At 41.9% G+C, this 57,671-nt stretch carries 45 protein-coding genes; 21 read left to right on the top strand and 24 right to left on the bottom strand.

What is annotated here, in order from left to right:
- Positions 1 to 40 precede the first annotated feature (40 nt).
- Both HMPREF9145_RS06650 and HMPREF9145_RS06645 read left to right on the top strand, forming a co-directional pair.
- Positions 41 to 1,711, top strand: a complete 1,671-nt coding sequence (locus HMPREF9145_RS06650; RefSeq protein ID WP_036906898.1) for an AMP-binding protein — start codon at positions 41 to 43, stop codon at positions 1,709 to 1,711.
- A gap of 46 nt (positions 1,712 to 1,757) precedes the next feature.
- The gene (locus tag HMPREF9145_RS06645; RefSeq protein WP_021825578.1) at positions 1,758 to 3,422 is read left to right on the top strand and encodes an AMP-binding protein; all 1,665 of its coding nucleotides are present in this window, start codon (positions 1,758 to 1,760) and stop codon (positions 3,420 to 3,422) included.
- Positions 3,423 to 4,174: 752 nt separating this feature from the next.
- On the opposite strand, the gene HMPREF9145_RS06640 is transcribed toward HMPREF9145_RS06645, so the two are convergent.
- Positions 4,175 to 4,579, bottom strand: a complete 405-nt coding sequence (locus HMPREF9145_RS06640) for a DUF3127 domain-containing protein (RefSeq protein ID WP_021825568.1) — start codon at positions 4,577 to 4,579, stop codon at positions 4,175 to 4,177.
- 199 nt (positions 4,580 to 4,778) lie between these two features.
- On the opposite strand from HMPREF9145_RS06640, the gene dnaN reads away from it, so the two are divergent.
- Genes dnaN through HMPREF9145_RS06610 form a run of 6 tightly spaced genes read left to right on the top strand, consistent with a single transcriptional unit; the run spans position 4,779 to position 12,195 of the window.
- The gene (gene dnaN, locus HMPREF9145_RS06635) at positions 4,779 to 5,900 is read left to right on the top strand and encodes a DNA polymerase III subunit beta (RefSeq protein WP_021825565.1); all 1,122 of its coding nucleotides are present in this window, start codon (positions 4,779 to 4,781) and stop codon (positions 5,898 to 5,900) included.
- Between the two features lie 24 nt (positions 5,901 to 5,924).
- A complete protein-coding gene (locus tag HMPREF9145_RS06630) occupies positions 5,925 to 6,785 on the top strand; it encodes a 3'-5' exonuclease (RefSeq protein ID WP_021825611.1) in 861 nt (286 codons plus the stop codon).
- Positions 6,779 to 7,969 (top strand): bifunctional phosphopantothenoylcysteine decarboxylase/phosphopantothenate--cysteine ligase CoaBC, encoded by a 1,191-nt coding sequence (gene coaBC, locus HMPREF9145_RS06625; RefSeq protein ID WP_021825598.1) that lies wholly within the window; start codon positions 6,779 to 6,781, stop codon positions 7,967 to 7,969. The genes HMPREF9145_RS06630 and coaBC overlap by 7 nt, the downstream gene beginning before the upstream one ends.
- Entirely contained in the window at positions 7,926 to 8,831 is a 906-nt protein-coding gene (gene porD / locus HMPREF9145_RS06620) for a type IX secretion system protein PorD (protein WP_021825569.1), read from the top strand. Before coaBC ends, porD begins: the two co-directional genes overlap by 44 nt.
- Positions 8,832 to 8,840: 9 nt before the next feature.
- Positions 8,841 to 10,502, top strand: a complete 1,662-nt coding sequence (recN, locus tag HMPREF9145_RS06615; RefSeq protein ID WP_021825584.1) for a DNA repair protein RecN — start codon at positions 8,841 to 8,843, stop codon at positions 10,500 to 10,502.
- Positions 10,503 to 10,539: 37 nt separating this feature from the next.
- The gene (locus tag HMPREF9145_RS06610) at positions 10,540 to 12,195 is read left to right on the top strand and encodes a tetratricopeptide repeat protein (protein ID WP_021825562.1); all 1,656 of its coding nucleotides are present in this window, start codon (positions 10,540 to 10,542) and stop codon (positions 12,193 to 12,195) included.
- A gap of 175 nt (positions 12,196 to 12,370) precedes the next feature.
- On the opposite strand, the gene HMPREF9145_RS06605 is transcribed toward HMPREF9145_RS06610, so the two are convergent.
- The 3 genes from HMPREF9145_RS06605 to HMPREF9145_RS06595 form a co-directional block, all read right to left on the bottom strand.
- Positions 12,371 to 13,336 (bottom strand): DUF6261 family protein, encoded by a 966-nt coding sequence (locus tag HMPREF9145_RS06605; protein ID WP_155945281.1) that lies wholly within the window; start codon positions 13,334 to 13,336, stop codon positions 12,371 to 12,373.
- A gap of 664 nt (positions 13,337 to 14,000) precedes the next feature.
- On the bottom strand, positions 14,001 to 15,599 hold the full coding sequence (locus HMPREF9145_RS06600; RefSeq protein WP_036906910.1) for a hypothetical protein: 1,599 nt from the start codon (positions 15,597 to 15,599) through the stop codon (positions 14,001 to 14,003).
- Between the two features lie 23 nt (positions 15,600 to 15,622).
- Complete coding sequence (locus HMPREF9145_RS06595; RefSeq protein WP_021825552.1) at positions 15,623 to 15,826, bottom strand: hypothetical protein; 204 nt, start codon at positions 15,824 to 15,826, stop codon at positions 15,623 to 15,625.
- Between the two features lie 650 nt (positions 15,827 to 16,476).
- Between HMPREF9145_RS06595 and HMPREF9145_RS06590 the strand changes: the two genes are divergently transcribed.
- Positions 16,477 to 16,707 (top strand): hypothetical protein, encoded by a 231-nt coding sequence (locus tag HMPREF9145_RS06590; protein ID WP_021825548.1) that lies wholly within the window; start codon positions 16,477 to 16,479, stop codon positions 16,705 to 16,707.
- A gap of 118 nt (positions 16,708 to 16,825) precedes the next feature.
- A complete protein-coding gene (locus tag HMPREF9145_RS06585) occupies positions 16,826 to 17,191 on the top strand; it encodes a DUF2335 domain-containing protein (RefSeq protein ID WP_021825574.1) in 366 nt (121 codons plus the stop codon).
- Positions 17,192 to 17,339: 148 nt separating this feature from the next.
- Here HMPREF9145_RS06585 and HMPREF9145_RS06580 read toward each other — a convergent pair whose 3' ends face one another.
- The 6 genes from HMPREF9145_RS06580 to ileS form a co-directional block, all read right to left on the bottom strand.
- The gene (locus tag HMPREF9145_RS06580) at positions 17,340 to 18,980 is read right to left on the bottom strand and encodes a dipeptidase (RefSeq protein WP_021825585.1); all 1,641 of its coding nucleotides are present in this window, start codon (positions 18,978 to 18,980) and stop codon (positions 17,340 to 17,342) included.
- Between the two features lie 193 nt (positions 18,981 to 19,173).
- The gene (locus tag HMPREF9145_RS06575) at positions 19,174 to 19,365 is read right to left on the bottom strand and encodes a hypothetical protein (protein WP_036906894.1); all 192 of its coding nucleotides are present in this window, start codon (positions 19,363 to 19,365) and stop codon (positions 19,174 to 19,176) included.
- Positions 19,366 to 19,367: 2 nt separating this feature from the next.
- Positions 19,368 to 20,270 (bottom strand): DUF4296 domain-containing protein, encoded by a 903-nt coding sequence (locus tag HMPREF9145_RS06570; RefSeq protein WP_021825580.1) that lies wholly within the window; start codon positions 20,268 to 20,270, stop codon positions 19,368 to 19,370.
- The gene (locus HMPREF9145_RS06565) at positions 20,267 to 20,914 is read right to left on the bottom strand and encodes a lipoprotein signal peptidase (RefSeq protein ID WP_021825599.1); all 648 of its coding nucleotides are present in this window, start codon (positions 20,912 to 20,914) and stop codon (positions 20,267 to 20,269) included. The genes HMPREF9145_RS06570 and HMPREF9145_RS06565 overlap by 4 nt, the downstream gene beginning before the upstream one ends.
- Positions 20,911 to 21,294 carry a TraR/DksA family transcriptional regulator gene (locus HMPREF9145_RS06560; RefSeq protein ID WP_007133958.1) on the bottom strand — a complete coding sequence of 128 codons (384 nt, stop codon included), beginning with the start codon at positions 21,292 to 21,294 and terminating at the stop codon, positions 20,911 to 20,913. Before HMPREF9145_RS06560 ends, HMPREF9145_RS06565 begins: the two co-directional genes overlap by 4 nt.
- Before the next feature lie 83 nt (positions 21,295 to 21,377).
- Positions 21,378 to 25,013, bottom strand: a complete 3,636-nt coding sequence (ileS, locus tag HMPREF9145_RS06555; RefSeq protein ID WP_021825579.1) for an isoleucine--tRNA ligase — start codon at positions 25,011 to 25,013, stop codon at positions 21,378 to 21,380.
- A gap of 187 nt (positions 25,014 to 25,200) precedes the next feature.
- On the opposite strand from ileS, the gene HMPREF9145_RS06550 reads away from it, so the two are divergent.
- Positions 25,201 to 26,895 carry a putative transporter gene (locus HMPREF9145_RS06550; protein WP_021825589.1) on the top strand — a complete coding sequence of 565 codons (1,695 nt, stop codon included), beginning with the start codon at positions 25,201 to 25,203 and terminating at the stop codon, positions 26,893 to 26,895.
- Between the two features lie 870 nt (positions 26,896 to 27,765).
- On the opposite strand, the gene HMPREF9145_RS06545 is transcribed toward HMPREF9145_RS06550, so the two are convergent.
- On the bottom strand, positions 27,766 to 29,067 hold the full coding sequence (locus tag HMPREF9145_RS06545) for an alpha-L-fucosidase (RefSeq protein ID WP_021825559.1): 1,302 nt from the start codon (positions 29,065 to 29,067) through the stop codon (positions 27,766 to 27,768).
- Positions 29,068 to 29,723: 656 nt separating this feature from the next.
- On the opposite strand from HMPREF9145_RS06545, the gene HMPREF9145_RS06540 reads away from it, so the two are divergent.
- The 5 genes from HMPREF9145_RS06540 to HMPREF9145_RS13940 all read left to right on the top strand — a co-directional run bounded on the left by HMPREF9145_RS06540 (position 29,724) and on the right by HMPREF9145_RS13940 (position 37,356).
- Complete coding sequence (locus tag HMPREF9145_RS06540; RefSeq protein WP_021825554.1) at positions 29,724 to 32,813, top strand: SusC/RagA family TonB-linked outer membrane protein; 3,090 nt, start codon at positions 29,724 to 29,726, stop codon at positions 32,811 to 32,813.
- 17 nt (positions 32,814 to 32,830) lie between these two features.
- Positions 32,831 to 34,480 carry a RagB/SusD family nutrient uptake outer membrane protein gene (locus HMPREF9145_RS06535; protein WP_036906906.1) on the top strand — a complete coding sequence of 550 codons (1,650 nt, stop codon included), beginning with the start codon at positions 32,831 to 32,833 and terminating at the stop codon, positions 34,478 to 34,480.
- A gap of 10 nt (positions 34,481 to 34,490) precedes the next feature.
- Complete coding sequence (locus tag HMPREF9145_RS06530) at positions 34,491 to 36,044, top strand: sulfatase family protein (protein ID WP_007133966.1); 1,554 nt, start codon at positions 34,491 to 34,493, stop codon at positions 36,042 to 36,044.
- Between the two features lie 153 nt (positions 36,045 to 36,197).
- A complete protein-coding gene (locus HMPREF9145_RS06525; protein WP_021825593.1) occupies positions 36,198 to 37,157 on the top strand; it encodes a purple acid phosphatase family protein in 960 nt (319 codons plus the stop codon).
- Positions 37,111 to 37,356 carry a hypothetical protein gene (locus HMPREF9145_RS13940; RefSeq protein WP_021825576.1) on the top strand — a complete coding sequence of 82 codons (246 nt, stop codon included), beginning with the start codon at positions 37,111 to 37,113 and terminating at the stop codon, positions 37,354 to 37,356. Before HMPREF9145_RS06525 ends, HMPREF9145_RS13940 begins: the two co-directional genes overlap by 47 nt.
- Before the next feature lie 188 nt (positions 37,357 to 37,544).
- Here HMPREF9145_RS13940 and rd read toward each other — a convergent pair whose 3' ends face one another.
- From rd to rbr, 13 genes are all read right to left on the bottom strand, one after another.
- Positions 37,545 to 37,709, bottom strand: a complete 165-nt coding sequence (gene rd / locus HMPREF9145_RS12810; RefSeq protein ID WP_007133969.1) for a rubredoxin — start codon at positions 37,707 to 37,709, stop codon at positions 37,545 to 37,547.
- Positions 37,710 to 37,737: 28 nt separating this feature from the next.
- Complete coding sequence (locus tag HMPREF9145_RS06520; RefSeq protein ID WP_021825594.1) at positions 37,738 to 38,928, bottom strand: anaerobic nitric oxide reductase flavorubredoxin; 1,191 nt, start codon at positions 38,926 to 38,928, stop codon at positions 37,738 to 37,740.
- Between the two features lie 882 nt (positions 38,929 to 39,810).
- Complete coding sequence (locus tag HMPREF9145_RS06515) at positions 39,811 to 41,307, bottom strand: NADH-quinone oxidoreductase subunit N (protein ID WP_036906890.1); 1,497 nt, start codon at positions 41,305 to 41,307, stop codon at positions 39,811 to 39,813.
- Between the two features lie 34 nt (positions 41,308 to 41,341).
- Complete coding sequence (locus HMPREF9145_RS06510) at positions 41,342 to 42,844, bottom strand: complex I subunit 4 family protein (RefSeq protein ID WP_021825609.1); 1,503 nt, start codon at positions 42,842 to 42,844, stop codon at positions 41,342 to 41,344.
- 33 nt (positions 42,845 to 42,877) lie between these two features.
- Positions 42,878 to 44,860: an NADH-quinone oxidoreductase subunit L gene (gene nuoL, locus HMPREF9145_RS06505; RefSeq protein ID WP_021825596.1), complete on the bottom strand. Its 1,983-nt coding sequence runs from the start codon at positions 44,858 to 44,860 to the stop codon at positions 42,878 to 42,880.
- 5 nt (positions 44,861 to 44,865) lie between these two features.
- A complete protein-coding gene (gene nuoK / locus HMPREF9145_RS06500; RefSeq protein WP_007133977.1) occupies positions 44,866 to 45,177 on the bottom strand; it encodes an NADH-quinone oxidoreductase subunit NuoK in 312 nt (103 codons plus the stop codon).
- Positions 45,174 to 45,695 (bottom strand): NADH-quinone oxidoreductase subunit J family protein, encoded by a 522-nt coding sequence (locus tag HMPREF9145_RS06495; RefSeq protein ID WP_021825612.1) that lies wholly within the window; start codon positions 45,693 to 45,695, stop codon positions 45,174 to 45,176. The genes nuoK and HMPREF9145_RS06495 overlap by 4 nt, the downstream gene beginning before the upstream one ends.
- 8 nt (positions 45,696 to 45,703) lie before the next feature.
- The gene (locus HMPREF9145_RS06490) at positions 45,704 to 46,237 is read right to left on the bottom strand and encodes a 4Fe-4S dicluster domain-containing protein (protein ID WP_007133979.1); all 534 of its coding nucleotides are present in this window, start codon (positions 46,235 to 46,237) and stop codon (positions 45,704 to 45,706) included.
- Between the two features lie 34 nt (positions 46,238 to 46,271).
- On the bottom strand, positions 46,272 to 47,342 hold the full coding sequence (gene nuoH / locus HMPREF9145_RS06485; RefSeq protein WP_007133980.1) for an NADH-quinone oxidoreductase subunit NuoH: 1,071 nt from the start codon (positions 47,340 to 47,342) through the stop codon (positions 46,272 to 46,274).
- Positions 47,343 to 47,344: 2 nt separating this feature from the next.
- Positions 47,345 to 48,916 (bottom strand): NADH-quinone oxidoreductase subunit D-related protein, encoded by a 1,572-nt coding sequence (locus HMPREF9145_RS06480; RefSeq protein ID WP_021825588.1) that lies wholly within the window; start codon positions 48,914 to 48,916, stop codon positions 47,345 to 47,347.
- Positions 48,917 to 48,930: 14 nt separating this feature from the next.
- Complete coding sequence (locus HMPREF9145_RS06475) at positions 48,931 to 49,653, bottom strand: NADH-quinone oxidoreductase subunit B (RefSeq protein ID WP_021825546.1); 723 nt, start codon at positions 49,651 to 49,653, stop codon at positions 48,931 to 48,933.
- Positions 49,644 to 49,994: an NADH-quinone oxidoreductase subunit A gene (locus HMPREF9145_RS06470; RefSeq protein WP_021825606.1), complete on the bottom strand. Its 351-nt coding sequence runs from the start codon at positions 49,992 to 49,994 to the stop codon at positions 49,644 to 49,646. Before HMPREF9145_RS06470 ends, HMPREF9145_RS06475 begins: the two co-directional genes overlap by 10 nt.
- A 677-nt stretch (positions 49,995 to 50,671) precedes the next feature.
- Positions 50,672 to 51,322: a rubrerythrin gene (gene rbr / locus HMPREF9145_RS06465; protein ID WP_021825613.1), complete on the bottom strand. Its 651-nt coding sequence runs from the start codon at positions 51,320 to 51,322 to the stop codon at positions 50,672 to 50,674.
- A 257-nt stretch (positions 51,323 to 51,579) separates the two neighbouring features.
- Here rbr and HMPREF9145_RS06460 point away from each other — a divergent pair, with 257 nt between their 5' ends.
- The 5 genes from HMPREF9145_RS06460 to ccsA all read left to right on the top strand — a co-directional run bounded on the left by HMPREF9145_RS06460 (position 51,580) and on the right by ccsA (position 57,024).
- Positions 51,580 to 52,506, top strand: a complete 927-nt coding sequence (locus HMPREF9145_RS06460) for a hydrogen peroxide-inducible genes activator (RefSeq protein ID WP_021825617.1) — start codon at positions 51,580 to 51,582, stop codon at positions 52,504 to 52,506.
- 157 nt (positions 52,507 to 52,663) lie between these two features.
- Positions 52,664 to 53,317, top strand: coding sequence for a cytochrome c nitrite reductase small subunit (gene nrfH / locus HMPREF9145_RS06455; protein WP_021825610.1), 654 nt, complete (start codon positions 52,664 to 52,666; stop codon positions 53,315 to 53,317).
- 58 nt (positions 53,318 to 53,375) lie between these two features.
- Entirely contained in the window at positions 53,376 to 54,872 is a 1,497-nt protein-coding gene (gene nrfA, locus HMPREF9145_RS06450; RefSeq protein ID WP_021825605.1) for an ammonia-forming cytochrome c nitrite reductase, read from the top strand.
- A gap of 73 nt (positions 54,873 to 54,945) precedes the next feature.
- Positions 54,946 to 56,232, top strand: coding sequence for a cytochrome c biogenesis protein ResB (locus HMPREF9145_RS06445; RefSeq protein WP_021825549.1), 1,287 nt, complete (start codon positions 54,946 to 54,948; stop codon positions 56,230 to 56,232).
- Positions 56,233 to 56,235: 3 nt separating this feature from the next.
- A complete protein-coding gene (gene ccsA, locus HMPREF9145_RS06440) occupies positions 56,236 to 57,024 on the top strand; it encodes a cytochrome c biogenesis protein CcsA (protein WP_021825558.1) in 789 nt (262 codons plus the stop codon).
- Positions 57,025 to 57,671: the final 647 nt, after the last annotated feature.

Genomic DNA, 57,671 nt, shown 5'->3' with positions numbered 1-57,671 from the left:
AGAAAGAACTATCTTTGCACAAAAATTTTGTTATTGTGCAATGGACTCACAACCAAATTTCAACCGCTTTATAGAACAAAGCATCATCAATAATTGGGATAAAGACGCCTTGACAGACTACAAAGGTGCCACGCTTCAATTTCATGATGTTGCCCGAAAGATAGAAAAACTGCACATTTTATTTGAGAACAGTGGGCTACATAAAGGCGATAAGATTGCTATTTGCGGTCGAAATAGTTCTCATTGGGCTGTTGCATTCTTAGCCACTTTGACCTATGGGGCTGTTGCTGTACCTATTCAAAATGAATTCAAACCCAAACAAATTCATAATATTGTCAATCATAGCGAGTCTCGATTTCTATTTGTAGGAGATGTTGTTGCAAAGGAAATTGATGCTGAAGAGATGCCTTCACTTGAAGGAATCTTATATTTACCAGACTTTTCTATAGTGCTTTCTCGGTCTGAGAAGTTTACGTTTGCACGCGAACATCTCAATGAAATCTTCGGAAAACGATATCCAAAGTACTTTAGACAAGAACATATCCACTATCATCAAGACCAACCCGAGGAGTTGGCTTTAATCAATTATACAAGCGGAACAACAGGATTCTCGAAAGGTGTGATGCTCCCCTATCGCGCATTGACTGGCAATTATCTGTTCTTAGAAGAAGTAATTGGTTCAAAGATACCCAAGCATTGTAATGTCTTAGCCATTCTTACAATGGCACACATGTATGGTATGATGTGCGAACTCATACTCGAATTCTGCCTTGGAAACCATGCTTATTTCCTCACAAGACTACCAAGTCCAACGCTCATTCAACAGGCTTTTGCTGAAATCCACCCTGCAATGATATTCTCGGTACCCTTAGTTGTTGAGAAGATTATCCGCAAGAATGTCTTTCCAAAGATTCAAAGCAACATCTATAAGCTATTGATGACAATGCCTGTTATCAACAAAAAAATAAAGCAACGCATTCTCGATATCGTACAGGCTGAGTTTGGTGGTGCAATGTATCAGGTTGCAGTAGGAGGTGCTGGGCTAAATAAAGAGATAGAAGATTTCCTTATCAATATCGGATTCCCTATCACTATGGTCTATGGAACCACTGAAACTGCCCCACTGATTACTTATGTTGACTGGCATGATTTCATTCCAAGAAGTTGTGGAAAGCCCGTGAAATTCATGGATGTGAAGATAACCAGTAATGACCCAGAGACCATTCCTGGTGAGATTATTACACAAGGACAGAATGTCATGTTGGGATATTACAAGAACCAAGAAGCTACAGATGCCGTCATAGATAAGGACGAATGGTTTCATACAGGAGACTTAGCTACGATGTCAAAAGACGGACATATCTTCATCCGTGGACGTATTAAGAACATGCTTCTCGGTGCAAACGGGCAAAACGTTTTTCCCGAAGAAATTGAAAACAAGCTAAATTCGATGACCTTAGTCAATGAAAGTCTTGTCATACAAAAAGGTGAAAAAATCATTGCACTCGTTCATCCTGATTACGAAGAAGTTGAATCTTTGAATTTCAGTGAAGATGATTTAAAACAAGTTATGGAGCAAAATCGTAATGAACTAAATGCAATTCTGCCCAAATATGCAAGTCTTTCAGCGATTCAAATACAGAAAGAAGAGTTTGCAAAGACTCCAAAGAAGAGCATTAAACGCTATCTTTATCAAAATACCATCCAATAAAACAATTGATTACCAAACAAAAAGTAATTCAAAAAAAGACAACATTATGGAACAAATACCAAGTTTTAATAGTCTGATACAGCAGTCTATCATAGACAATTGGGATAGAGACGCACTCACAGACTTCAAAGGTGCGACCCTGCAATATCATGATGTAGCTCGTAAAATCGAGAAACTTCATATCATGTTTGAAAGCAGTGGCGTGGTCAAAGGAGACAAGATTGCTTTAGCTGGGCGTAATAGTGCAAATTGGGCCGTAGCATTTCTGGCTACACTCACCTATGGATGTGTGGCTGTTCCAATTCTCCATGAATTCACACCCGAGCAGATGCACAACATCGTTAACCACAGTGAGGCTCGTCTCCTCTTTGTAGGTGATGTAGTGGCAACACAGATTGACCCAACAAAGATGCCTACGCTCGAAGGCATTATCTATATCCCCGACTATTCGCTTGTGCTTTCCCGTACAGACAAACTCACCTATGCACGTGAGCATTTGAATGAAATGTTCGGAAAAAAGTTCCCAAAATACTATCGTAAAGAACATATAAACTATTATATTGAAAAGTCTCCCGACGAGCTGGCTCTTATCAATTATACCAGCGGAACAACAGGATTCTCAAAGGGTGTAATGATTCCTTATCGTGCATTATGGAGCAATGAATATTTCGCTGAACAAGTTTTAGGAAAGGTTGTCAAGGCTGGAGACAGCATCATTAGCATCCTTCCAATGGCTCACATGTATGGTATGGCTTTCGAGTTTATCTTCGAATTTTGTAAAGGTTGCCATGTATTCTATCTCACACGCGTACCAAGTCCTGCCATCATTGCACAGGCTTTTAGTGAGGTTAAGCCGAAGATCATCATCAGTGTACCTTTGGTTATCGAGAAGATTATACGTAAAAAGGTATTCCCAAAGATACAGAACAATCGCATGCGTATGCTTCTTCATATGCCTGTTGTGGCTAAGAAGGTGCGTGAAAAGATATGCGAACAGGTATCAAATGCATTTGGAGGAGAGTTCTATGAAGTTATCATCGGTGGTGCCGCTTTTAACCAAGAGATAGAACATTTCGTTCATCAGATAGGCTTCAAATACACAGTTGGTTATGGCGCTACAGAGTGTGCACCTATCATTTGCTATTCAGATTATAAAGACTTTGTGCCAGGAAGTTGCGGACGGGCTGTTGTAAACATGCAAGTAGAGATTGATAGTCCTGACCCAGAAAATATTCCTGGCGAGATTCTTGCAAAAGGAATGAATGTCATGTTGGGGTATTATAAGAATGAAGAGGCTACCCGACAGACCATTGATGCTAATGGGTGGTATCACACAGGAGACCTCGGTACTAAAGATGCCCATGGAAATATCTTCATTAAGGGACGTTCTAAAAACATGCTACTCGGTGCAAACGGACAAAACATCTATCCAGAAGAGATTGAAGACCGACTCAACTCAATGCCTCTTGTCAATGAAAGTGTCGTGATTCAAGATGGAGATAAGCTCGTGGGGTTAGTGCATCCTGACTATGATGAAGCCAAGAGCATGGGGTTGAGTGACAAAGATTTGGAAACAATCATGGAACAAAACCGCAATGAACTCAATCAAACTCAGCCTGCATATTGCAAACTTTGGGCCATTATCATCCACAAAGAAGAGTTTGAAAAAACACCCAAAAAGAGTATTAAGAGATATCTTTATCAGAAATAGACAAGATTTTCAATAAAAGAAATCAAAGCAAAGATAAAGCAATAAAAGATTAAATTAAAGACAGGAGAAATAAAAGTGCATGTGGCTTTGAATAAAAGCATACGCAGAGAAGACAGAAAAGCATGAACAAAATCACTTCTCTATTATGCCCACAACAAAGCAGAATCATCATTGAGCACATTTATTTTTCCTGCCTTTTTTATATTTCCATCTCCATTTTTTCTTAAGATTGATAAATAAAATACAACCATATTCTTATCGAATAATCACCTAATACCAGCCAATTCATACCACTAATACCCTCCTTAAGCACAGATTTATAACAAGCTTATAATCAGGAAACTAAATAATAAGTATTTAAGTGTTCCACAAACTCTATTTTTTTATCATTCAATAGAGATTTATCCGAAATCTTATCTGCCTGAAATGAGTAAATAATTCAAGCCATTTTAGCCCGCAATATGAGTCATATCATTGTGTGAAACCTATCAGTTTATTTTGTATAGTTAAACACTATGCACATACCTTCAAACTCAATTTGAATACAATCTTAAAAAACACACCCGTTTATCTGATATCTTTTATCAATAAAAGTAAGTGAAATTTGATGAGCAAATCTTCAGAATCCGTCATCATTATGCCATTCTAAAAACTATAAACAGACTGAAAACATGACATAAAATGAAAAAGGGGCGCATCACATATACATGACACACCCCTACATTCTGAACTAATTAAATATTTATTCTATCTTAGAAAGGCAGATCATCTGCGCTTTCTCCTTCTGCACTTTCTTGTGAAGCTACAGGTGCCGGACCACCTACTGGAACAGGACTAACAGGAGTTGGTTCGAAACCTGCAGGCGCGGCAGAAGCTCCTAACGAAGCTGGATCAATCTGACGAACATCAAACGCACGAATACTATTAAACCAACGTCCATTATATTCGTGGGCATCGATATCGAAAGAAACATTTACCTCTTGTCCAATTTGTATATTGAAACGTTGCAAGCGCTCATCACCAAACACACTGAACACCATCTTATGAGGGAAATTCTCATGCGTTTCGATAACAAAATCCTGCGCTTTCCATTCGCCACGAGCAGAAGTTCCCGAGCGAGCGGGCAATGCTGCAATAACCTTTCCTTGTAAATCCATAGTTTATTTTATATTATTTTCAATGATTCTTAAACTAAAAATCGTGTTTTTGTTTTTACACTTGATTTTGCGAAATTACTAAAATAGTTCTAATAAATGAAACATTTTATGTCTTTTTTTTGTTTTACACAAGGGTTTTTAGTATTTTTGTCTCTACAAAAAACGTAAGTGGAATAATAACTATTAAAGAAAGATACTAATGAGATTTACATTATCCAGCAGCGCTCTTAACGCTCGCCTTCAATCACTTGCCAAGGTAATCAACAGCAAAAATTCACTACCTATACTCGATAGTTTCCTCTTCGAAGTAAGCAATAGTGGATTAAAGATTACAGCATCAGACAATGAGAATGTCATGACTTCGCTTGTGCCACTCAGTGAGTGTGACGGAGAAGGAAGTTTTGCAGTGCCCAATCGTACGATTCTTGACGCCGTAAAAGAACTTCCAGAACAACCTCTTCAATTCGAAGTTGATATAGAAGCCCTCACCATCAAGATTCTTTATCAGAATGGTATGTATAACTTCACGGCACAAAATGCTGACGAATATCCTCACACACAAGCTGTTCCAGATGGTGCACACGTGATAACAATGGCTTCAAACTCATTGATTAATAACATCACACGCTCACTTTTTGCCACAGCAACAGACGAACTTCGTCCTGTGATGAATGGCATATACTTTGACCTTACAACCGACTATTTGGCCATTGTAGCCACAGATGGTCATAAGCTTGTACGCAATCAAGACTATACAGTGAAAAGTGACACCCCGGCTTCATTTATCCTTCCCAAGAAACCAGCTACACTTTTGAAAAATGTTTTAAGTAAAGACGATAGTGATGTTGTTATCAAGTTTGACGACCGCACTACTGAAATACGCTTTGCAGAAGGTCAGCTCTGTTGTCGACTCATTGAAGGCAACTATCCCAACTACAATAGTGTGATTCCAGAAAACCCACACAACATGAGCATAGACCGTAAGAGTCTTATCGGAGCTTTACGCCGTGTACTACCATTTGCAAGTGAAAGCAGTCAATTAGTTCGCTTCCGCATTGAATCAGGTAAACTCGAAGTATCTTCTGAAGACATTGATTTTGCAACCAGTGCAAAGGAACAAATCGTTTGTGACTATAATGGTCCACAAATGAGTATTGGCTTTAAGGGAAGCTCTTTACAAGAGATTCTGAACAATCTTGATTGTGATGAAGTAAACTTCCAATTGGCAGACCCAAGCCGTGCAGGTGTTATTGTGCCTACCGAACAACCTGAAAATGTTAATGTTCTGATGTTGATCATGCCTATGTTGCTCAACGATTAAGGAACGACAACACATAAATAAGAAATGAAATTAAATCTGAAAAAGTCCCTTGTAGTCTTCGACCTCGAGACTACAGGGCTTGATATCGTAAACGATCGCATCATACAGCTTTCGTTCATAAAGGTCTATCCTGACGGAAAAGAAGAGCGTGGAGACCATCTTATCAATCCGGGAAAGCACATTCCTGAGATGATTACCGAACTAACAGGCATTGATGACGAGAAAGTTAAGGATGCACCCAGCTTCAAACAGATATCAACAACATTGGCCGAAACGTTCAAAGGATGTGACTTTGCAGGCTTTAACTCCAATCGTTTTGACGTACCAATGCTCGCTGAAGAATTCTTGCGTGCAGGCATAGACTTTGACTTCTCTAAATGCCGACTCATTGATGCACAAGCCATCTTCCACAAGATGGAAAGAAGAAATCTGGCAGCTGCCTACAAGTTTTATTGTGGAAGAAAGATGGAAGAAGACTTTGAGGCTCACCGGGCAGACCAAGATACTGAAGCAACCTATCGGGTATTGATGGGTGAATTGGATATGTATTCTAAAGAACAACAGGAAGAAGACGAGCGTATTCTACCGAATGATATGGACTTCTTGGCCGAGTTTTCCAAACAAAACGACAATGTTGACTTTGCAGGACGCATGATTTGGGCACCTATTACAGACAAAGAAGGGAAACCTTTAACCGATAAAGACGGAAAGCCTCAACTGCAAGAAGTATTCAACTTTGGTAAATACAAGGACTATCCTGTGGCAGAAGTCTTGAAGAAAGACCCAGGATATTATTCTTGGATGTTGGGAGCCGACTTTCCAAACAACACAAAACAGGTGCTGACGCGCATTCGGCTTCGTGAATTTAACAAGCACTCATGCTAAAAGGAAAGAAGATAGTACTCGGCATAACAGGGTCGATAGCGGCCTATAAATCATGCCTCATCATCCGTGAACTCATCAAACATGAGGCTGAAGTACAGGTGGTCATCACCCCATCAGGCAAAGAATTTATCACCCCGATAACGCTTTCGGCATTAACGCACAAACCCGTTATCAGTGAGTTCTTTGCCCAACGTGATGGCACCTGGCACTCTCATGTAGATTTGGGATTGTGGGCAGATGCTATGCTCATAGCCCCTTGCACGGCAAGTTCACTCGGCAAGATGGCACACGGCATTGCCGACAACATGCTCATCACCACCTATCTCAGCATGAAAGCCCCCGTATTTATAGCCCCAGCAATGGACCTTGATATGTATCAACACCCTTCTACACAAGCCAACCTTAAACAACTAATATCCTATGGCAATCATATCATAGCGCCTACAAGTGGCTTTCTGGCCAGTGGACTTGAGGGAAAAGGCCGAATGGAAGAACCCAAGAAGATTGTAGAAAGCCTTGAAAGCTTCTTCAATTCAACAAACGACCTATCGGGAAAGCATATCATGATTACGGCAGGTCCCACGTATGAAAAGCTTGACCCCGTGAGATTCATTGGCAATTATTCAAGCGGAAAGATGGGGTTTGCATTGGCTGAAGAATGCTATCAACGTGGTGCGGAGGTAACATTGATTAGTGGTCCCGTGAATCTTCATTGTTCTCAAGGCATCAACAGAATAGACGTGGAGAGCTGTGAAGAGATGTATGAGCAAGCTATAAAGGCCTTTCCACATCAGAATGCGGCCATTTTGTGTGCGGCAGTAGCCGATTTCAAACCTGAAAACGTGGCAGAAACAAAGATTAAACGCGAGAAAGACGATTTGATTCTACAGCTAAAACCCACACAAGACATTGCATCTGAACTTGGGAAAATGAAGACCTCCAACCAGCATATCGTTGCTTTTGCACTCGAAACCAACAATGAAGAACAAAATGCCAAGCACAAGTTAATGAAGAAAAATGCAGATTTCATTGTGCTAAACTCTACACGCAACCCCGGAACCACATTCAAAAGTGATGAAAATCAGATTACGATTATCCATCAAAATGGGAAAAAAGAATATGCCAAGAAACCTAAAACGGATGTTGCCAAAGATATTATTAACGAGTTGGCTAATCTTTTATAGCTGGCCACTCATGGCTCAAGAGCTCCAAGCTGTCGTAAATATCAACCACACCCAAATACAAGGTACAAACAATGCGATATTCGACAACTTGCAAAACGCCCTTACCCAGTTTCTCAATGATAGAAAATGGACCGACCTCCAGTTTCAAAAAAATGAGCGGATAGCGTGCAGTTTCAATATCACGGTGAATAAATACGACCAACAGAACAACACCTTCAGTTGTAAAGCCATTATACAAGCCAACCGACCCGTATTCAATTCAACATACACCACAGTGCTTTATAGCAACACCGACAATAACTTTGACTTCGAATATGCTGAGTTTGCTCAATTAGAGTTCAACAAAGAACACATCAACAATCAGCTCACAGCCTTATGCGCCTACTATGCCTATCTCATCATTGGCATCAACTTAGACAGCTTTTCGCCTATGGGAGGGACTGATATACTCCAACAATGCCTCAACATAGCCAACAATGCACAGGGTTTAAACTTTGCTGGATGGAAGAGTTTTGATGACGACCGAAATCGGTTTGCGGTAATCAATGCCTATACGGATGAGAAATTAAGTCCTTTCCGAACACTCCAATATGACTATTATCGAAAGGGATTAGACCAGATGGCCACAAATCCAGAGAAAGCACGAGTGAATATCACCACTGCCCTCAAAGAAAACTTATGGAAGGCGCATGAAAACAGACCGCTGAGCAGACTCCCCCAACTATGGACCGACTATAAAAAAGATGAACTTGCCAACATCTATCAAGGTCATGGCACACAAAAAGAGAAACAACGAATCTATGACATACTCTTCACACTCAATGCCAGCCTAAACGAAAGCTGGGAGAGAATAAAACAATAAATCAAGAATATGCTGAAACAATTATACATCAAAAATTTCACACTAATAGACGAACTCAATATCTCATTTGATAGTGGATTCTCTGTCATTACTGGTGAAACGGGAGCCGGGAAAAGCATTATTCTCGGAGCCATCAACCTACTATTAGGACAGCGTGCAGACACAAAGGTCATCAAAGCCGAAAAAGATAAATGTATCATCGAAGCGCATTTCAACCTCAAAAACTATGACTTAGGCGCTTTCTTCCAAGAGAATGATATCGACTATGACCCTGAGGATTGCATCTTAAGGCGGGAAATCAATAAAAATGGGAAAAGCCGAGCCTTTATCAACGACATCCCCGTGCAGCTAACCCTTATAAAAACTCTGGGAGAAAGGCTTATCGACATCCATAGTCAACACCAAAATCTGCTTCTACAAAAAGAAAACTTCCAACTCAATGTGGTTGACATCATTGCTCACGACGAGAAAGAAAGAAATGAATATCAAATAAGTTTCAAAGCCTATCGGAAAGCACTCAGCGAACTCAAACTCCTTGAAGACAATCTTGCACAAAGCAAAGAAAATGAAGACTTCATGCGGTTTCAATTCAACGAGTTAGACAAAGCACAACTCAAACCCGACGAGCAAGAGAGCATTGAACAAGAAACTGAACAACTCTCACATGCCGAAGAAATCAAAACCTCATTCTATGAAGCCGACAGCCTGCTTGCCGTAGATGAGCAAGGTGCAGTTGAACAAGTCAAGCAAGCCTCAAACTTACTGCATGCCATCGGCAAATTTTCACCCGATGCACGTGAGTTAGCCCAACGACTTGACAATTGTCACATCGAACTTAAAGACATCGCACAGGAGATTAGCCGAACAACAGAACACATTGACTTTGACCCAGCTCAACTCGACAAACTCAATGCAAGGCTTGACACCATCTACATGCTACAACAAAAATTCCGCGTCTCTACCATCGACGAGCTCATTCAACTGAAAAACGAACTCGAAACCAAGCTCGCTAACATCGATAACGCCGATGACCTACTTGAAGAAACGCGAACAAAAGTCTCAAAGCTTGAAGACGAATGTCGTAAGAAAGCCCAGATGCTAACTCAGAAACGTGAGAAAGCGGCCCGACAAGCCGAAAAAGAAATGGCCAACAGACTCATCCCCTTAGGCATTCCAAATGTGAGATTCCAAATACAACTCACTGTCAAAGAACTCTCCGAAGACGGGCAGGACAAAACAGCCTTTCTCTTCAGCGCCAACAAAAGCACACCCCTACAACCCATTAGCGAGGTGGCCTCAGGAGGTGAGATTGCACGCGTCATGCTCTCTCTAAAAGCCATGATCAGTGGAGCCGTAAAACTCCCCACCATCATTTTCGATGAGATTGACACCGGAGTGAGCGGACGAGTGGCCGAGATGATGGCACAAATCATGCAAGAAATGGGACAAAACCACCGACAGGTCATCAGCATCACCCACCTGCCACAGATTGCGGCCTTAGGTTCAGCCCATTATAAAGTATCTAAAGAAGAAACCAAAGACGGAACCACGAGTCACATGCAAAGACTCACCGACAACGAGAGAATACAAGAGATTGCACAAATGCTCAGCGGAACCAAGGTTTCAGCCGAAGCCATCAGCAATGCAAAAGCACTGCTCAACAAAGCTTGACACTAACTCTCCTCTATACATCATAAAACCATTCAAAATGAAAAAGACTATCTTATCCTTCATGCTCCTCATCTTCACCATTGGAGCATTTGCACAGAACGCTTCCATGCAGAAAACTGCCAAGGCCGTGTTCACACTCACCACATTCAATAAAGACGGAAGCCTCAAAGCATCCTCACACGGCATCTTCGTGTCGGCCGACGGACAGGCCGTCAGCACATGGGCACCCTTCAGTGGAGCCGACCACGCCATTGTCATCGATGCTGAAGGCAAACAACACAAGGTCGAAACCATCATCGGCGCCAACGAACTCTATGATGTCTGCAAGTTCACCGTTAGCGGAACCACTCTACCCGCCCCCATTGCCGAAAACCAAACAACAGGAAAAGCCTTTCTCGTGGGCTATGGCAATCCTAAAGCCAGCATCAAAGCCCTCAACATCCAAAAAGTAGAGAAGTTCATGGGCCAATACAACTACTACATCTTCTCACAAGACGCACCCGAGAACATGAATGGATGCCCCTTTGTCAATGAGCGAGCACAAGTCATCGGACTCCTACAACACGGCAAACAAGGAGAGGTATATGCCACCGACGTGAGATTGGCCAACAGCCTCAAAGCAAATGCCTTCTCTATCAACGACCCCGTGTTGCGCACCTGCGCTATACGCACTGCCCTGCCCGAAAAACAGGATGAAGCCTTGCTCACCATGATGATGACTGGCGAAACCACCGACTCACTCAAGCGAGAAGCATATATCGACGACTTCATCAAACGCTTTCCCACCGCCACCGAAGGATATTCAACAAAGGCCATGAGCTATGTCAATGCAGGAAAATATGCCGAAGCCGACAAGATGATGCAGACAGCTATCGAGCGTGCCACCAAGAAAGACGAGGCCCACTCTGAATACGCCAAGGTCATTCTGCAAAAGCAAATCTATCATCCCGACAACTCCTATCCCGCATGGACACTCGACAAAGCCCTTGAAGAGGCTCAAAAAGCCGAAAACATCGACCCCTTAGACGTATATCGTCACCAACAGGCACAAATCATCTATGCACAAAAGAAATACCAACAAGCCTACGACCGCTTTATGGCACTCACCAAAAGTCCCATTCGCAATGGAGAATTCTTCTATGAAGCGGCCCAGTGCAAAACAATGCTCAAAGCACCACAAACCGAAATCATGGCCCTACTCGACAGTGCAGTAGCCGCCTGCCCCCAACCGCTCACCTCCGTAGCGGCTCCCTATGTGCTGGCACGCGGCATGGCCCTTGACAGCCAAGAACAATATCGAGCAGCACTGAAAGACTACAATCTCTACGACTCGCTCATGCAAGGACGCCCACTCACCTCCGACTTCTACTACATGCGCTATAAGTGTGAGAACAAAACACGTCAATATCTACAAGCGCTCAACGACATCGCCCGCGCCATCATCCTCACCCCCGACGAGCCCACCTACTATGCCGAAATGGCCTCGCTCAGCCTTCGCGTGAAACGTCTTGAAGATGCCGAAAAAGCCGCCCAGCGCTGCACAGAACTCGCCCCCGAATATCCCGACGGCCACCTGCTGCTTGGCATTGCCCAACTCGAACTTGGCAAGAAAGAAACAGCCCGTTTATCATTGCTAAAGGCCAAAGAATTGGGGGACAAACGAACCGATGAGTATCTTAAACGAATCAAATAAAAATGAAACTAAAAAGGGTGCAGCGCTGTTATCGCAACAGCGCTGCACCACCACTTTAGACTTAGGAGTATTTATGACGATACCTATTGTATAACAACGCCGCTGCGCAGGTTTTCGTCGCAATAAGAGTTAATTTATGAATGCGGCCTTGCGCATTTCCCTAAGCTCGACAATTTTATGGTTGGTTTTTATGTTTAATCCCAAAGTCGGGCTGTTCGGTTGTTCCGCTGCCCGTTTTCGGCTTTTCATTCGTTTTATCTACGAGAAACAGCGAGCCATCTTTGGCCATGACCACCCAAATTGTGGCAGGTTTGCCGTCAGCAGTCTTGCGGTCTTTTATGGCGAGTTCATATTGGCGTTTCATGCCTGCGCCCTTGCCTTTACCCGTGTAGGTGAGCGCGCCCTCATCATAGCCAGCCTTTTCTGCGAAGGCCGGAATGGCCGCTTTGAGCTTTGCTTCGCGTTCTTTCACTGCCGGCGACGGCTTTTTCTGCGCCGCACTCTGTTTATAGGCCGTTTTGAAGTGGTCTATCTCCTGATTGATTTGGTCCACCAAACGCTCAATCGGCGGGCGATCGTCTTCGGTCGCTGCGAGCAGATAGCTGGCCTCAATATAGTGGCACACAGCATTGAAAACGGCGTCGGTTTGAGTGCGAACCTCAACCAGAGGGGGCAATTTTGCATCAACAACCTTCACTTGGCGTTCGTTGTAGACGGTTTGAAATTTTTCGTTTATGGTTTTTAACTCTGCCGTGACAGGCGCAAGACCCAAGGCGGTCATCTCTGCTGAAAAACGCTCCAAATCTTTCAACAATCCGCGCACTTCGGCCGTTTCGGCATCAGCTGCTTTGCTTTGAATGCCTGCGTAAACTCCGAGCGCCTTGTCAAGCTTTTGGGCAGCCTCTTTAACGGCTTGCACAGGCGATTTCAGTTGCACACGCACGATGCCAAAGAGGTTGGTCAGCAGCGTGTCGCGCTGTCGGTCGAGTGCTGCCATCTGTTCGGTGTGCACCGTGGCCGTGGCCTGCTTGTTTAGCTCCGTTTCTAATTCGATACAATCGTTCCAGCTCTTGAGCAGTTCGTCGGTGAGGTGCAACTTCAGTTTGTCGCCAGCCTTTACCAATGCATAGACGTTGAACATGAATTGCAGGTGGTGAGAATTGGTGTAGCGGGAGCAGCGTGCTACATCTACCAGTTTCATTTTTGGAATTTTTACATTGAAATGTTCCATGATTTTTGATTTTAAGTTTATTAATATTCGTGGTTCTTTACCACATCTTTTAATTTCTCTTTACCATGCTTATGTCGTTGACAGAAGCGCTTATTTTCATTTTTTCGTGCTTATGTCGTTGACAGAAGCGCTTATTTTCATTTTTTTGTGCTTATGTCGTTGACAGAAGCGATTATTTTCATTTTTTCATGCTTATGTCGTTGACAGAAGCGCTTATTTTCTCTTTTTCGTGCTTATGTCGTTGACAGAAGCGCTTATTTTCTCTTTTTTGTGCTTATGTCGTTGACAGAAGCGATTATTTTCATTTTTTCATGCTTATGTCGTTGACAGAAGCGTTTATTTTCATTTTTTCGTGCTTATGTCGTTGACAGAAGTGCTTATTTTCATTTTTTCGTGCTTATGTCGTTGACAGAAGCGCTTATTTTCATTTTTTCCAAGGCTTAGATTTCCCCTTGTCTCTCACCCTCCCTTATCCATTAGGAACTCCCTCCCCTTTACTTCCCTTCGGTCAGTGGCCGTTGGTTCGGGGAGGGGTTTCTTAGAAGGCGACACCCGTAGAGGGCAATCGCAAGGGCTACTGAAGCGTTGGCTCGACCCTGTACCCGATGCGGCGGTTGGAGTCGCTCACGTAGGCGTTACCACTGCTGATGTACAGTTCGTACACGTAGTCGCTGTCCCACGAGTTAGCACTAGACGACCAATAGTGGCCGTCGTAGCCAACGTTGTACAGCCGACCAACGGAATAGCTACCTAAGGCGGGCAGGTAGAAATAGTTGCCTGCGTCAGCAGCAGATGGGAGACCGGAGTCGGTGATACTACTGCTGGTGTTGGCGTAGTGCTTGTCTGCTGTACGTAGGTCGGTTGTATTATCGGCAGATTTTTCTGTGTCGTAATGATGCTCGGCTTGGAGCACGGACTTCTTCTTAAACCACATGCCACCTTTATATAAATGACCCATAGTTGTCCATAATTCGTCATTGTCCCAACGGGGATCGCCGTACATTGCGTACCAAGACATCTCGTTAGCGTTTGGAAGGTCTTTGCATGAAGTGTGAGTAGCAGGGTTGCTTATGCCGTAACCTGGGGCACTTTCGTTGTACCAACGAGAGTCAGCGTTGCTCTTGGGGTAATTTGGATTGGCTGGCTGTGACTCAAGCGTTGGCTGCCATGGAGCTGCGCTATTCCATTCGTGACCTGACCAATAATTTTGCTGCGCATCCCACATATAGTAATGGTTGCCGTCGTAATCATGCGGATCGAGATTCGCTGTTATATCATTGATTGAGCCAGCCGTACAATTAAGGGTAACTATCTTTGATACCGTTCCCTCTATCGGTCCATTAGGGTTATCTGTTGTATTGCGAAGCCAATAACGAATGCGGACTTTATGTGTACCAGGGGCAACGACTGCATAGGTTGCGTTCTTGCTCATATCATCAGCAGAATTATCGATTGCAAAGCCTGAACCTGTTGTTACAGTAATTGTCTTTGAACCGCCTGAAGCAAGGGTGAGAGCTCCATTAGCTGCTATGTCGTAAGTTCCTGCAATATCATCGTCGCTCATAATCTCAACCTTAATCAACTTGCTGCGCTTTACATATTCGTTGCTTGTGCGAGGAATGAAGCATAGATAGGAAGCCTTATGATTAAGGGTGAAGTTATAACCATTAGTTGTAGCAATTCCACAATCTCCCGATTCGCCTGCATGGTCAAAGTTGTTTGGGGCAGACTGTGTTTGTGTAGTCTTTATCTCTACTTGCGGTTGCGTTCCAACAGTCGCATTTGTATATAGAACGTCATGTGTAGTACCTGTGTAAGTACCCGAGAGGGCAAACTTAGCATATGATGGGTTTGCTGCGAAAGGAATAATTGTTGTTGTGCTCTGCTGCCACGTTCCTCCATCGTCCTTTACCCATATCTTGTCCGTACTACTCCAATTTACGGAAGCACCCGAGCCTTTTGTATGGTTAAGAATGGCTGTACGTGTTGTTGTCTCTGGCTGGGATGTGCCTGTAAATACGGTTGCACCCGCTGGGATGTTATCTTTATTCTGCTTTTCGTCCTGTGTAACGTTATCATTCGCACAGCTGGCAGTAAACAATAAAGCTACGAAGCCGTAACACAAGCCTCGCATTACGGAACCAATAGTCGTTCTCTTCATAAACTTATTCATTTTCTTTTCCATTCTGATAATTCTTAATAGTTTTCTGTACTATTCCAAGGAGTCTCTTCTTGGTCTTCCTCTTCATCGTTAAAAAAGTTACGTTTGGCATCGCCCACTGTTGTTCCAGGTTGAATTGTTCCTGCATTACCACTGCCGTTAACCAATAGCCCTTCTGTCTCTGTGCAAATGATATTGCACTGGGGCTTTTGATAAATCTTTCTTTCAATTACCTTCATTTCATTTCATTTTTAGGGGAAACGCTGTTAACGTATCCTGTTTATTGATTAAAATAATTGTTATTTCATTCTTATTTTGTTCTAAATCTAGTTTGCAAAAGGGCATAAAAAAGCGAACAAAGGAAACTCCGAGAAGTCCTTTATTTACAGGGGTTACGGCACGCTTCGCGCGCGCGTATGCGAAAAGAAAAAATATGTTATTTGACGCTAGGTGCGCTGTGTGTGTGTGTGTGTGTTAGCAAATTATTTGGATTGACCAAATAATCGGCGCAAAAAGTTGCAAAGAAATTCAAATTTCCTTGCATACTGTCATTGCCTTGATATGATATTGCTAATTGTTTCACGGCGACAAAGGTATAACAAAGTTTGGAAACAGCAAAATAATCTGAAAAGAAATATAAAAAAGCGCTATGATAAGGGAGAAAATAAAACACCTCTCCTGCTCTTACGTCACCTCTCCCATGTCCTCTTTTGAGGGGTAGGAGAGGCAAATTAAGAGAACGGTCTACCAATATTGAGCGTTGAGAATGTGTCTATTTAGACACACCCTCCCTTGCGTCACGCAAAAAATAATTGCGCTTTCACTTTTGTTTTCACAATAAAAATCTTATATTTGCAACGTATTTGTTTTATAACAAACGCGAAAGGTTATGAACATAGTTTTAGAAATCAATCACAAGCAAGTAACGACATCGGAACTCATGAAGCAAAGACCAACCTTACGAACAGGTCTTCTTTCGTCAATTGGACTGACGTCTGTAAGGCGATTCGAACGCTATTTGCAAGGTAGCGACAGAGAGGACTTTCAGCGTGATGCAAAGGTTATTGCAAGAGATATGAACATCGCTATGAAACACATCACAAATGGAAGAAAGAAGTAAAAAGGAAACTGAGCGCATGCCTCCTATGAAGGCAGACGAGGATACTCAGACCACAGATCTTAATAAGGTTCTCGACTCCCTCAATACCGAGTAACGCCATACGATTGTAAAGGCTTTTATGGCTATTGAGTCTGAACGTAGTTTTCAAGGACCACTTCCTGCGCCCGAGGATTTCAAAGCATATGGTGAGGTTATCGCTAATGCCCCCGAGCGTATTCTGGCAATGACAGAGAAACAGTTAGACCATCGTATCAAGACTGAAGGCAATATCATATCGGGTGGACTCATAGAGAGTCGCCGTGGTCAGTGGATGGGCTACTCCATTGTCATTATCCTGATTGCCATGTCTGCATTGCTTGCAATATTGGGTCACGATTGGGTGGCAGGAGGAATGATGACGGCTGCTATTGCCCTTGCCGTTGTCTTTGTCTTGCACCAAAATCCAAAATCAGAGAATGTTACAGAACAGGAAAAAAATAACTAATTTTCTCTTCGTGATAATGATATAACATTAGAGGGTGTGTCTAAATTGACACACCCTCAATGCGTAGAGTTTGGTAGAGCGTTTTCTTAATTTGCCTCTCCTACTCCTCAAAGAGAGGAACAGGAGAGGTGTTTTTGTTTGGGGTGTGTCATGGTTCAGGCGTGAGTTCTTTCACTAATTTTCGTGCAAAGGCATTGGGGAAGCCAGGGCGTGAGACGGTGGCCCCGATTCCTGTTTTTGTACGCACGAATTGTCCCTGTGCATCGGTGGGTTTTATGGCCATGTCGTTATATTTCACGATGAGATGGAAGGCGAGTTGTGTCCATCGTTTGAGCATGTGCTGTGCTTGTTGATTGCTGTAGTCATTGAGTTGTTTGAGTGCAGCTGGCTTGTCTGAAGCATAGAGGGCGCATGCCTTTTGTTCAACCTCGGCTTGTTGTTTGAAATAATTTTGTTCGAGGCTATCGCGCACCGCTTTGAGTTCGGGGAACATCATGCTATAGCGTGGGTATACCATGTTGCTGACCCAGTTGCATACCCAGAAGGCATTTTTCATTGAGAAGGTAACGGCATCAGCTCCTGGGGTGTTATAGCATTCGGGGATGAGGGTGTTGCCACAATAGATTGGGGTATAGACAATCATGTTGCTATCGTCGTTTCCAAACCACAACACGCCACCGATTTCGCGTGGAAGCCATGAGCGCATTTCGCTGACAAAGGAGAAGGCTGTTTGTTGTGTGCTCACGGGTCGTTCGCTGAAATAGGTTTTGCCATCGACCTTAAAGGTGAGTGGTGAGGGTCGATAAGGCATTTGGTAGATTCCTCCGCCAATATTGAGTGAGTCCATGGCCAATGGCGTTCCTTCATAATGGTCGCGCATGGCTGCTTGCACATCTTGCACACTGAGTTTGTGGTTGGGCACTATCCAGAGTGGCATGTCTTCGGCATTGGGATCAACGCCTTCGGCCCAGGGGAGATAGCGCGAGAAGTTGTCAGCGAAGTGGTTGAAGAAGGCCCACACGCGTGCATCACAGAAGCGTCGGCCTGAGAAGTCGGGGCGTGCATAGGTCATTTTCCAGTTAAATTCGTTGTCAGCTCCTTTGAACCATCCTTTGCTTCGTGCGAACGACACTACGTTTTTACTGTAGAGCACATTTTTTTTGTCGTTCATATTGAAGCGTCCGATACGGCTTTGGTTGGCGTGTGCGCAGATAGCATTGTCGGGGATGCGTTGTGCCACCCACACCACTTTTTTGCTTGCTGGTCCGCATCCCATCATCTCCATTATCCAGGCTTCGTTAGGGTCGCAAATGGTGAAGGTTTCGCCCTCGCTGTTATATCCATAGGTTTCCACCAGGTTGGTCATCACGCGGATAGCTTCTCGGGCTGTGCGTGAGCGTTGCAGGGCAATATAGATGAGACTGCCATAGTCGAGTATGCCTGTGGAGTCGACCATCTCTTCGCGCCCACCATATGTGGTTTCGCCGATGGTTACTTGATATTCATTAATGTTTCCGATGACATTGTAGGTTACTGGGGCTTCGGGAATTTCTCCTCGCAATTCGTGGGTTTCCCAATTATAAACGGGACGCATTTGCCCTTTTGCGTGACGGCCTGCAGGATAGTGGGCTAAGCCAAGGAACATGCCATAGCTATCGGCATTATACGTGCAGATGACGCTTCCGTTGACACTTGCCTTCTTGCCTACAATGAAGTTGGTGCAGGCGTGTGAGACTGATGCATAGAGCATGAGTGCTAAGGCCAGAAGAATGGGTTTATTGATGTTCATAGTGATATGATGTTATAATTCTTAATTCATAATGCATAATTCATAATGCATAATTGTTTGCAGAACCAAAATATTACATATTACAATATTACATGTAACGTTTATTCAATTCATAATGCATAATGCATAATTCATAATGCATAATTTTAATGCATAATGCATGATGCTTGGGGTAGGATTAGGAAAGGGAGAATTAATATTCTAATTTTCCGTTTCTTATGAAGGCTTTTCCTCCTATCCATTCGGTCATGGCGGGCTCACCAGTAAAGGTGTAGCTGGTTAAGACTTGATTGCCACAAACCTCAACAATGGCGTGGTGCAGCACTTGTGCTTCATCACAAACGACTTCATGGAAAGCCAGTCGGCGCACGTCATGGTTTGGCATAGCTATCTTGTGCTGGGCTGGCGCTCGGGTATCATGGCGTCGGCAGGGGGAGGCGGTGCCTGCCCCTGGCGGTTAGAATCACGCGCGAGGCTATCTGTTTTCATCTTCTCGGTGGGCTTCTCCTTTTTAGTGTGCATGCGGAAGAGTTTGACTGCGCTGATAATCATCAGTTTGAGTGTCGTGGTGTTTTCTCCCGGGCTTTGACTGCGGTTGAGCAAGAAGAAGCCGTTGACAGCTTTGATACCTAACCGATTGTCATCATAGATAGTGAGGGTGTTGTGCCCTGCGGATGAGATGTGAATGGTTTGTGAGGCTATGCTATCGTTGTTGAATGTGACCGAAAGCATTGCCACGCCATCACGCATGCCATCTTGATAGATGAAATCGCTGTTAAAGTCGAGCATGAGCTGGTCTCCCTTATGGAAAGACGAGTCGGTTTTGAGGCTGAAACTATAAAGGTTGAAGGGCTTTTGTGGGGCGAGCACCATTGAGGTTTGGCCGTGCCACACATTTGCCGTGTCGCCTTTGAGCCCTACATTGGCAAAAGCGTCTCCGGCGGCGCCTCCGAGTGCCGAGGCTTCGTCGTTAAAACGCTTGGCAAGGTGCTCGTAAATGGTTTTCAACCGCTCGGTGTGACGCATGTAGTAGACCAGAGACGAATCAAATTGGGCTTGGGTATAGCCATATTTCTCAAGTACGGCTGCATGATATTTGATGATGTTGAGTGAATCATTGCCCGAAGTGCCAGCCATAGCGTCGGCCAAGTGCCAATCATAGAGCATATCTTCCAGTTCAGATGGCTGTATATACTCGGAGGGAACACTGGGACGGCATCCGACAAAGAACATCATGAGGCATCCAAGCACCAAACTTGTGAACGACTTGTGTATCGTGTGCATTTTCATTTTCTCTTCAATGCTCGTTTAATGGTATCTGAGAGCTGTTCCATCTCCTGGCGATAGAACAGGAAAAACAACACTATGCCTACGGAGATGCATGCATCTGCAAAGTTGAACACGGGTGAGAAGAAGATGAATTCTTCTCCTCCCTTGAAGGGAACCCACGAAGGATAGGTGGTTACAATCATGGGAAAATAGAACATGTCGACCACCTTGCCTTGCAAGAAGGGGGCATACCCTGTTCCAAAGGGCACAAAGCCGGCCACACTGAAAGGTGTAGAGGCATTGAAGATGAGTCCATAGAACATGGAATCGAGGATGTTTCCCACTGCACCGGCAAGAATCATCGACAACACGACGATGTATCCTGTGGTGTGTTTTTGCTTGAGCACCTGCCGAATATACCATCCGATAGCGGTGATGGCTACAAGACGGAAAAGACTGAGCACCAGTTTATTGAAGAAGGTCATGCCATAGGCCATACCATTGTTTTCGACAAAGCTGATGTAGAACCAATCGGTGATGTGAACAGACTCACCAAGACTGAAATGGGTCTTGACCTCAATCTTAATAACCTGATCTATGAGAAGAATGGCAGTTATCAAGATAAAGGCCAGGACACCATCGGATAAGATTTTGTTTGTTTTCATTTCTTTCTTGCGTTCTTCGATGCCACGCTCAAGGTGGCATGAGGCACGATACGGAGGCGTTCCTTAGGAATCAATTCGCCTGTTATGCGGTCAATTCCATAGGTTTTGTTTTCGATTCTAAGCAAAGCGCCCTCTAAAGCTCTAATGAATTTTTGCTGACGTTGTGACATTTGAATCATTTCTTCTTTGCTTTGGTTGGCACTTCCCTCATCGAGCACCTTGTTATAGGTGGGTGAAGTGTCGTCAATGCCATTGCCGTCTTTGTTCATCAACTGATTCATCAGTGCTGTGTATTCCGTACGAGCAACTTTCAATTTGTCATTAATGATAGAACGGAACTCTTCCAATTCCTCATCTGAGTAACGTGCTTTCTTGTCCATTGGTTATTAAATTTTTAATTATTATAAAGGAAAGAGTTGGTGGCTATAGGAAGTTACTCCCATGGCCACCGATAAGCTCTTTATTAGTTTTTCTCTACAAGGATATTGAGTTTGAAGTCATCAAACTCAGTCTCAACACCCTGATTGTCGGCTATCTTGATGTCGTTGGCCAGCACCTGACTCTTAATCATCTCGCCAAACGACTCTATGGCAGCGTCGGTTTGCACATTCGGAGCCACGGTTACAAGGATGCGATCGGTAATCTCAAGTCCTGTTTCCTTACGCAGATTCTGAATGCGATTAATCAGTTCGCGTGCCATACCTTCGCGTTTCAACTCTTCGGTCAACTCTACCTCGAGTGCCACCGTCAGATTGCCCTCATTGCTCACCAACCAACCAGGAATATCCTCGCTGATAATGTCTACATCACATGCCTCTACGGTCACCGCCTGGCCCTCTACCTCAAAGCTGATGCTTCCCGAAGTTTCGAGTAAGGCTATCTCGTCTTGGTTGAGCGCATCCATGTGGGCAGCTACAGCCTTCATGAGTTTGCCAAACTTCTTGCCCATGACTCGGAAATTGCACTTGATTTTCTTCACGAGCATGCCCTGGCCTTCAACAAACACGAGTTCCTTCACATTAACCTCATTCTTGATGAGGTCGGCCACGGCCTCTATGTGTTGTTTCTGTTCAGCATCAATGGCAGGAATCATTATCTGAGCCAGTGGCTGACGCACCTTGATGTTTACCTTTCGGCGTAAGGCGAGCGTCATTGAGGTTATCTTCTGTGCCATACCCATTCGAATTTCGAGGTCGACATCTATTGCCTGCTCATCAGCTACAGGGAAATGGTCGAGATGCACGCTCTCTAACTTGCCTCCCAAGTCGTGATAGAGTTCGTCGGCATAGAATGGAGCAAATGGAGCCATCAATTTAGCCACAGTCATCAGGCAAGTATAAAGTGTCTGATAAGCCGAAAGCTTGTCTTGGCTCATCTCTGTGCCCCAGAAACGTTTACGGTTCAGACGCACATACCAATTACTCAAATCGTCATTGACAAAGGCATCTATCAATCGGCCGGCACGCGTGGGGTCAAAGTTTTCCAATTCGTGCTCAACACCCTTTATCAGAGAGTTGGCTTTGGAAATTATCCAACGGTCAATCTCCGGACGGTTTTCAAGTGCCACCTGCTCTGCCTCTGCATTGAAGCCGTCGACATTGGCATAGAGTGCAAAGAAACTATACGTATTATATAATGTTCCGAACAACTTACGGCGTGTCTCGTCTACTCCGTTCGGGTCGAACTTCAAGTTGTCCCAAGGCTCGGAGTTTGTCATCATATAGAAGCGTACAGGGTCGGCCCCATACTTATCAATCATTTCAAACGGATTGGTCACATTGCCCACATGCTTGCTCATCTTGTTGCCCTTGGCATCAAGCACAAGACCTGTAGAGATGACATTCTTGAAGGCCACATGATCAAACACCATTGTGGAAATGGCATGCAAGGTAAAGAACCAGCCACGCGTCTGGTCTACTCCCTCATTAATGAAGTCGGCAGGATAGTAAGCCGGAGGCACAGGGATGCCCTCATAGGTAGAAGTGACGAGCTCTCGACGATATTCTTCCTCGCTCTTGCCTGTTGCTTTCAGTCCTTCGGGTGCAATCTCACCCTCAAACGGATAGTGCTGTTGAGCATAAGGCATGGAGCCCGAGTCAAACCAAACATCAATCAAATCGCTCTCACGCTTCATGGGTTCGCCTGCCTCGTTGACCAGAACGATATCATCTACGTATGGACGGTGCAGGTCGACCTTATCATAATTTTCTTTTGAATAGTCTCCAGGAACAAAGCCTTTATCCTTCAGCGGATTGCTCTTCATGACTCCTGCGGCCACACTCTTCTCTACCTCAGCATAGAGTTCTTCCAGGCTTCCGATACACTTCTCATTGCGCTTATCGTCTCGCCAGATAGGAAGAGGAGTTCCCCAGAAACGTGAACGTGAGAGGTTCCAGTCATTCAGATTCTCCAACCAATTGCCGAAACGCCCTGTTCCTGTGCTTTCAGGTTGCCAGCGAATGGTTTTATTGAGTTCCACCATACGCTCTTTCTTTGCCGTGTCTTTGATAAACCAGCTATCGAGCGGATAATACAGAATGGGTTTGTCTGTGCGCCAGCAATGTGGATAGTTGTGCACATGCTTTTCAATCTTGAAAGCCGTGCCCTCCTGCTTCATTTCCATGCAGATGACGATATTCAAATCTTCATCTTTCTCACTGGCTTTCTTGTCCCAAACTCCATTAGGATTATATTTAGGGTCGTATGAGTTTTTCACATACTCACCCGCATGATGTCCGTAGGCCTCTTTATTTACACAAGCCTTTATAAAGTTCTTGTCAAGGTCTTCCAATGTATAATATTTACCTTGTAAATCAACCATTGGGCGTGTCTCTCCCTGCTGATTAATCAGATAAAGGGCTGGTATGTTAGCGTCTTTAGCCACTTTAGCATCGTCAGCACCAAATGTTGGAGCAATGTGAACGATACCCGTACCATCTTCGGTAGTAACATAGTCACCCAAGATAACCCGGAAAGCTTCGCTATCCATTTCAACAAACTTGTCACGCCCATCTTCGCTTGCAAACACCTTGTCGGCATGTGCCTCGGCATAGTCTTTCACAAACGCTGGTGAGAAGTCATCCACCTTCTCACAAGGCTTCACCCAAGGCATGAGCTGGCCATAATGAAGTCCTTCTAAGTCCGCACCTTTCATTCGGTCTACAATACGCCAAGGACATTGTTTCTTTTCTTTATCAAAAGCGCCAAGCTCACCCTCTTTTACTTCTTGCTCAGGATTGAGATAAGCGCTGATTCGACTCTCTGCCATGATTAAGGTAACAGGCTGACCATCGTAGAGATTATAAGTCTCCACAGCCACATAGTCAATCTTTGGACCAACACAGAGTGCCACGTTAGAAGGCAGAGTCCATGGTGTAGTGGTCCATGCAATGAAATAGGGTTTGCCATGCTTGGTCCATTCTGCCTTAGGGTCTTTAATGAGGAATTGAGCCGTAACAGTTGTATCTTTCACATCACGATAACAGCCTGGCTGGTTCAACTCATGACTTGACAAGCCAGTACCAGCCCCAGGTGAATAAGGTTGAATAGTATAACCTTTATAAAGCAAACCTTTATTATAAAGTTGCTTTAAGAGCCACCAAAGGGTTTCAATGTATTTATTGTCATACGTGATATAAGGATGATCAAGGTCTACAAAATACCCCATCTTTTCCGTAAGCTCACGCCATTCAGCCGTGAACTTCATCACATTCTCACGACATTTCTTATTATAATCTTCTGTTGAGATATATTTTTCAGAAGCTTTATTATCAATATCTTTCTTTGTGATTCCAAGTTCTTTTTCCACTCCAAGCTCAACAGGAAGTCCGTGTGTATCCCAGCCCGCCTTGCGGTGAACCTGATACCCCTTCATTGTTTTATAGCGATTGAAGGTGTCTTTGATGGCACGCGCTAAAACGTGATGAATTCCAGGATGCCCATTCGCTGAAGGAGGACCTTCAAAAAATATAAATTGTGGACAACCCTCACGCTCGTCGATTGTTTTATGGAAAATATCATTCTTCTCCCACTCAGCCAATACTTCCTGATTTGTTCTTGTCAGATGAAGACCATCATGTTCGGCAAATTTTTTAGCCATATTCTATAAAAATCTAATTATTGTTACGTAACTTTTTAATGCCCGCAAAGATAATAAAAATTATTAGCAATCCCAAAAAGCACCCATTCTTTTTAAGAATATGACAGCTGAGCCTTAAAATACATAACATATATTTTGTTAATCCCCAAAAACTCACTACTTTTGCAAAGAATTTACACTAATAATTATGAACTGGTTAATCAATCTTTTTACCACTACTGATTCTGTGGCCCACATAGCCATGCTCTATGCAATCGTGATTTCCATAGGCGTACTATTAGGCAAAGTGAAAGTAGGAGGTATTTCTCTCGGTGTGACCTTCGTGCTCTTTGCTGGTATTCTTGCTGGTCACATTGGATTCACTGCACCAACTAACATCCTGAGTTTTATTCAAGATTTTGGACTGATTTTATTTGTATTCTGCATCGGTTTGCAAGTGGGTCCGGGCTTCTTCGAAAGTTTTAAGAAAGGTGGAGTGTCACTCAATCTACTGGCCACAGTAACAATTCTGCTCAATATCGGAGTGATGTTTGCCTGTTATTGGATATTCTTTGACACCCAAAATGTCAAAAATCTCCCAATGATGGTCGGAACATTGTATGGAGCCGTAACCAATACCCCTGGACTTGGTGCCGCAAATGAGGCGCTGACAAATGTCTTTGCCCACGGAAACGTACCTGAAATTGCATCGGGATATGCTTGTGCTTACCCACTTGGTGTATTGGGAATCATCGGTGCAACCATTGCAATCCGTTATATCACACGTGTGAAACTTGAGAAGGAAGAGAAACAACTTGCCGAACAAGAAGACGAGAATCCAAAAGCTAAACCCCATCAAATGCACTTGAAAGTAAGCAATGCATACATTGCCGGACGCTCTTTGTTGGAAATCTCTCAATTCTTGAATCGAGATGTCATCTGTACACGATTACTTCATGATGGGGAGGTGATTATCCCTAACCGAAATACCATCTTCAGCCTTGGAGATGAACTTTTAATTGTATGTACAGAAGGAGATGCCGAAGCTATTAAGGCTTTTATCGGGCCAGAAATCGACACGCCATGGCACACAGAAGCAGAAGCTCAACCGCTCATCAGCCGAAGAATTGTTGTCACCAACCCTGCCATGAATGGTAAGACCTTAGGAAAAATGCACTTCTCAAGTGTCTATGGCGTAAACATCACACGTGTCACACGCCAAGGCATGGACCTCTTTGCAAGTCGTAACCACCACTTCCAGATAGGTGACCGCATCATGGTAGTAGGTCCTGAAGATAATGTTAACCGCATAGCAGAGATGATGGGCAATAGCACTAAACGTCTTGATGCACCAAACATTGGCACTATCTTTATCGGAATCATTGTGGGTATACTCTTTGGAAGTATCCCTCTTAGTATTCCAGGCATGCCAGTACCTCTCAAACTTGGTATTGCTGGTGGCCCATTGATTATTGCTATCCTCATCGGACGCTTTGGTTATCGGTTCAAACTTGTTACCTATACCACCACATCAGCCAACATGATGCTTCGTGAAATAGGTCTTGTATTGTTCTTAGCCTCCGTAGGAATCAAGGCAGGAGCAGGCTTCTGGGAGACTGTTGTTCAAGGAGATGGCTTAAAATATGTCTATACAGGCTTCCTTATTACAATCATTCCTATTCTTATTGTGGGCACAATCGCACGCTTGTACTATAAGTTCAACTACTTTACAATCATGGGAATGATTTCTGGTTCATATACAGACCCACCAGCACTTGCCTATGCAAATAGTATCTGTACAAGGGAAGCACCAGCTATCGGCTATTCAACCGTATACCCGTTGAGTATGTTCCTGCGTATCTTCACGGCTCAGCTTATTGTATTGTTCTGTTGTGGAGCATGACATATTGAATTAAAAATTAAAGAAAACAAAGCATAATAGGCCTTATGGAATAACTCCACAAGGCCTATTCTGTTTATTGTTAAACGTTCTTCTTACAGAAGAATGATTTTTCACATCAATCTATTTCGTCATGAACCAGGTTATGAAGGATTACTCGGATCATGAGTTTAACCATCTAAATCTTCTGTACCTCCATCTTCAAAGGGGACAACACTGGGGCTAACACCGGGGGTAAATCCTCCATTACCAGCTCCACCAGTTCCTGCCAATAGGCTTGAAGTTCATTCAATTGGTTGTAAAATGGACTGTGGTTCAAGATAATTCTTCTTTCTTTTCATCATCATTTTCTTAGTTGAGTATATTATACTTTACGATAAACTATTTCCCGTTAGTCGTTACAATCTTTAAGTTCATCTATAAGATGTTGGCTAAAGATAGTCCTTCTTACGCATAGAACCAAATAAAACAGAAAAACCAACGAATTAAAAGGAGAATATGAACACTATTTCTGATTATCCTCTATAAAATCAAGGCATAAAGATAATCAGCCAACAAAGAACATCTCATTCTTTCATCTCAATGTCCCTCCCCTACTTTAAGAATCTTAAAGTGCACTACCCTGCATGCTCAATCCTATCTTACTTTTGTTCCTCTACCGCCGAAGAAGATGCCCTTTATTTCCAAAACAAGGCAAATAAAACCATTATCTCAGCCACTTTACATTGAAAAATGACTGAGATAATGGTATAAAATGGGCCATTTTAGAAGATGACTCTAAACTTATTGATTCACAAGTGGTTTACACTTACAACACAAAGTCTTTATCGCTTAGAATCCATCCCAAAGCGCCCCATGTGAAACGAGAACTTATTAAAGCGTCAATTCAACAACATAATCAATATCGGTAGGTGTTGTTCCAAAATCAAGCGTAACTCCCTCACGACCTTTTATGTATTTGATTTGCTTGCCTGTTGCATATTCTTTGGCAGACTTCACTTGGTGTTTGCCAAGCGGAATAAACAGACTTGCATCTTGACAATTTAAGATATGAATATAAAGTTTATTGTCTCGTTGTGTACTTACTCCCCAATCGTGTGGTGCTACAATCCCCCCACGTGTCCCATAGATAGTATTTCCATACTTATCCAACCACTTTCCAATGGCTTTCAGACGGTCGAGTGCAAGCGAAGGAAGTGCTCCACCGGGTTCAGGACCTATATTAAGCAACAAGTTTGCATTCTTTCCAGCTGCCCTAACCAACATTTGTATTAACTCTTTCGGACTCTTATAGTTATTATCCGTTATCGAATAACCCCAATGGTCATTAATGGTTTGGCAAGATTCAAGCGGTAATCTACTTATGCTTTGCCCTGAAAGACCCGCCTTATTCTCACCAGGAAGGTCACGTTCGAATATCTGAATATCTTCCCCCGGATATGGAGTTTGATGATGATTATTGCCTATCAAACACTGAGGTTGAAGCTTATGAATCAACGCATATTGTTTAGTCAGTTCCCAATCAAAAGGCTTTGGGTCGCTGTCATGGTCCCACCAACCATCAAACCAGATTGCTCCCACCGGACCATAATGCGTGAGCAATTCGGTGAGTTGAGTGTTCATAAAGTTATAATAACTTGCCCAGTTGGCCTTTTCTTTAGGCCTTCCCGTACCAAGTCCTGTTCTTCCCTGAGGATAATCCTCTCTTCCCCAATCCAAATGTGAATAATAAAGGTGAAGCTTTATCCCATGACGATGGCATGCATCGGCAAGTTCTTTGATGATATCACGCTTAAATGGCGTACCATCTACCACATTATATTTGCCTGTTGCAGTCTTAAACAGTGAGAATCCATCATGATGACGTGTGGTAATCGTGATATATTTTGCCCCAGCTGCCTTGATTTCCTTTACCCATTCATCTGCATCAAAGGCCGAAGGATAAAAGGTTTCGGCCAACTTTGGATATTCTTTATAATGAATATCTTTGTTTGTCATCACCCATTCGCCTACTCCCATCATGGAATATAAGCCCCAATGCAAGAAGATTCCAAACTTTTCGTCTTGAAACTCTTTACGTGCTTTGAGGTTTTCAGCTGTTGGATGATAGGTTTCTTGTGCATTTCCAAGCGCACAAGCCATTAACATCACAATAGAAATAAATGTTTTTTTCATGTTTGAATGCATTGTTTAGATTGATATCTGCAAAGATAATGAAACTTCTGAAGAGTTGTATCAAAAAATGGAATGAATGTTTTTTCTTGACGAAAAGAAAGAAAAGTTTTATAAGATTTCACCAATCTTATCGTTGAACGACACCGCTTTAAATAATAACAGATAAGAAGGAATAGAGCCTTTTAGGAAGAAAAACACCTAAAACGTCCATAAATTAAAGCGTATCGTGCAATCGTTTGTCATTCACTATCACTTGAAAGTTAAGAAAAAAAGCCTCTATATAAAAAATAGAACAAAATTATTTGGAGAATAATTTTTTATTTTATATTTTTGAACCCGATAATAACATGAACGAAATACGAATCAAAGCATGATGCACCTTTAATGAAGTTTCTTTGTGGATTGAATGGATGAATAAACCTACATGATTATCATTCGTTTGCCAACTGACAGAAACATAACCATGAAGATTTGTTGAAGCTTTGTTTTCCATTGTATCCTCCCAAAGACATTACGATGGAAACATTACTGATAAGAAGATGATTACCGACACAAAACGGATGAAAGTCCTCTATCCAAACAACCCTATGTCAACACGAAGAACATATAGTTTTCGTGTAATCTCCTCATGAAAATATTCACTAAAGTCTTATACTATGACATCAAACTTATGTATCAATCGTCTGATTCTCGCTTTGACACTATGTGGTGGACTACCCTTTACGTCAAAAGCAGAACTCAATTATTCAGACAAAGCCATTGTTCAACAATCAACAATCAAAGTAAAAGGAATCGTTGTTGACGAGCAAGGCGAATCAATTATTGGCGCAACAGTAATACAACAAGGCACAAAAAATGGTATTATCACTGATTTGGATGGGAAATTTGTGCTTGATGTGCCTGAGGGTAGCCATCTGGTAGTGTCTTTTATCGGCTATACCAACAGTATTGTGAGTGCAAAGCCATCGATGACAATTACACTTCACAGCAACATTTCAGACTTAAATGAAGTTGTTGTCGTAGGTTATGGCATTCAAAAGAAAGTAGATGTAGTGGGATCTATATCTACTGTGAACAGCAAACAATTGGAATCACGTGGTGTTTCAAATGTTTCAAACATGCTTACGGGCCACCTTTCTGGAGTAACGATTACTCAAAGAAGTGGTAATCCTGGTAAAGATGAGGCCTCTATCCGCGTGCGTGGTGTCGGCTCTTTTGGTGCAACCCCCGAACCTTTAATCTTGATTGACGGACTTCCCGGTAGTTGGAGTGATTTGACCCCATCGGATATAGAGAATATCTCGGTATTAAAAGATGCCTCGTCTGCAGCTATCTATGGTTCGCGTGCAGCCAATGGTGTAATCCTTGTAACAACAAAAGGAGGTAAAGACGGACGCACACGTGTATCGTATAATGGTTCTATGGGGTTGAGTAAAGCCTTCTCATTGCCTGAGTTCGCTCACTCCTATGAATATGCCACCTATTATAATATGGCCATAGGAAAGAACACCTATACTGACGAGATGATACAAAAGTTTAAGGATGGTAGCGATCCAGACAATTATGCCGATGAAAACTATTTGGAAAAACTATTGGGTGGCACAGCCTTTCAAACGAAACATGAACTCAATGTCAGTGGAGGAAATGGCCGAGTGCAGTATATGGCCTCATTGGGATATATGAGACAAAATGGTTTAGTGCCGCATAACTACTATAACAATTACCAAGGGCGACTGAATCTAAACGCAGAAATCACCAAACGATTGAAACTCAACATTCGCCTAAGTGGGAATGTTGCTGACCGTCATGAGCCTTCAACTCCTGGAGCACTCGACCTTTCAGGTGTAACCTCTATTATTCAACAGGCTGTTCGTTACCCAGGATTAACACCTACATACATGTCAGATGGAAGTCTTGGTTTAGGTCCGAAACTTCAAGGAACACCTATATCATGGGCTGAATGTGCTTCATTCTATCGTACAGATGACAATCGTTTCAAAGCCAATGCAGAGTTAGCATACACGCCTTTGAAGGGTCTGACACTCAAATGTGTAGGCGGTTACCATTATGGAGCATCGAACAATTATGATTATCGCTGTAACATGATCTTAGGAGATGGCCGAGGAACAGGCCCTTCTTCACTCACAGAGCAGATGACATCGACTGTTTATAAGACATTCCAGCTATTGGCCAACTACAACATTCAAATCAAGAAGCATGATATTATGGCTTTAGTCGGCTATGCATGGGAGGATGAACGCTCACGTAATCTATCGGGTTATCGCAATAAATTCCCATCAGATGATACCCCATATTTAGATGCTGGTGGAGCAGATGGACAGCTGAATGGAGGTGGAGGCTATGATTGGGCCATGCAATCCCTTTTTGGACGCATCGTATATAATTATGATCAACGCTATCTTTTTGAAACAACAGCACGCTATGATGGTTCATCCCGTTTCCCCACAGGAAACAAATATGCCTTCTTCCCTTCGGTAGCTGTAGGATGGAGAGTATCTGAAGAATCATTCTGGAAATCGGCTCCCTCACTTCATTTCTTCTCAAACTTAAAGCTGAGAGCCTCACATGGTGTACTTGGAAATAACAACATTGGAAACTATCCTTATCAGTCTGTGTATAAGTTAGGTTCAAAACAGAACTATGTTTTCGGAGGAGTTTATACCCAAGGAGCCGCTGTCACAACCTATGTTGACCCAACATTGAAATGGGAACGTACGAAAACAACCGATTTCGGTATTGAAACGGGATTCTTTAAGAATACATTAACGTTCAACGCAACATACTTCTATCGTAAGACAATGGATATCCTCTATAAGCCAGCAGCAAGTTATTCGGCTATATTCGGACTTGCAGTGTCTCAGGTTAACACTGGAGAATTGGAGAATAAAGGTTGGGAATTTGAGATAGGATATCAGAACCATTACAAAAAACTCCAATATCATGTGAATGGAAACCTGTCGATTATCAAGAACAAGGTACTCACCTTGGGTATGGGAAACGTTCAGCAGACCAACGGAATGGTAGGTAATGGTAGCGACTTATTTATAGGATATCCAATGGATATGTTCTATGGCTATAAGACAGATGGTGTATTTTTGAACGATAATGAAGTTGCATCATGGTATGACCAGACAGCCATAGCAAAGGGAAGTCGTGCGGGTGACCTTCGATTTGTAGATGTTACGGGAGACAATAAGGTAACAAATGCAGATAAAGTTTACTTGGGTTCACGCATTCCTAAATACACATTCGGACTCAATCTGGGCTTAGCATATTCAGGAATAGACTTTAGTATGTTGATTCAAGGTGTTGCCGGGGTGAAAGGTTTGTTGACAAGTTATGCCGGTCTTGCTTTCAATCAGGAAGGCAACATACAACGTTGGCAGATGAAAGAGAACTGGAACGTACAACAAAACAATCGATATCCGGGATATCCTCGATTGGAAGTCACATCAGGTTCAGGTAGCCCTAACACTCAACTTTCCGACTTCTGGGTGCTGAATGCATCATTTGTAAAGGTCAGAAATATACAAGTGGGCTATACTATTCCACAAAATCAGACAAAGAAATGGGGCGTTTCTAACGCTCGTGTCTATCTATCATTAGATAATCCTATTTCAATTGACCATTATAAAAAAGGTTGGGATCCAGAAAATACGAAAAACAATGGTACCTATTATCCTGTAATGTCGACTTATACCTTAGGTTTAACGTTAAGTTTTTAAGTATGAAAAAGTTATTTATAAAATCAATATCGAACTATCTCCCCACTGCTGTTCTGACTTCATTCTTATTCATGTCATGCAGTTTGGACCGTTCTCCATTAACAGACTTGCCTGAAAAGACATTCTGGAACAATTCAAAGAATGCCCCACTTTCCTTGACTTCACTCTACCGAGGGCCCATTACTAATGGTGTGGAATTTGCTCCTTCAGACTTCTGGTCGTATGCAGGTTTGCTCTACATGGAGCATCTTTCAGATAATGGTTTCGACCGAAGAGGAGAGAACAATGCCTATTTCCAAATCTCAAGTGGTAAGTTAGAGAATGCCAATAGGTTTATAAAACTATATTGGGATGCGGCATATAAGCGTATAGAAATGTGCAATCGTTTTCTTGAGGGCATTCAAAAACAGCCCGACAATGCTTCAAAGAAACGAATGATTGCAGAGGCTCGATTCCTTAGAGCAACACAATATCACTACTTAGCGAGTTACTTTAAAGATGTTCCTTTGGTGACAACTTTGCTATCAGGTGAAGAGGCTAACCAAGTAAAGAAGGAAAAACAAAGTGTCATTCTATCGTGGTGCATTGACGAATTCAAGGCTGCAGCTAACGACCTTCCACGCTATAAAGATATTACCTCAAGCGAAACGGGCAGAGCATGTAAGCAAGCTGCTTTAGCCTTCATGGGTAGAACATGCATGCTTTTGAAGCAATGGCAAGAAGGAGCACAGGCTTATCGTGAGATCATTGACTTAGGAGATAATGACATTGCACCTAATTATCGTGCCTTGTTCTTACCGAATACAGGAGTAAACAATAAAGAAAACATTTTCTACATCGCCTACTTGGCAAACTATTTCGGCTCAGGACTTCCACAACATCTATTGTCTGCAAAAGATGGAGGATGGAGTTCTTCAAATCCATCAGGTGGACTTTTCGAAGCCTATGAATTCACAGATGGAACTCCTTTCAGCTATGATGATTCGCGCTTTGATCCCAATAACTTAGGTAAGAATCGTGATCCACGATTAGATTATACCATTTATTATAATGGAAGCATGTTTAAAGGAACTGTCTATCGTTCAAGTCCAGATTATCAAGCTTCATTAAAACAACGCTTAGACTATTCTTCTGAAGCTTCAAAAACTGGTTTTATGTGGAGAAAATACTTTGATGAAAACCCGATAGAAGATATCACAAGCTATAGTGCAGTAACTCCAATTATACGTTATGCCGAGGTATTGTTGAGCTATTTAGAATGTATGTTGGAGAGCAATCAACCGATTACCCAAGCGCTTTTGGATCAAACTATCAATAAAGTTCGTGGTAGAGCCGACGTACACATGCCTGGAATACATGAACTAAACCCTGATAGACTCCGCGAAATCGTACGACATGAACGCCGTATAGAACTGGCTTATGAAGGCATACGTTATTGGGACTTATTGAGATGGCACATTGCACACGAAGTCTTAAACGGCAAGATATGGGGCGCACCCTATCCAAATTCAACACAGTATGCTACAGCAACGAAAGAGATTGACCCCACAGGACATTGCCGCTGGTATGTAGGGAAAAGAGAATTCCGTAATCCTCAAGACTATACTTGGCCTATTCCATTAGCTGAGCAAAATATTAATCCTAACTTAAGAGAAAACTCTAATTAAAACATAAACAATGAGAAAGAATCTTTTCACCTTTGCATTACTTGGTTCTGCAGCTACACTACCAATGCAAAGTATTGCAAAACAAAAAACAGAGCAAAATAAAAAAGACAAACTACCAAATGTGATTGTCATCTTAGCTGATGATCTCGGCTATGGAGATTTGCAGTGTTATGGAGCCAAAGGCGTAGAAACCCCGAATATAAATCGCCTTGCTCGCAATGGCATCCAATTCACAAATGGACATGCAATCGCAGCAACCAGTACGCCCTCACGCTATTCTCTGCTCACAGGCGAATATGCATGGCGACGCAATGACACAGACATTGCTGCTGGAAATGCAAGCATGATTATCCATCCTGAGCAATTTACAATGGCCGATATGTTTAGAAGTCGTGGATATACTACAGCCGCAATAGGTAAATGGCACTTAGGATTGGGGAGTGAAGCAGGCGAACAAGACTGGAATGCTCCATTGCCAACTGCCCTCCAAGACATTGGCTTTGATTATTATTATATCATGGCTGCAACTGCCGACCGAGTGCCTTGTGTGTTTATTGAAAACGGAAATGTGGCCAACTATGACCCGGAACATCCAATTTTTGTCAGCTATAAGCAGAACTTCGAGGGTGAACCGACTGGTAGTTCTAATCCAGAACTGCTCTACAATCAACGTTCAAGTCATGGTCACGATATGTCAATTGTCAACGGAATTGGGCGAATTGGATATATGAAAGGTGGCGGAAAAGCACTATGGAAAGATGAAAACATTGCCGACTCTATTGTAAGTCATGCCGTAAACTTTATAAAAGCAAACCGCAATAAACCTTTCATGATGTATTTTGCCACCAATGATGTACATGTTCCTCGCTTCCCTCATGCCCGTTTCCGCGGTAAGAGTAATATGGGACTACGCGGTGATGCTATCGTGCAATTCGATTGGTCAGTAGGCGAAATCATGAAGACCTTGTCTCAACTTGGCATTGCAGACAACACGCTTATTATTCTTACAAGTGATAATGGGCCTGTTGTTGACGATGGTTATGATGATCAAGCCGAGGAAATGCTTCATGGGCATAAGCCCGCCGGACCTTTCAGAGGGAATAAATATAGTGCTTTTGAAGGCGGAACAGCTGTTCCCCTCATCGTAAGTTGGCCCAACAAAGTAGCTCGTGGCAAACAATCCAATGCACTACTAAGCCAAATTGATTTATTCTCTTCATTGGGGTCATTGATTGGAGCAAAACTTCCGAAAGGCAGTGCACCAGATAGTCATAACTATCTTCCTACGTTCTTAGGTACTAATGATAAAGGACGCGACTATGTTATCGGCGAATCTAACGTGCATGTTTTATCGGTTCTCACACCACATTGGCGCTATATAGAGCCTCATGATGGTCCGAAAATGATTACATGGGGACCTAAAATTGAAACAGGCAATTCCCCTACTCCACAACTTTACGATATGACTTCAAACAAATATGAGAAAGACAATGTAGCACTTCAACATCCTGAAGAGGTATTTAAGCTACAACGCATCTTACAAAAAGAACGTTTGGGACATTAAAACTTCAGAAAATAAGTTGTACTATACCTCTTCACTCCTCCATAAAAGGAATTTATCCGGAGGAATAAAGACAATAATAGTACAACTTATTTAATAATTAATACAAACTCAATTATAAAAATATCACGAATAAGACGAATAAAGCAAAACCTGATGAAACACATATTACTTGGATTACTACTGCTGTTTTGTGTAAGTGCAAAAGGCATTAAAGTAACCCATGGACCATGGATTTGTGACATGGATAGCACAGGAGTCACTATTGTTTGGGTGACAGATGTTCCTGGAATATCCTACGTGGAAATGGCAACAGACTCCACCGATCACTTTTATAGCAAGACACGCAAACGCTATTACGCCGCAGAAGCAGGCAGAAGAATACTTACTGATAGCGTTCATTGTGTTCGAATAAGAGGCCTAAAACCTGATTCTAAGTATCGTTATCGGGTAGTTACACAAGCATTGAAAGATTGGTGCAACGACGATTGGGTTACTTTGGGTGGATTAGCATGGTCTGATGTTTGGAAAAAGAAGCCTTATGAGTTTAAGACTTATCCTGCAAAGCCACGCGAAATCACTTTCTTGGTATTGAATGATATTCATGAGCGTCCGCAGTTTATGAAGGAGTTATGCAAGAATGTAGATCTAAAGAAACTTGATTTCGTACTACTCAATGGTGATATGTCGAACCGCATAAGGAGTCAAAAGCATATCATGGATGCATATTTGGACACATGCGTGAGCATGTTTGCAACCGACGTACCCTTATTCTTTAATCGAGGGAATCATGAACTCCGTGGGGAGTTTGCCGATTATCTCAACCGCTATTTCCCCACAAACAATGGTAAATACTATCGGCTTCAACATGTAGCTGGTGTAGATTTTCTATTCATTGACTCAGGAGAAGACAAGCCCGACGCTGACCTTGAGTATTGCGGCATCGTTGAATGTGATCAATATCGTGAAGAACAAGAACGATGGTTGCGCAGCTTGCAAGAAGAGAAGAAGATTGGAAAGCACCCCATCGTGGTATTCTCTCACATGCCGCCTACGCTGAAAAACTGGCATGGACCTCTTCACAATGCAGGAGACCTTGACACCAGAACTCAATAAGATGAATGTTTCGGTTATGCTTTCAGGTCATCTACACAGGTTCGATTATCAGGAACCAAATGAAGTAATAAACTTCCCCAACCTTGTAAACAGCAATAATACCTATCTGCTTTGTCACATTGCAAACGGAAAAATGGAAGTAGATTATGTAGGACTTACAAACAAGGAAAAGAAGCACTTCACATTTCCATTAAAATAAACCGACAATGTCAAAAGAGATGCATCAAACAAAAGCTATGGTGCATCTCTTTTCTTTTATGCGGAAATAAACTCACGAAAAGCTGCTTCCTTGATATTATTGAATCATCTACAAAGAAGAAGCCTCGGAAACTCAAACGAAGTTTGTCATTTCCAAGGCCTCTTTTTTATAATCTTATGTTGTCGAAATTACTCTTCAACTACACTGAAATCTTCTTTAGTTACACCACATGTTGGGCAAACCCAATCATCTGGAATATCCTCAAATGCTGTTCCTGCTGCTATACCGCTATCAGGATCACCTACTGCTGGGTCATAAACATACCCACAAACATCGCATACATACTTTTTCATAATCGTCTTTGTTAATTAATAAATTAAATTATTTTGTTGCTTTAGCAAAAGCTTTTCCATATTCTCGACACGCTGCAAGTGCATCTTCATCTGGCACCCACAAGGTCTTAAATCCCTCATCTACAAGTTCAAAACCGCCTTCTTTCAAATGCTCACTGATGAGTTTTGGTGCATCACCACTCCATCCATATGAACCGAAAGCTGCAGCCTTCTTATTCTTAAATTTCAAACCGCGAGCCATTTCAAGAATACCCGCAATCGCATAAGAATAGCCATAATTGATGGTTGGAGAACCTACAAGCACAGCTTTAGACTGGAACATCTCTGTGAGAATATCATTTTTATCTTCTTTTGCTGCATTATAAAGTTTCACTGTCACATTGCTGTCCTCACTCAGAATGCCCTCTGTGATTGCCTCTGCCATCTTACGCGTAGACTGCCACATCGTGTCGTAAACTATTGTAATCTGGTTTTCTTGATAAGCTTCACACCATGCCTGATACTTCTCAATAATCTGCATGGGGTTATTCTTCCACATCACACCGTGGCTGGGGCAAATCATCTTGATTGAAAGATTCATACCAACAAGTTCCTTCATCTTTCGGCTTGCCATCGGACTATAAGTGTTGATGATATTTGCATAATACTTCTCTGCCTCCCACATTAAGTCATCTTGCTTAACAAGGTCGTTATAGAGAGACTCTGTTGCAAAATGCTGACCGAAAACATCATTTGAGAACAAGATTTCTTCGCCTGAAAGATAGCTCATCATCGTGTCAGGCCAGTGCAACATCGGAGCTTCAATGAATGTGAGGGTTGACTCACCTAAATCAAGCGTATCCCCCGTCTTTACATTCACATAATTCCAATCTTGATGATAATGACCACGAAGAATGGCCTCACCCTTCTTTGTACAATAAATTGGAGTGTCGGGAATCTCGCGCAAAAGTTCAGGAAGCGCACCGCTATGGTCAATTTCATTGTGATTCATCACGATATAATCAATCTCCTTAAGATCAATCTCTCGCTTCAATCGTGCCACAAACTCTTTATCATAGGGTTGCCACACCGTATCCATCAACACGGTCTTCTTATCTCGAATAAGGAAGGCATTATAGCTTGAGCCATGTTCCGTAGAAAGCTCATCGCCATGAAATCGCATTAATTCCCAATCAATCTTTCCTACCCAGGTTACTTTATCTGTTATCTTTTTTGCCATGATAATTAAGTATAAATAGTTGGTGCAGCAAAGGTAATAATTATTCTCTTTCAACCCAAAAATATACCGGCCTTTTTTTGTTTTTTATGAAAAAGAAAAGGGTTATAAATGTTTGTCTATCAGCCAATAGACTGCATGATTGATTGCTGACGATTCTATGAAAGTCAACATCATTTTACATGCTAAACCTCGGCGCGGAAACACCAAATGGAGAAAATTAAATGCTACATACAACGTATGTAACACCAAAAAGAGAATTTTCACGCTACATACAACGTATGTAACACCAAAAAGAGAATTTTCATGTTAGATACAACGTATCTAGCACCAAAAAGAGGATTTTCGTGTTAGATACAACGTATGTAGCACCAAAAAGAGAATTTTCATGTTAGATACAACGTATCTAACACCAAAAAGAGAATTTTAGTGTTAGATACAACGTATCTAACACCAAAAAGAGAATTTTCGTGTTAGATACAACGTATCTGGCACAAAAAAGAAGATTTTCATGTTAGATACAACGTATGTAGCACCAAAAATTGAAAATAATCGCTTCTGTCAATGACATAAACACCAAAAATTGAAAATAATCGTTTCTGTCAACGACATAAGCACCAAAAAGCAAAAATAATCGCTTCTGTCAACGACATAAGCACCAAAAAGCAAAAATAAGCGCATCTGTCAATGACATAAGCACCAAAAAGAGAAAATAATCGCTTCTGACAACGACATAAACACCAAAAAGCAAAAATAATCGCTTCTGTCAACGACATAAACACCAAAAAGAGAAAATAAGCGCTTCTGTCAACGACATAAGCATAAAAAAAGCATGGCAAAGAGTTTGCCATGCTTTCTTCATTAGTTATAATTCTATAAACAGCCTTACAATGATGCTATGGCTGCACTATTAATCCATCCATAAACCATGCTGCACACGCCAAAGAGCAGAATGCCTGTGATGCAAATTGCTAATGCAAGTTTTGTGCTTGAAGCACTCTTGAATGTTGGCAAAGGACTGTCGTTGTGTTTGATGTACATTGCTTTTACAATCAACAGATAGTAGTAAAGACTGATTACCGTATTGATCAATGCAATGAATACAACAGCGTAAGCAAGTGCGCCACTGGTTGTACTGATTGAGGCTCCCTTGACTGCAGCCATGAACACAAAGAACTTGCTGAACATACCTGCAAATGGTGGAATACCACCCAAAGAGAATAAGGCCAATGTCATCAAGAAAGCCAAACGAGGGTTGGTTTTGTAGAGACCATTATAGTCTTCCATGTTCACCTTACCTTGATTATGCTCTTCTACGCTACTGATGACAGCGAAGACTGCCATGTTTGCTGCAACATAGATAAGTACATAGAAACTCAATGCCGTGAAGCTCATTGCCGTGTTACCAACAATTGCTAATACGATATATCCCGCCTGAGAAATAGAACTGAACGCCATAAAACGCTTTAAGTCGCGTTGACGCAGTGCAAAGAGGTTGGCAATCGTAATAGAAAGTACAATAACAATAAACAACAGATACTGCCAATATTCAACCATCGGAGCAAACACCTTCATGAGAATTGCACAGAGTGCGAAGGCTGCAGCACCTTTGCTGACTACCGAAAGATAGCCGGTAACGGTTGTTGGAGCTCCCTGATAGGTGTCGGCTGTCCAGAAATGGAAAGGAACCAAAGATAACTTAAATCCTAAACCACTAAAGAAGAACACCATGCCCATAATGGTTAGCGGTGTGGCTTGCATCTTAACAGCAATGTCGTCAAAGTAGAGCGTGCCCATTGCACCATAGATAAAGGAGATACCAAAGAGCATCACACCACTTGAGAAGGTCGCAGTCAAAATGAATTTTGCAGCAGCTTCGGCAGAGTGATGACGGTATTTGTCAAGTCCTACAAGGCAAGCCATTGGCACAGATGCCATTTCAAGACCAAGGAAGAACATTAAGAAATGGTTCGCACTGACCATCATATTCATACCCAAAAGGGTTGAAATGACGAGCATATAGAACTCTCCTTCCTTGAATTGTGTGTCAGGACGCGAAATCCATTCACGACTTTGAATCAAGACAATCAATGCACCCAAAGCAAGAATGGTTTTCACAACACCAATCGAAGGAGTTGTGTAATACATGCCTCCAAATGCTGTAGATGCGGTGACAGGGAAGATATTGATGACAATATGCGCTGCCATCAAGAGACAAACCAAAGGATTAAACCATGCGCGTGGTGACGAAGTTTTGTTATCACCATTAGGCATGACAAAACGCTGTGCGGTAGAAAAGTCTGCAATGAAGACGATAACAAGAAGTGCCATGAGCGTCACCTCGGGTATCATGCTTAGAAATTGACTATAATCTATATTCATAATAAATCTTTATTCTTAATCATTTTGTTCTACATTACAGAGCCGCTACCGTGGTTCCAAGAATATGCTGGATGATTGGACCAACTGCACCACTAATCACATTGTCTACCCAGAGTGGGAACATACCAAGTCCTGCCACGCAGAAAATCAATCCGCCGATGGCAAAACGCTCATCCCAAGTGGCATCATGAAGCTCGAGGAACTTCGGATTAGCAATCTTTTGGAATAAGATTTTACCCACAACACGCAAGATATACACAGCTGTGATAACGATAGAAGAGCATGCAATGATGGTGCAAACACGATGGAACATATCGCCATTTTGGAAAGAACCAACAAAAATGGTCATCTCAGCAACGAAGCCAGAGAAACCAGGCAAACCTAAGTTGGCAAGACCTGCAACGACGTATGAAACAGAAAGGAAAGGTATAACCTTCATCAATCCGCCAAGATAACGCACGTCACGAGTTCCTGCACGGTGATAAATCATACCGATACAAGCAAAGAACAATGCTGTCATCAATCCATGAGAAAGCATCTGAAGCACAGCACCTGTAATGGCTGTTTGTGTCAGCATGCAAAGAGCAAAGAGCACCATACCACAGTGAGAAACTGAAGAATAAGCATTGATATACTTCAAATCAGTCTGAACACAAGCAGAGAGTGCACCATAAACAACAGAGCAGGTGGTGAGAATCAAGAAGATCCAAGAGAGTTGCTCTGCAGCTTCAGGAAGCAAATACATTGCAATGCGGAAACATCCGTAACCTCCAAGTTTCATTAATACACCGGCATGGAGCATAGAAACAGCTGTTGGCGCTGAAGCATGACCATCAGGTGACCATGTGTGGAATGGGAAAAGCGCACCCAAAACACCAAATCCGATGAAGATAAACGGATAGAACACCTTCTGAACGGCTACCGGAATATTATGCAAAGCTGCAATTTCGTTGATGTTCATTGTGGTTGCTCCACTGAAATAGTAAATGCCAAGTATACCGATAATCAAGAGTGCGCTACCACCCATCAACATCAAGGTAAGCTTCATGGCAGCATATTCTTTAGGTCCTGTTCCCCATACACCAATGAGAAGATACATCGGAATCAATGCAACTTCGTAGAACATAAACATCGTGAAGAGGTCGGTCGATATAAAGAAACCAAACACACCTATACTCAACAAAACAAACCATAGGAAATATTCTTTCTTCATTGGTTCGAGTTGCCAAGAAGCAAATGTACCTGTAAAAACAATAATCGCAGATAGAAGAATCATCACTACAGAGATGCCGTCAACGCCAACGCTGTATGCAATGTGTAGAGGTGCAAACCAAGGCACACTATAGGTAAACAACATCAAATCGGTGTTGCCTGCATTACGCATCTGAATGAAGGTGATGGTGAGCCATATTGAAAGCCCAAGCAATGCACTTGCACCAACAACCATCACACCACGAACCTGATTATCGTTCTTTGCAAGCCAAAGACCGATAAGCATCAGGACCGGAATTACTACAAATAATGTTAATATACTCATTTTTTATTTGTCTTTATTCATGTTCATGATTCATTAACTGAAAATACAAAGCAAGATCAATGTCAATGCAATGGTACCTGTAAGGAACCATGATGCGTACGAACGGACATCACCACTCTGCCAAGGACGAATCGTTTCGCCTGCTTCTTGAGCACCCCATGCCATGAAGTTAAATGTTCCATCAATGACATGACGGTCAAACCAAGCGATGGGTTTAGAGAAGCAATTGAACACAATCTGATGCGTAAAGAACTGCCATGCGTCGTCAATATAGAAACGATTAAGCGCTGCTTTGTGCAAACGAGGCATTCTCTTTGCCAACAAATCAGGAACAGGATTATGCTTTGGAAGATACATCCATGTAGCTAAGCCAATTCCAATTGCTGCAGCCAAAAGACTGAACCAAGCGACACTTGAGAATTCAAAGTGTTGCAAATGAATTTCCATAGACTGTCCTGTAGCTGAAACAAAGTGACCAAAAGGAATCCATCCTGCAAAAATTGAAATGATAGCAAGGAATACTAAAGGTCCCCACATTACGAAAGGAACTTCTGCTGGACGCTTACGATGTTCAGGATCAAGTTCATAATAGCTTTGTCCCCAGAAAATAACGTAATAGAGTCGGAACATATAGAACGCTGTCATACCTGATACAAGCGTCATAAACCAACCTAAGAATGGAGAATATTCAAAACAAGCTGATACAATTTCATCCTTTGAGAAGAAGCCTGCGAAAGGCCAAACACCACTAATAGCAATACAACCAATGAGGAAGCAGATGTTCGTGATAGGCATATATTTGTGAAGACCACCCATATATTCCTTAAAGTTACTTCCGATAATCACAATAATTGCACCTGAACAAAGGAATAGAAGCGCTTTGAACATGGCATGTGTAAACAAATGGAACATGCTGGCCATATAGCCAAGACCTCCTTCATGATTATCCATGGCGAAGCAAACACCTAAAGCCACAAGCATATAAGCAATCTGTGAGATCGTTGAGAATGCCAAGCCACGTTTAATATCACGTTGAGCACAAGCAACAGCAGCTGCATAGAAGGCTGTAAATGCTGCAATATAAGCAACCCAATGAAGTTGTTCTGGAGCATATTTTACCCAAATTGGGAACAGACTTGCCACCTGATAAACACCTGCAACAACCATGGTTGCGGCATGAATCAGTGCAGAAACAGGCGTTGGACCTTCCATAGCATCAGGCAACCAGATATGAAGTGGGAACATTGCACTCTTACCAGCACCACCGATAAACATCAAGAACAATGCTGTTGGCAACACCCAAGCATATTCTTTAGCTACACTTGCAAGTTTTCCAACAAGTTCTGGGTTAGCATGCAGGTCATAATTGAATGTACCTACATAGAAACTGAAGAATAAAATACCAATGAGGAAAAATAAGTCTGCAAAACGTGTAACGATGAAAGCTTTCTTCGAGGCATGTACGGCTGTATGTTTGGGATAATAGAATCCAATTAACAAGTAGGAGCATACACCCACAAGCTCCCAAAACATATACATTTGGAAGATGTTTGTAGCTACAACTAAGCCCAACATACTCATCGTAAAGAGGGATAAATAAGCATAGAAACGCTGGAAACCATGTTCGTATTCTTCAAATTTATAATGCTCATCACGCTCTGCCATGTAGCCAAAAGAATAGATATGCACCATGAAACTCACCGTTGTAATAACGATTAACATCATTACACTAATAGGAGTCAGGCGGAAACCTATATTAAAAGTAAGCAGATCAGTAAACTTCAACCAAGTAAAATTGAATACTGTAACCGTCGGATATAAGCCTGTTGTTGCATCACGCCCAATGACAAAGAAATATTCATAGGCCGTATAGACAGACATTGCAAAAAGACTGCCCAGCATAATTGTACCGATAAGGCCAGCTACCTGCTTCTTCATCTTCATGCCTAAGAGTCCTAAAACCAAAAAACTTAGGAAAGGAAGGAGAAGTATTAAATATGAATAACTGTATTCCATCTCTTTTAGAATTTCATGTTTTCGATACTGTTCACCTGATCACTATGGTAATTACGGTAAACATTAATAATGATGGCAAGTGCTACTGCCGTTTCTGCCGCACTGACTCCAATAGAGAACAAAGTGAAGAAAAAGCCTTCAAGCTGTCCTGGGAAAAGGAGACGATTGAATACTGCAAAATTCAAATCGACAGCGTTCAATACAAGTTCTATGGAAATTAACATCGCAACAAGATTACGACGCGTTACAAATCCAAAGACACCAATAAAGAACAATAACGTACTTAGCACGAGATAACATTCTACAGGGATATTCATTTGTTGTCCTCCTTCCTTGCAATCATAATACCGCCAATGATACATGCCAATAAGAATACTGAGATAAATTCAAAAGGCAATACATATTGATATTTATCACTTCCGAGAAGTGCAGTACCAATCTGTGCCATTGGCACTTCTGTATCGGTAGTTTGTAAAGCAGCATTATAAAAATTATTTTTAATAAGAACTAAACCAACCGTTAAAAGTCCAGCGACACACAAGAGAACACTGCTGAAAACACGTTTTCTCTTAAACCGCTCTACAAGACCTTGTAACGTACGCTTAGATACAAGCTGAATGACAAAAACATACAAAACTGTAATACCTCCAGCATAAACAGATATCTGTGCTGCACCTAAGAATGTATAATCAAGAATAAAATAAATACCAGCTACACCAAACAATACGCAAAGCAAGAAAGTTGCTGCTCGCATAATACGTTTAGTAGTAACGCACACGATTGCTGAACCAAGAATGATTACAGCAAGAATGCAAAACATAATTAAATTTGCCATAATCTTTTCTACTTGGTTTTTGTGTTAAACTTACCGATTGTTAAAGGTGCTCCTCCATCTATAAGTCCAGGAAGACTACCTCCTTTATATACCTCTTTGTCAAGATGATACACCAACTTGTCTTTGTCGAAGACTGAGTTCTCGAAATCATTCACGAACTTTATGGCATCGAAATTACAAGCGTTGACGCACAATTGGCAAAACATGCAGTCACCAAGATCATAATGGTAATCATCAAGCTGCCTTTTCTTACGACCAGTTTCTGGGTCTTCAGCCATGTGTGATGTAATCTGAATGGTGCCATTAGGACAAGCCTTCTCACACATAAGACAAGCTACACATTTATAGCTCTCATCCTCATTACGCTTGAAAACAAGACGTCCACGGTGACGCTTTGAGACATGAAGCGTTGTCTTACGGTTCTCGGGATACTGCTCTGTGGTCTTTGGCGTGAAGTATTCCTTCATCGTCACCTTCAGGCCTGTACCCAAAGTCTTCAGTGCAGCACCAATTTCACCGAAATACGATTTGTTATTTTCCATTTTAACTAAATTCTTTAATCATTTCATGAAAGCATTAAACCAAGGCAACCCAAATGGTTGTCAAAGTAAGAATAACAAGCATGAATGGCATGAGATATTTCCATTCCAAAGCCAAAATCTGATCTACACGAAGACGAGGGAAAGTCCATCGAATCCACATCAGAATCCAAACAATAGCAAATGTCTTTGCAAAGAACCAAACAATGCCTGGAATAAAATCCATTATGGCATTAAAACCATCGAGTCCTGAAACGTGAAGAGGCATCCAACCACCTAAGAAAACGGTAGCTGCAATACCTGAGATCACAAACAGATTCAAATATTCAGCCAAATAATAGAAGCCAAATCCCATACCCGAATACTCGGTATGATAACCTGCTGTCAACTCACTCTCTGCCTCAGCCAAGTCAAATGGGCCACGATTAGCCTCAGCATTACCCGCAATAAGGAACACAAGGAAAGCTAACCATGTAAAAGGACTCTGGAAAATGAGCCATGCTCCATGCTGTGCTTCTACAATACCACTGACCTGCATCGTACCAGTGAGGATAACAGCACTAATCAAACATAATCCCAAAGATATTTCGTAGGAAATCATTTGAACAGCACCACGCATCGCACTAACAACAGAATATTTGTTATTACTGCCCCATCCTGCAATGAAAATGCCCAGCACACCAATGCTTGAAATAGCAGTTATTAAGAAAACACCTACGTTAAAATCAAGTACTGCTGCACCTTTATTCCATGGAAGGAAGGAGAATGTTCCTACAGAAGCAATAATAACAAGGAAAGGTGCAATATAATAAAGCAATTTATCTGCCTTATCTACTGCAAAAATTTCCTTGATAAGCATCTTCAAAACATCAGCAAACACCTGAAAGATACCCCAAGGACCAACACGCATCGGGCCGAGACGACATTGAAAGTAAGCACAAACCTTACGTTCCATGAATATCAACACGATAGCAATCAGCGCATAGGCAGTAAGTATACAGACACCTACCAGTATGCACTCTATTAAAATTGACCAGAAATCTCCTAAGTTAAGAGTCTCACGAAGAAGACTGTCAATCCAAGTTGTTACTATACTAAAATCAAACATAATTATCTATCAATATCGGGTATAACGAAATCTATTGCTGCACCTGTAGCCACAAGGTCGGCCAATTTCTGTCCTTTCAGCATCTTGTCGAAAGCGCCTGTAAGGGTCAGTCCCATTGGACGCATCTTCAATCGATACGGACTCTTGTCGCCACGTGAATCAAGATATACACCAAACTCACCAGCTCCACCTTCTACAGAGAAGTACCATTGTCCTTCAGGAACTTTTATTATTGGCTTTTGTTTGATATAGAATTCACCTTCAGGGATATTATCTATCAACTGTTCTATAATGTTTAGACTCTGATAAATCTCTTGAATATGAACCATATATCGTGCCATTGAGTCAGCACTGGTTAAGGTTATATCTTCAAAATCAACTTTTCCATACATTGCATAAGGATGATTCTTGCGCACATCATTATGCCAACCAGCAGCACGTCCGGCTGGACCTGTTACAGCATAATTAATACAATCCTCAAGATTCATTAGCCCTACACCTTCAAGACGCTGATGTGTGATGACGTTATCTCCAAATACATCCAAATATTCTTGAACCATAGGACGCAGATATTTGCAAAGCGTCTTCGTGTTTTGGACAAAGTTTGGATCGATATCATCCTGCAAACCACCAATTCGATAGTAGTTTTGTATCAGGCGACCACCCGTGGTTTCTTCCATAACATTCAGCACATGCTCACGGTCACGCATGCAATATAGGAATGCAGTCAATGCACTTAAGTCTTGTGCACACGTACCAAGGAACAGCAAGTGGTTGTTTATACGCTGCAATTCATCCATGATTGTGCGGATATACTGAATACGCTCTGAGAGTTCAATTCCCATACCTTCTTCAATAACGCCAACCAAAGCATGACGATGCATCATTGCACAAAGGTAATTCAAGCGGTCAGTAAAGGCTAAAGTTTGAGGGTAAGTCATACTCTCACACATCTTCTCCATACCACGATGGATATAGCCTAAATGAGGATAAATGTGTTTAACAACCTCGCCATCAAGAACAGTTTGCAAACGAAGTACACCGTGCATACTTGGGTGATTAGGTCCTAAGTTCACGATGAAGTCATCTTCATCAAACATACGATGCTGCGTAGCAACTAAGTTTCCGTTCTTATCAAGATTCCATTCTGTTGTGAAATCACTCTCAGGCTCATCGGTTGTAGGGAAAGGATTGGCTTCAGGGCTCGCATCAAAATCCTTTCTCAGCGGATATCCCTTAAAGTCATTACGCATAAACAAACGACGCATGTCGGGGTGTCCCAGGAACTTTATGCCCAAAAAGTCAAACACTTCACGTTCAAGGAGATTAGCCGCATTCCACAAATTAATTGTAGTTGGAATCACATACTCTTCTCCTATCTGCTTTGCAATCGTTCGAACAGAGCAACGTTCATGGCTTTCTGTATTCTCAAGAATATAGATACAACCCAAGCCTTCTTCGCCAAAGTCTTCACCAATAATGGTAACAAGATAGTCGAAATGCTTTTCGTTCTTCAACTTTGCCATCTCTGCGGCAAAGTTATCGAATTGAAGTTCTATGTTATTTAATTTCATCTTCTTTTACCTTATTAATCTGTTAGACCTTTTTCTGGATCGAAATCAGCTGGCACATCAGTAACTATAATCGGAGCTGGTTTGCCGAGTTTCTCTGTCGCGACAATGGCTTCGTTACTCAGTCCATGCAAACCTCCCTTCGACATCGAAAGCTCTCGCTCTTCTTTTGTCATCTTATGATTAGCTCCACCAAAGAACTTCTCAATCTTAACTTTACGTTGCAACTGCATCATTCCATAGAGAATAGCCTCAGGACGAGGAGGACAGCCCGGAATGTAAACATCAACCGGAACAAGTTCATCAATGCCTCGCACTACGTTATAGCTCTTCTTGAATGGTCCACCACTAATAGTGCACCCACCAACAGCGACAACATACTTTGGCTCAGCAATCTCATCATAAAGTCGTTTGAACACGGGAGCCATCTTGTTTGTTATCGTTCCAGCACACATAATCAAGTCTGCTTGACGAGGAGAGTTACGAGTTACCTCGAAACCGAAACGAGAAAAGTCGTATCGAGCACAACCAACGGCCATAAACTCAATACCACAACATGACGTACCAAACGTCAGAGACCAAAGTGAATTGCTACGTCCCCAGTTGATTGCCTGGTCTAATGAACCAACAATTACATTGACACCGCCTTCATTCAGCTCTTTCGTAATCTTCTCAAGAGTGTCATTGTCCTTAAATTCATCATAAGGAATACTCTTGATGTGTGGTTTTCTTACTTCCATTCCAATGCTCCTTTCCGCCATGCATAGGCAAGGCCTAAAACTAAAACAACCAAGAAGAAGCCAATGCTTATCAAGGCTAATGAACCAAATTGCTTAACAACCACAGCCCATGGATAGAGGAACACGGTCTCAATATCAAACACCAAGAAAAGGATGGCAAACAAATAATATCCCACATGCATAGGAAGCCAAGAGCTACCATGCGTTGGAATACCACATTCGAAAGGCTCACCCTTTACCGGATTGTATGAACGCGGACCGATAAGCTTTGCTATGACATAAGCTGCCACTACCAAAACCACAGCCGTTATCAAAACGGTAACGAATAAAGTAAAATACATAAATTTTATAACGTTATTAATTATTTGCTCCATTTACAGCGGAGAGCTAATCCACTTAAAGCGCTGCAAAGTTAACAATAATATTAGACTTATCATACTCTTTTAGCAAAAAATGTAATATAGAGGTGGCAAAATTAAGATTATATGAATGTAAACCAAACATCAATATATAAAATATTGAAAATAAACACTCTCAGCACCAACACTAATTACATGGCCAGGTAGGAATAATTAAAAAGAACCAACAACTAAAAAAGAACCAACAGCCAACCTAAAAAGCGGTTACTCAGAATGCCTTTAATATAAATAGGTGAAATGAAGTAAAATGGAATTGATAATTATAGCACAAAATTGAGGAATTAAAAAGAGCCAAACGACATGGTAATATGAATGACTTTATGCCATAAAATGATAGAGATTGCCGTATAATTTGATAGCTTTCTGATAAAGAGTATAATTCTCTTATGAATGCAGATATGATTTATCTTTGGACCAATCGTTATCATATTGAAAACCATCTCAGTAAGATGAAAATTAAAATCTATTTCTTTTATAAGCAACAAGAAACTCTTCGATAGAACACTTCCTTGTATTTTATCTACCTTTTAACTCCTAAAAAGCAAAAGAAGTCGAGCATTGCTGCCCGACTTCTCTATCTTAACTTAAAATCAATCAAATTAATAATTTGTTGCCTCAATCTGGAAGAAGCTCTGAGGATGATTGCAAACAGGGCAAATCTCAGGTGCTTTCTTACCGATAACGATATGGCCACAGTTGCGGCATTGCCAGATACAATCTCCATCGCGAGAGAAAACAACACCGTCTTCGATGTTCTTTAACAACTTGCGATAACGCTCTTCATGATGCTTCTCAACCTGACCTACAGCACGGAACTTAGCGGCAATACCTGTAAAACCTTCTTCCATAGCCTCTTTAGCCATTTGAGCATACATGTCAGTCCACTCATAGTTTTCACCAGCAGCAGCGTCAGCAAGGTTAGTTGTCGTAGTAGGAATACCACCTTCATGCAAGAACTTAAACCACATTTCTGCGTGTTCACGCTCGTTATGAGCTGTTTCCTCGAACAAACCACCTATCTGCTCATAACCTTCTTTCTTTGCTTTAGAAGCATAGTAAAGGTATTTTGTGTGAGCTTGACTTTCACCTGCGAAAGCAGTTTTCAAGTTCTGTTCGGTCTTAGTACCTTTTAATTGTGCTGTTGTAAACTCCTGGAATTTACCTTTAGCATGGCATACTGGGCACTCTTCTGGTGCTTCTGCCCCTTCATAAATGTAGCCACAAACGCTACAAACAAATCTTTTTTTCATAATGTTTTTGTTTAATATTACCAATTATCCTGTTTGCAAAGTTAGTGCTTATTTTCATAAGAAACAAGAAATCAAGTGAATTAATCAATAGAAAATATCTATCTTTCAATTAGTTTTTATTTATAACGCATCACTATAAGAGTCTATAAAGCGCATAAAGAAAAAGATTTTTTTTATTGACAACAGCAAATAAAAGTTTGATAATTATGAAAAAATAAATTATCTTTGCATGAAATAGTGTACCAAAACCTAAAAATATGACTCTTCAACAATTAGAGTATATCATCGCAGTATACCGACATAAGCATTTCGCTAAGGCTGCAGAGGCCTGCAAAGTAACCCAACCAACACTGAGTTCAATGATTCAGAAACTTGAAGATGAACTTGGTGTGAAGATCTTTGACCGCAAACGACAACCCATCTTGCCCACAGTTATCGGACAACATATCATCAATCAGAGTTTAGAAATCTTGCAACATGCAAGACTTCTAAAAGAATCTGTTGACGAAGAAAAGAACACTTTACGGGGAATTTTCCACGTAGGCATCCTGCCAACGATTGCACCTTATCTCATTCCACGCTTTTTTCCACAACTGCTACAGCACTATCCTGAGTTGGACATTCGCATTCGGGAGATGCAAACACACGAAATAAAGAAAGCATTGGAGCATGGAGATATCGACGTAGGCATATTGGCAGAACTTGATGGAATGGGAGATTTTGAAACCACACACCTATACTTTGAGCAGTTCTTTGGATATGTTGCAAAAGACGACCCCCTATATATAAATAAGGTGATACATACAACAGACCTCAAAGGGGAATATCTTTGGATGCTTGATGAAGGCCATTGTTTCAGAGATCAACTTGTGAAATTCTGTCAATTAAAGGAAGCAAAACAAAGTCAGAAAGCTTATTCTTTGGGCAGTATTGAAACTTTCATGCGTATCGTTGAAAACGGAAAAGGCATGACTTTCATTCCAGAACTCGCCATACTACAATTGGCTGACAGCCAGAAAGAACTTGTTCGGCCTTTTGCTATCCCTATACCAACGCGCAATATTGTCATTATAAATACCAAAGATTTCGTGCGTCATAAGATTCGAAAACTATTGGTTGACGCTATACAAAATGCCGTTCCGTCAGACATGTTGAAATTAAAACAAATTCAACAACGCGTATAACAAAATGTAATCTGTAGTTGACAAAAAACCAACTACAGATTATATTTTTTGTGATTTTTTTTCATTTTATCCCCATAAATGAGGATAATTTTCCGAATCTTTGACTTGATTAATACACAAAAATCTTAAATTTGTGACATTAATCAATGATTACTCTATGAAGCGACTAACCTATACCTATTTGAAAAATGGATGGAAATCGTTTGTCAATAGCCTTTCTTATAGACAAAAGATTATCTTAACCTCATTATGTGGCATCGCTTTTGGCTTAGTGTTTTTATTCATGTATCTTCTTCGAATGCAAACCTACATCGTTGGAGATGATCCTGCTGCCTGCATCAATTGTCATATTATGTCGCCTTATTATGCTACATGGTCGCACTCATCTCACGGCAGAGATGTTACCTGTAATGATTGTCATGTGCCCAACAACAACATCTTTTCTCACTATTTTTTCAAAGGAAAAGATGGTATGAAACATGTAGCTTACTTTGTTACACACAGCGAACGACAAGCCATTGAAGCTGAAGATGCTTCAGCAGAAGTTATCATGGACAACTGCATTCGCTGTCATAAACAACTCAATCAAGAATTTGTTAAGACCGGACGAATCGACTATATGGAAGCAAAACGAGGCGAAGGCAAGACTTGTTGGGACTGCCATCGTAACGTTCCACACATGGGAATGAACTCGCTTTCATCTACTCCTGGAGCAGAATTCGTTGAACCGATGCCACCAGATCCTGTTCCTGCTTGGCTACAGAAGCTATTAGGACATGATCCTTACATGGGACCAACCGAAAACAAATAATGAAATTAATCTATAATATCAACAACAGTCTTCGAATAAATTAATAAATTCAATAACTATGGCAAAACAACTTAAGAAATGGCAAGGTTGGCTACTCTTTGGAGGAGCAATGGTTGTTGTGTTCATTTTGGGCCTTCTGTGTTCTTCATTATTAGAAAGAAGAGCAGAAGTTGCCAGCGTTTTCAACAATCGTCGCGTGCCAATGACCGACTCTATCGTAGCTCAGAACGAGAAATTCGCTGAGGATTTTCCACGCGAATATCAAACATGGGCCATGACAGAAGACACAACCTTCGAGAGTAAATACAATGGTTCACAAGAGAAAAGTATTTTGGATAAATGTCCAGAAATCGTTGTTATCTGGGATGGTTATGCGTTCTCAAGAGACTATAACAGCCCTCGTGGCCATCGTCACTGTATCGAAGATTTAAGGAAAATCCTTCGAACAGGTTCACCAGGTGTTGATGGTCAGGGAGACATGCAACCTGGAACTTGCTGGACTTGTAAAGGTCCTGATGTACCACGCCTCATGCGCGAGAAAGGAAAGAATGCTTTCTATGCTGCAAAATGGAGCGATTGGGGAAACCAAGTCATGAACACTGTGGGATGTTCAGACTGCCACGATGCACGCACAATGGAACTTAAACCGGCTCGTCCTGCTCTTTACGAAGCATGGGCACGCGTAGGTAAAGATGTCAAGAAAGCCAGTCATCAAGAAATGAGAAGTCTGGTTTGTGCACAATGCCATACAGAATACTATTTTGAAAAAGACAATGGGAACTATCTTCACTTCCCACAAGAGAAGGGACTTACATGCGAAGCAGCTGAAGAATACTATGACAGCATCGGCTTCTATGATTATGTTCACCCACTCTCTCGTGCTAAGATTCTGAAAGCTCAACACCCAGGTTATGAGATGTTCAAACAGGGTATACACGGACAACGCGGTCTTTCATGCGCAGATTGTCACATGCCTTACATTTCAGAAGGTGGCGTAAAATATACTGATCACCACATCATGAGTCCACTTGCACATATCGATCGCACTTGTCAGACATGCCACAGACAGTCAGCAGAAACACTCCGTCAGAATGTTTATGACCGACAAAAGAAGGTTTATGACTTCGCTTTGAAGGTGAACAGAGAATTAGCCAACGCACACATCTATGCTAAGTTCGCATGGGACAAGGGTGCTACAGAGGCTGAGATGAAGCAATGTTTGAGTGATATCCGCAAGAGTCAGTGGCGTTGGGATTATTCATTGGCAAGTCACGGAGCTGCATTCCACGCCCCGCAAGAAGTTGAACGTCTGCTCGGCTATTCGATGATGTATGCTAAAGATGCTCAATTACAAGCGCAACGTGTTGCTGCAAAGCATGGATTCACGGGGCAGATACCTCTTCCAGACATTTCAACGCGTGAAAAAGCTGCAAAGTATATTGGTCTCGATATGAAGAAGTTAAAGTCACAAAAGAAGGACTTCCTCGACACCATTGTACCGAAATGGATTGAATCGGCTCGCAAAAATAAGCGATTCATCACACAACCCATGTAAAATCTTACTTTAAATAACACTACAAGGGAGCATCGGAGATTTCTCTCCGGTGCCTCTTTCTTAATATATAATTATGTGGAATAAACCTTGGAACTTAAAAGAGGGAGTAGCCATCGTTGCCGGTTTATTACTGGTTGGATTACTTCTTCAATTCTCTATTGGCCCATTAGACTGGGTTTTATTTCTTTGGCCAGCAAACGGAATAACGCTTATCGTACTTATCATTGCGCTTATTCTATTCTACTTACTAAGGAAAAAAGTCTACTTTTTCCGTTTCATGATGACCATGCAAGCGGCAATACCAGCTATTGCTGCATCTGCTTTGCTAACCATCATCATGGGACTTTCGCGCCAAGTACCAGCCGAACAGCCTGCTGCCGACTTCATCGGGCTTAGCAAGATGTTGAACTTTTGGCCATTCATCCTTGTTTATTTTTGGATGACAATGATTGTCGGAGAAACCGCAGTTCATCAACTCGCACACTTTTCATGGCGCAGACTTCCCGTGATTACAAGTCATTTGGGCTTGTTTATCGTTCTAACCACCGCCACACTCGGTTGTGCAGACATGCAAAGACTAAAAATGTATTGCGAAAAGGGACAACCTGAATGGCGCGGACTCGATGCACTCAACAATGTGCATGAACTACCGATTGCCATCCAACTCAATCAATTCACCATTGATGAATACCCTCCAAAGCTGATGGTTATTGACAAAACGGGGCGTCCCATCCCCTACAAGAAGCCTGAAGTATTGCTCATCGACGACAACTTTAAGCAAGGAAACATTGCTGGCTGGCATATCACCATGAATAAAAAGATAGAAGATGCCATTCCTAAGCAGCTGGCAGGTATGATCAAGAATATGCCAATGCAGATGAAAGGCATGTTACGCATGGACTCACTTGGTATGGCCATCAAGACTGGGGGATATATCCAAAGCAGCATGGCAGGCTCAGCTTGTGCGTTGTCTATAACTGCCACAAAAGGAAAAGACCGAAAAGAAGGCTGGATTACTTGTGGGAGTTATCAATTTCCATTAGAAACATTGAAACTCGGTGACGGCAAATCACTCGTCATGGCAAGTCGCGAACCTAAACGTTTTGCTTCAAAAGTAAACATCTATACACAAGACGGAAAAAACATCCTGACTGAAATTGAAGTTAATAAGCCCTTCAAGGTTAATGGCTGGAAGATTTATCAACTCAGCTACAATGAGCAAATGGGAAAATGGAGCAATGTCAGTGTGTTTGAGTTGGTGCGCGACCCATGGCTCAACGTTGTTTATGTAGGAATCTATTTGTTAATCATCGGTGCGATAGGAATGTTCCTCACCGCAAGTAAGAAAAAAGAAAACTAAATCATGACTTGGAATTATTTCATCATATTTGCAATTATTTCTGTCGTTTGCTGGATTACCGGTGCGATTGCTTCATGGAAAGAAAAGAAAACACTGACCTTTGTCTTTACGAGCTTAGGTCTTGCAGTCTTCTTTTCCTATATATTATTAATGTGGATAACGCTTGAGCGTCCACCCCTTCGCACGATGGGCGAAACCCGACTCTGGTATAGTTTTTTCCTTCCATTGGCAGGTATCATCGTCTACAGTCGCTGGCACTACAGATGGATATTATCATTCAGCACCTTATTGGCCACAGTCTTTGTGTGCATCAATCTCTTCAAACCCGAGATTCACTCCAAGACACTCATGCCAGCACTGCAAAGTCCGTGGTTTGCCCCCCACGTCATCGTCTACATGATGGCCTATGCCATGCTCGGTGCAGCCATGGTAATGGCAGTATATCTGCTATTCATCAAGAAAACGGCAGCAACAGCCCAAGAGCTCGACATCACCGACAATCTTGTTTATGTAGGCATGTCATTTGTCACATTAGGCATGCTCATGGGTGCACTTTGGGCCAAGGAAGCATGGGGACACTATTGGAGTTGGGACCCAAAAGAAACATGGGCTGCCATCACATGGCTGTCTTATTTGGTTTATATTCACTATCGTCAGTATAAACCCATGCGCCCCAAACCCGCCCTCGTCATGCTTATTGTCTGTTTCTGTCTACTACAGATGTGTTGGTGGGGCATCAACTATCTGCCGTCGGCCCAAGGAGTCAGCGTACATACATACAGCTTAGACTAAGCTCTACTCCCCTATCAATAGACTTCGATGAAGACTTCAAAACCTATTTGAAACAAAATGGTTTTATTTTAGAAAAAGAAATGCCGTGTGATTAACATGGCATTTCTTCGTATAAAAGCAAAAGAGATTGATAAAAACATTCAGAAACATCTTATTTGTCTTTCTGAGTCACTCAGAAGCATGATTTTTTTCTATTTTAATCTTTCCGCGCCACGCTTAAGCACTAAAAATCTCTTTTTCGCCTTTCCGCGTCGCGCTTAAGCACCTAAAATCTCTTTTCCATGCTTATGTCGTTGACAGAAACACCTATTTTCTTTTTTCATGCTTATGTCGTTGACAGAAACGATTATTTTCTCTTTTTCGCGCTTATGTCGTTGACAGAAACAATTATTTTCTCTTTTTCACGCTTATGTCGTTGACAGAAACAATTATTTTCTCTTTTTCACGCTTATGTCGTTGACAGAAACACCTATTTTCTCTTTTTCACGCTTATGTCGTTGACAGAAACGATTATTTTCTTTTTTTCGCGTCTTATGTCGTTGACAGAAGCGATTATTTCTCTTTTTCATGTCTTATGTCGTTGACAGAAACACCTATTTCTCTTTTTCATGCTTATGTCGTTGACAGAAACACCTATTTCTCTTTTC

Origin of the sequence: Segatella salivae F0493, assembly GCF_000477535.1 — a bacterium.
Classification (GTDB): domain Bacteria; phylum Bacteroidota; class Bacteroidia; order Bacteroidales; family Bacteroidaceae; genus Prevotella; species Prevotella salivae.
Note: the sequence above shows the minus strand (reverse complement) of the source record. Positions and strands in the feature narration are given on the sequence as shown.

Excerpts from the sequence above, each read along its gene's own strand:
- HMPREF9145_RS06460 (WP_021825617.1), top strand. The coding sequence starts at position 51,580 with ATGACTCTTCAACAATTAGAGTATATCATCGCAGTATACCGACATAAG.
- HMPREF9145_RS06595 (WP_021825552.1), bottom strand. The coding sequence starts at position 15,826 with ATGAAGGTAATTGAAAGAAAGATTTATCAAAAGCCCCAGTGCAATATC.
- HMPREF9145_RS06575 (WP_036906894.1), bottom strand. The coding sequence starts at position 19,365 with ATGCCAAACCATGACGTGCGCCGACTGGCTTTCCATGAAGTCGTTTGT.
- nrfH (WP_021825610.1), top strand. The coding sequence starts at position 52,664 with ATGAAGCGACTAACCTATACCTATTTGAAAAATGGATGGAAATCGTTT.
- HMPREF9145_RS06605 (WP_155945281.1), bottom strand. The coding sequence starts at position 13,336 with ATGTTCAACGTCTATGCATTGGTAAAGGCTGGCGACAAACTGAAGTTG.
- HMPREF9145_RS06530 (WP_007133966.1), top strand. The coding sequence starts at position 34,491 with ATGAGAAAGAATCTTTTCACCTTTGCATTACTTGGTTCTGCAGCTACA.
- HMPREF9145_RS13940 (WP_021825576.1), top strand. The coding sequence starts at position 37,111 with ATGGACCTCTTCACAATGCAGGAGACCTTGACACCAGAACTCAATAAG.
- coaBC (WP_021825598.1), top strand. The coding sequence starts at position 6,779 with ATGCTAAAAGGAAAGAAGATAGTACTCGGCATAACAGGGTCGATAGCG.
- dnaN (WP_021825565.1), top strand. The coding sequence starts at position 4,779 with ATGAGATTTACATTATCCAGCAGCGCTCTTAACGCTCGCCTTCAATCA.
- HMPREF9145_RS06645 (WP_021825578.1), top strand. The coding sequence starts at position 1,758 with ATGGAACAAATACCAAGTTTTAATAGTCTGATACAGCAGTCTATCATA.
- HMPREF9145_RS06495 (WP_021825612.1), bottom strand. The coding sequence starts at position 45,695 with ATGGCAAATTTAATTATGTTTTGCATTCTTGCTGTAATCATTCTTGGT.
- nuoL (WP_021825596.1), bottom strand. The coding sequence starts at position 44,860 with ATGGAATACAGTTATTCATATTTAATACTTCTCCTTCCTTTCCTAAGT.
- HMPREF9145_RS06650 (WP_036906898.1), top strand. The coding sequence starts at position 41 with ATGGACTCACAACCAAATTTCAACCGCTTTATAGAACAAAGCATCATC.
- HMPREF9145_RS06480 (WP_021825588.1), bottom strand. The coding sequence starts at position 48,916 with ATGAAATTAAATAACATAGAACTTCAATTCGATAACTTTGCCGCAGAG.
- HMPREF9145_RS06560 (WP_007133958.1), bottom strand. The coding sequence starts at position 21,294 with ATGGACAAGAAAGCACGTTACTCAGATGAGGAATTGGAAGAGTTCCGT.
- HMPREF9145_RS06515 (WP_036906890.1), bottom strand. The coding sequence starts at position 41,307 with ATGAATATAGATTATAGTCAATTTCTAAGCATGATACCCGAGGTGACG.
- nuoK (WP_007133977.1), bottom strand. The coding sequence starts at position 45,177 with ATGAATATCCCTGTAGAATGTTATCTCGTGCTAAGTACGTTATTGTTC.
- HMPREF9145_RS06640 (WP_021825568.1), bottom strand. The coding sequence starts at position 4,579 with ATGGATTTACAAGGAAAGGTTATTGCAGCATTGCCCGCTCGCTCGGGA.
- HMPREF9145_RS06570 (WP_021825580.1), bottom strand. The coding sequence starts at position 20,270 with ATGAAAATGCACACGATACACAAGTCGTTCACAAGTTTGGTGCTTGGA.
- HMPREF9145_RS06600 (WP_036906910.1), bottom strand. The coding sequence starts at position 15,599 with ATGAATAAGTTTATGAAGAGAACGACTATTGGTTCCGTAATGCGAGGC.
- porD (WP_021825569.1), top strand. The coding sequence starts at position 7,926 with ATGTTGCCAAAGATATTATTAACGAGTTGGCTAATCTTTTATAGCTGG.
- HMPREF9145_RS06585 (WP_021825574.1), top strand. The coding sequence starts at position 16,826 with ATGGCTATTGAGTCTGAACGTAGTTTTCAAGGACCACTTCCTGCGCCC.
- HMPREF9145_RS06565 (WP_021825599.1), bottom strand. The coding sequence starts at position 20,914 with ATGAAAACAAACAAAATCTTATCCGATGGTGTCCTGGCCTTTATCTTG.
- HMPREF9145_RS06590 (WP_021825548.1), top strand. The coding sequence starts at position 16,477 with ATGAACATAGTTTTAGAAATCAATCACAAGCAAGTAACGACATCGGAA.
- HMPREF9145_RS06610 (WP_021825562.1), top strand. The coding sequence starts at position 10,540 with ATGAAAAAGACTATCTTATCCTTCATGCTCCTCATCTTCACCATTGGA.
- HMPREF9145_RS06550 (WP_021825589.1), top strand. The coding sequence starts at position 25,201 with ATGAACTGGTTAATCAATCTTTTTACCACTACTGATTCTGTGGCCCAC.
- HMPREF9145_RS06445 (WP_021825549.1), top strand. The coding sequence starts at position 54,946 with ATGTGGAATAAACCTTGGAACTTAAAAGAGGGAGTAGCCATCGTTGCC.
- nuoH (WP_007133980.1), bottom strand. The coding sequence starts at position 47,342 with ATGTTTGATTTTAGTATAGTAACAACTTGGATTGACAGTCTTCTTCGT.
- HMPREF9145_RS06545 (WP_021825559.1), bottom strand. The coding sequence starts at position 29,067 with ATGAAAAAAACATTTATTTCTATTGTGATGTTAATGGCTTGTGCGCTT.
- HMPREF9145_RS06520 (WP_021825594.1), bottom strand. The coding sequence starts at position 38,928 with ATGGCAAAAAAGATAACAGATAAAGTAACCTGGGTAGGAAAGATTGAT.
- rd (WP_007133969.1), bottom strand. The coding sequence starts at position 37,709 with ATGAAAAAGTATGTATGCGATGTTTGTGGGTATGTTTATGACCCAGCA.
- HMPREF9145_RS06510 (WP_021825609.1), bottom strand. The coding sequence starts at position 42,844 with ATGAGTATATTAACATTATTTGTAGTAATTCCGGTCCTGATGCTTATC.
- nrfA (WP_021825605.1), top strand. The coding sequence starts at position 53,376 with ATGGCAAAACAACTTAAGAAATGGCAAGGTTGGCTACTCTTTGGAGGA.
- HMPREF9145_RS06630 (WP_021825611.1), top strand. The coding sequence starts at position 5,925 with ATGAAATTAAATCTGAAAAAGTCCCTTGTAGTCTTCGACCTCGAGACT.
- HMPREF9145_RS06475 (WP_021825546.1), bottom strand. The coding sequence starts at position 49,653 with ATGGAAGTAAGAAAACCACACATCAAGAGTATTCCTTATGATGAATTT.
- HMPREF9145_RS06580 (WP_021825585.1), bottom strand. The coding sequence starts at position 18,980 with ATGAACATCAATAAACCCATTCTTCTGGCCTTAGCACTCATGCTCTAT.
- HMPREF9145_RS06540 (WP_021825554.1), top strand. The coding sequence starts at position 29,724 with ATGACATCAAACTTATGTATCAATCGTCTGATTCTCGCTTTGACACTA.
- HMPREF9145_RS06470 (WP_021825606.1), bottom strand. The coding sequence starts at position 49,994 with ATGTATTTTACTTTATTCGTTACCGTTTTGATAACGGCTGTGGTTTTG.
- HMPREF9145_RS06490 (WP_007133979.1), bottom strand. The coding sequence starts at position 46,237 with ATGGAAAATAACAAATCGTATTTCGGTGAAATTGGTGCTGCACTGAAG.
- recN (WP_021825584.1), top strand. The coding sequence starts at position 8,841 with ATGCTGAAACAATTATACATCAAAAATTTCACACTAATAGACGAACTC.
- ileS (WP_021825579.1), bottom strand. The coding sequence starts at position 25,013 with ATGGCTAAAAAATTTGCCGAACATGATGGTCTTCATCTGACAAGAACA.
- ccsA (WP_021825558.1), top strand. The coding sequence starts at position 56,236 with ATGACTTGGAATTATTTCATCATATTTGCAATTATTTCTGTCGTTTGC.
- rbr (WP_021825613.1), bottom strand. The coding sequence starts at position 51,322 with ATGAAAAAAAGATTTGTTTGTAGCGTTTGTGGCTACATTTATGAAGGG.
- HMPREF9145_RS06525 (WP_021825593.1), top strand. The coding sequence starts at position 36,198 with ATGAAACACATATTACTTGGATTACTACTGCTGTTTTGTGTAAGTGCA.